This is a genomic window from Streptomyces sp. SID14436, assembly GCF_010548465.1.
GTDB lineage: Bacteria > Actinomycetota > Actinomycetes > Streptomycetales > Streptomycetaceae > Streptomyces.
Map to the genome: position 1 here is coordinate 1 of NZ_JAAGMD010000531.1, position 54863 is coordinate 54863.

56 protein-coding genes and 4 pseudogenes (1 of these 60 running past the window's edge) are annotated in these 54863 nt (G+C 71.5%); 37 read left to right on the top strand and 23 right to left on the bottom strand.

Annotated elements, in window-relative coordinates:
- Positions 1 to 844 precede the first annotated feature (844 nt).
- The 4 genes and pseudogenes from G3I53_RS33970 to G3I53_RS18050 form a co-directional block, all read right to left on the bottom strand.
- The gene (locus tag G3I53_RS33970; protein WP_239063979.1) at positions 845 to 1276 is read right to left on the bottom strand and encodes a hypothetical protein; all 432 of its coding nucleotides are present in this window, start codon (positions 1274 to 1276) and stop codon (positions 845 to 847) included.
- A 287-nt stretch (positions 1277 to 1563) separates the two neighbouring features.
- A pseudogene (locus tag G3I53_RS33975) lies at positions 1564 to 1688 on the bottom strand (hypothetical protein); the annotation flags it as partial.
- A complete protein-coding gene (locus tag G3I53_RS18045) occupies positions 1685 to 2128 on the bottom strand; it encodes a hypothetical protein (protein ID WP_164334454.1) in 444 nt (147 codons plus the stop codon). The gene G3I53_RS18045 and the pseudogene G3I53_RS33975, both read right to left, overlap by 4 nt.
- A gap of 414 nt (positions 2129 to 2542) precedes the next feature.
- Positions 2543 to 3528, bottom strand: a pseudogene (locus G3I53_RS18050) (NAD-dependent epimerase/dehydratase family protein).
- A gap of 571 nt (positions 3529 to 4099) precedes the next feature.
- Here G3I53_RS18050 and G3I53_RS18055 point away from each other — a divergent pair.
- Positions 4100 to 4390: a hypothetical protein gene (locus G3I53_RS18055; protein ID WP_164334453.1), complete on the top strand. Its 291-nt coding sequence runs from the start codon at positions 4100 to 4102 to the stop codon at positions 4388 to 4390.
- Between the two features lie 41 nt (positions 4391 to 4431).
- A pseudogene (locus G3I53_RS18060) lies at positions 4432 to 5267 on the top strand (IS5 family transposase).
- A gap of 116 nt (positions 5268 to 5383) precedes the next feature.
- Here the strand turns inward: G3I53_RS18060 and G3I53_RS18065 are convergent.
- From G3I53_RS18065 to G3I53_RS18075, 3 genes are all read right to left on the bottom strand, one after another.
- Positions 5384 to 5914: a hypothetical protein gene (locus G3I53_RS18065; RefSeq protein WP_164334452.1), complete on the bottom strand. Its 531-nt coding sequence runs from the start codon at positions 5912 to 5914 to the stop codon at positions 5384 to 5386.
- Positions 5915 to 6036: 122 nt separating this feature from the next.
- Positions 6037 to 6891, bottom strand: a complete 855-nt coding sequence (locus G3I53_RS18070; RefSeq protein ID WP_343240644.1) for a GNAT family N-acetyltransferase — start codon at positions 6889 to 6891, stop codon at positions 6037 to 6039.
- Positions 6892 to 6978: 87 nt separating this feature from the next.
- The gene (locus tag G3I53_RS18075) at positions 6979 to 7575 is read right to left on the bottom strand and encodes a TetR/AcrR family transcriptional regulator (protein ID WP_164334451.1); all 597 of its coding nucleotides are present in this window, start codon (positions 7573 to 7575) and stop codon (positions 6979 to 6981) included.
- A 128-nt stretch (positions 7576 to 7703) separates the two neighbouring features.
- Here G3I53_RS18075 and G3I53_RS18080 point away from each other — a divergent pair, with 128 nt between their 5' ends.
- The 3 genes from G3I53_RS18080 (at position 7704) to G3I53_RS18090 (ending at position 10770) form a co-directional block, all read left to right on the top strand.
- Positions 7704 to 9155, top strand: a complete 1452-nt coding sequence (locus G3I53_RS18080) for an amidase (protein ID WP_164334472.1) — start codon at positions 7704 to 7706, stop codon at positions 9153 to 9155.
- A 189-nt stretch (positions 9156 to 9344) separates the two neighbouring features.
- On the top strand, positions 9345 to 9740 hold the full coding sequence (locus tag G3I53_RS18085; RefSeq protein ID WP_164334450.1) for a MerR family transcriptional regulator: 396 nt from the start codon (positions 9345 to 9347) through the stop codon (positions 9738 to 9740).
- Between the two features lie 106 nt (positions 9741 to 9846).
- Positions 9847 to 10770, top strand: coding sequence for an NADP-dependent oxidoreductase (locus G3I53_RS18090; RefSeq protein WP_203591899.1), 924 nt, complete (start codon positions 9847 to 9849; stop codon positions 10768 to 10770).
- A gap of 316 nt (positions 10771 to 11086) precedes the next feature.
- On the opposite strand, the gene G3I53_RS18095 is transcribed toward G3I53_RS18090, so the two are convergent.
- The 3 genes from G3I53_RS18095 to G3I53_RS18105 form a co-directional block, all read right to left on the bottom strand.
- On the bottom strand, positions 11087 to 11452 hold the full coding sequence (locus tag G3I53_RS18095; protein WP_164334448.1) for a hypothetical protein: 366 nt from the start codon (positions 11450 to 11452) through the stop codon (positions 11087 to 11089).
- Between the two features lie 330 nt (positions 11453 to 11782).
- Positions 11783 to 12943, bottom strand: coding sequence for an NAD(P)-dependent alcohol dehydrogenase (locus tag G3I53_RS18100; protein WP_164334447.1), 1161 nt, complete (start codon positions 12941 to 12943; stop codon positions 11783 to 11785).
- Between the two features lie 11 nt (positions 12944 to 12954).
- Positions 12955 to 13092, bottom strand: a complete 138-nt coding sequence (locus G3I53_RS18105; RefSeq protein WP_164334446.1) for a hypothetical protein — start codon at positions 13090 to 13092, stop codon at positions 12955 to 12957.
- Positions 13093 to 13415: 323 nt separating this feature from the next.
- Between G3I53_RS18105 and G3I53_RS18110 the strand changes: the two genes are divergently transcribed.
- Positions 13416 to 14129: a hypothetical protein gene (locus tag G3I53_RS18110; RefSeq protein WP_164334445.1), complete on the top strand. Its 714-nt coding sequence runs from the start codon at positions 13416 to 13418 to the stop codon at positions 14127 to 14129.
- Between the two features lie 308 nt (positions 14130 to 14437).
- A complete protein-coding gene (locus G3I53_RS18115) occupies positions 14438 to 15196 on the top strand; it encodes a hypothetical protein (protein WP_164334444.1) in 759 nt (252 codons plus the stop codon).
- Positions 15197 to 15565: 369 nt separating this feature from the next.
- On the opposite strand, the gene G3I53_RS18120 is transcribed toward G3I53_RS18115, so the two are convergent.
- Both G3I53_RS18120 and G3I53_RS18125 read right to left on the bottom strand, forming a co-directional pair.
- Complete coding sequence (locus G3I53_RS18120) at positions 15566 to 16972, bottom strand: FAD-dependent oxidoreductase (protein WP_164334443.1); 1407 nt, start codon at positions 16970 to 16972, stop codon at positions 15566 to 15568.
- Between the two features lie 222 nt (positions 16973 to 17194).
- Positions 17195 to 18148 (bottom strand): pirin family protein, encoded by a 954-nt coding sequence (locus tag G3I53_RS18125; RefSeq protein WP_164334442.1) that lies wholly within the window; start codon positions 18146 to 18148, stop codon positions 17195 to 17197.
- A 407-nt stretch (positions 18149 to 18555) separates the two neighbouring features.
- Between G3I53_RS18125 and G3I53_RS33980 the strand changes: the two genes are divergently transcribed.
- Together G3I53_RS33980 and G3I53_RS18135 are read left to right on the top strand one after the other, a co-directional pair.
- The gene (locus tag G3I53_RS33980) at positions 18556 to 18837 is read left to right on the top strand and encodes an SMP-30/gluconolactonase/LRE family protein (protein ID WP_239063971.1); all 282 of its coding nucleotides are present in this window, start codon (positions 18556 to 18558) and stop codon (positions 18835 to 18837) included.
- Positions 18834 to 20246, top strand: a complete 1413-nt coding sequence (locus tag G3I53_RS18135) for a glucose-6-phosphate dehydrogenase (protein ID WP_164334440.1) — start codon at positions 18834 to 18836, stop codon at positions 20244 to 20246. Before G3I53_RS33980 ends, G3I53_RS18135 begins: the two co-directional genes overlap by 4 nt.
- Before the next feature lie 186 nt (positions 20247 to 20432).
- Here the strand turns inward: G3I53_RS18135 and G3I53_RS18140 are convergent, their stop codons facing one another.
- Positions 20433 to 20957, bottom strand: coding sequence for a gluconokinase (locus tag G3I53_RS18140; protein WP_164334439.1), 525 nt, complete (start codon positions 20955 to 20957; stop codon positions 20433 to 20435).
- 341 nt (positions 20958 to 21298) lie between these two features.
- Between G3I53_RS18140 and G3I53_RS33370 the strand changes: the two genes are divergently transcribed.
- Positions 21299 to 21436, top strand: a complete 138-nt coding sequence (locus G3I53_RS33370) for a hypothetical protein (protein ID WP_203591898.1) — start codon at positions 21299 to 21301, stop codon at positions 21434 to 21436.
- A 215-nt stretch (positions 21437 to 21651) separates the two neighbouring features.
- On the opposite strand, the gene G3I53_RS18150 is transcribed toward G3I53_RS33370, so the two are convergent.
- The gene (locus tag G3I53_RS18150) at positions 21652 to 22029 is read right to left on the bottom strand and encodes a helix-turn-helix domain-containing protein (protein ID WP_203591897.1); all 378 of its coding nucleotides are present in this window, start codon (positions 22027 to 22029) and stop codon (positions 21652 to 21654) included.
- 313 nt (positions 22030 to 22342) lie between these two features.
- On the opposite strand from G3I53_RS18150, the gene G3I53_RS34405 reads away from it, so the two are divergent.
- The 4 genes from G3I53_RS34405 to G3I53_RS18165 all read left to right on the top strand — a co-directional run bounded on the left by G3I53_RS34405 (position 22343) and on the right by G3I53_RS18165 (position 25480).
- Complete coding sequence (locus G3I53_RS34405) at positions 22343 to 22735, top strand: DUF389 domain-containing protein (protein WP_275404082.1); 393 nt, start codon at positions 22343 to 22345, stop codon at positions 22733 to 22735.
- Positions 22735 to 23340 (top strand): DUF389 domain-containing protein, encoded by a 606-nt coding sequence (locus tag G3I53_RS18155; RefSeq protein WP_275404080.1) that lies wholly within the window; start codon positions 22735 to 22737, stop codon positions 23338 to 23340. The genes G3I53_RS34405 and G3I53_RS18155 overlap by 1 nt, the downstream gene beginning before the upstream one ends.
- 197 nt (positions 23341 to 23537) lie before the next feature.
- Positions 23538 to 24584 carry an SPFH domain-containing protein gene (locus G3I53_RS18160; RefSeq protein ID WP_164334437.1) on the top strand — a complete coding sequence of 349 codons (1047 nt, stop codon included), beginning with the start codon at positions 23538 to 23540 and terminating at the stop codon, positions 24582 to 24584.
- A complete protein-coding gene (locus G3I53_RS18165; protein ID WP_164334436.1) occupies positions 24581 to 25480 on the top strand; it encodes an NAD(+)/NADH kinase in 900 nt (299 codons plus the stop codon). Before G3I53_RS18160 ends, G3I53_RS18165 begins: the two co-directional genes overlap by 4 nt.
- A gap of 150 nt (positions 25481 to 25630) precedes the next feature.
- On the opposite strand, the gene G3I53_RS18170 is transcribed toward G3I53_RS18165, so the two are convergent.
- A complete protein-coding gene (locus G3I53_RS18170) occupies positions 25631 to 26320 on the bottom strand; it encodes a restriction endonuclease (RefSeq protein WP_164334435.1) in 690 nt (229 codons plus the stop codon).
- Between the two features lie 276 nt (positions 26321 to 26596).
- On the opposite strand from G3I53_RS18170, the gene G3I53_RS18175 reads away from it, so the two are divergent.
- Positions 26597 to 27397, top strand: a complete 801-nt coding sequence (locus G3I53_RS18175) for an alpha/beta hydrolase (protein WP_164334434.1) — start codon at positions 26597 to 26599, stop codon at positions 27395 to 27397.
- A gap of 108 nt (positions 27398 to 27505) precedes the next feature.
- Here the strand turns inward: G3I53_RS18175 and G3I53_RS18180 are convergent, their stop codons facing one another.
- From G3I53_RS18180 to G3I53_RS18195, 4 genes are all read right to left on the bottom strand, one after another.
- Entirely contained in the window at positions 27506 to 28528 is a 1023-nt protein-coding gene (locus G3I53_RS18180) for an alpha/beta hydrolase (RefSeq protein ID WP_164334433.1), read from the bottom strand.
- A 274-nt stretch (positions 28529 to 28802) separates the two neighbouring features.
- Positions 28803 to 28979, bottom strand: coding sequence for a hypothetical protein (locus tag G3I53_RS33985; protein WP_239063972.1), 177 nt, complete (start codon positions 28977 to 28979; stop codon positions 28803 to 28805).
- Positions 28980 to 29419: 440 nt separating this feature from the next.
- Positions 29420 to 29977, bottom strand: coding sequence for an XRE family transcriptional regulator (locus G3I53_RS18190; protein ID WP_164334432.1), 558 nt, complete (start codon positions 29975 to 29977; stop codon positions 29420 to 29422).
- 14 nt (positions 29978 to 29991) lie between these two features.
- The gene (locus tag G3I53_RS18195) at positions 29992 to 32214 is read right to left on the bottom strand and encodes a helix-turn-helix transcriptional regulator (RefSeq protein WP_164334431.1); all 2223 of its coding nucleotides are present in this window, start codon (positions 32212 to 32214) and stop codon (positions 29992 to 29994) included.
- 287 nt (positions 32215 to 32501) lie between these two features.
- On the opposite strand from G3I53_RS18195, the gene G3I53_RS18200 reads away from it, so the two are divergent.
- Together G3I53_RS18200 and G3I53_RS18205 are read left to right on the top strand one after the other, a co-directional pair.
- A complete protein-coding gene (locus G3I53_RS18200; protein ID WP_203591896.1) occupies positions 32502 to 33014 on the top strand; it encodes a hypothetical protein in 513 nt (170 codons plus the stop codon).
- 9 nt (positions 33015 to 33023) lie between these two features.
- Positions 33024 to 33614 (top strand): hypothetical protein, encoded by a 591-nt coding sequence (locus G3I53_RS18205; protein ID WP_164334430.1) that lies wholly within the window; start codon positions 33024 to 33026, stop codon positions 33612 to 33614.
- A 119-nt stretch (positions 33615 to 33733) separates the two neighbouring features.
- Here the strand turns inward: G3I53_RS18205 and G3I53_RS18210 are convergent, their stop codons facing one another.
- Entirely contained in the window at positions 33734 to 34102 is a 369-nt protein-coding gene (locus G3I53_RS18210; protein ID WP_203591895.1) for a DUF6223 family protein, read from the bottom strand.
- A 292-nt stretch (positions 34103 to 34394) separates the two neighbouring features.
- Between G3I53_RS18210 and G3I53_RS18215 the strand changes: the two genes are divergently transcribed.
- The 5 genes from G3I53_RS18215 (at position 34395) to G3I53_RS18235 (ending at position 38267) form a co-directional block, all read left to right on the top strand.
- Positions 34395 to 35528: a histidine kinase gene (locus tag G3I53_RS18215; RefSeq protein ID WP_164334429.1), complete on the top strand. Its 1134-nt coding sequence runs from the start codon at positions 34395 to 34397 to the stop codon at positions 35526 to 35528.
- Positions 35525 to 36202 carry a response regulator transcription factor gene (locus G3I53_RS18220; protein ID WP_164334428.1) on the top strand — a complete coding sequence of 226 codons (678 nt, stop codon included), beginning with the start codon at positions 35525 to 35527 and terminating at the stop codon, positions 36200 to 36202. The genes G3I53_RS18215 and G3I53_RS18220 overlap by 4 nt, the downstream gene beginning before the upstream one ends.
- 194 nt (positions 36203 to 36396) lie before the next feature.
- A complete protein-coding gene (locus G3I53_RS18225; protein WP_164334427.1) occupies positions 36397 to 37017 on the top strand; it encodes an HAD family phosphatase in 621 nt (206 codons plus the stop codon).
- A gap of 122 nt (positions 37018 to 37139) precedes the next feature.
- Complete coding sequence (locus G3I53_RS18230) at positions 37140 to 37550, top strand: Rid family hydrolase (protein WP_164334426.1); 411 nt, start codon at positions 37140 to 37142, stop codon at positions 37548 to 37550.
- Between the two features lie 135 nt (positions 37551 to 37685).
- A complete protein-coding gene (locus G3I53_RS18235) occupies positions 37686 to 38267 on the top strand; it encodes a hypothetical protein (protein ID WP_164334425.1) in 582 nt (193 codons plus the stop codon).
- 73 nt (positions 38268 to 38340) lie between these two features.
- Here the strand turns inward: G3I53_RS18235 and G3I53_RS34410 are convergent, their stop codons facing one another.
- Complete coding sequence (locus G3I53_RS34410; protein ID WP_164334424.1) at positions 38341 to 39687, bottom strand: hypothetical protein; 1347 nt, start codon at positions 39685 to 39687, stop codon at positions 38341 to 38343.
- Positions 39688 to 40059: 372 nt separating this feature from the next.
- Between G3I53_RS34410 and G3I53_RS18245 the strand changes: the two genes are divergently transcribed.
- From G3I53_RS18245 to G3I53_RS18270, 6 genes are all read left to right on the top strand, one after another.
- Complete coding sequence (locus G3I53_RS18245; protein WP_164334423.1) at positions 40060 to 41244, top strand: substrate-binding domain-containing protein; 1185 nt, start codon at positions 40060 to 40062, stop codon at positions 41242 to 41244.
- Between the two features lie 4 nt (positions 41245 to 41248).
- Entirely contained in the window at positions 41249 to 41989 is a 741-nt protein-coding gene (locus G3I53_RS18250; protein ID WP_164334422.1) for an ABC transporter ATP-binding protein, read from the top strand.
- A 53-nt stretch (positions 41990 to 42042) separates the two neighbouring features.
- Positions 42043 to 42753, top strand: coding sequence for an ABC transporter ATP-binding protein (locus G3I53_RS18255; protein WP_239063978.1), 711 nt, complete (start codon positions 42043 to 42045; stop codon positions 42751 to 42753).
- Entirely contained in the window at positions 42753 to 43691 is a 939-nt protein-coding gene (locus G3I53_RS18260) for a branched-chain amino acid ABC transporter permease (RefSeq protein WP_164334420.1), read from the top strand. The genes G3I53_RS18255 and G3I53_RS18260 overlap by 1 nt, the downstream gene beginning before the upstream one ends.
- Positions 43688 to 44752 carry a branched-chain amino acid ABC transporter permease gene (locus G3I53_RS18265; RefSeq protein WP_164334419.1) on the top strand — a complete coding sequence of 355 codons (1065 nt, stop codon included), beginning with the start codon at positions 43688 to 43690 and terminating at the stop codon, positions 44750 to 44752. The genes G3I53_RS18260 and G3I53_RS18265 overlap by 4 nt, the downstream gene beginning before the upstream one ends.
- A gap of 100 nt (positions 44753 to 44852) precedes the next feature.
- A complete protein-coding gene (locus G3I53_RS18270; protein ID WP_164334418.1) occupies positions 44853 to 45770 on the top strand; it encodes an alpha/beta hydrolase in 918 nt (305 codons plus the stop codon).
- A 166-nt stretch (positions 45771 to 45936) separates the two neighbouring features.
- On the opposite strand, the gene G3I53_RS18275 is transcribed toward G3I53_RS18270, so the two are convergent.
- A complete protein-coding gene (locus G3I53_RS18275) occupies positions 45937 to 46608 on the bottom strand; it encodes an NAD(P)H-dependent oxidoreductase (protein WP_164334417.1) in 672 nt (223 codons plus the stop codon).
- Between the two features lie 131 nt (positions 46609 to 46739).
- Between G3I53_RS18275 and G3I53_RS18280 the strand changes: the two genes are divergently transcribed.
- The 9 genes and pseudogenes from G3I53_RS18280 (at position 46740) to G3I53_RS18320 (ending at position 54595) form a co-directional block, all read left to right on the top strand.
- Positions 46740 to 47651 carry a LysR family transcriptional regulator gene (locus tag G3I53_RS18280; RefSeq protein WP_164334416.1) on the top strand — a complete coding sequence of 304 codons (912 nt, stop codon included), beginning with the start codon at positions 46740 to 46742 and terminating at the stop codon, positions 47649 to 47651.
- A gap of 151 nt (positions 47652 to 47802) precedes the next feature.
- A complete protein-coding gene (locus G3I53_RS18285) occupies positions 47803 to 48213 on the top strand; it encodes a VOC family protein (RefSeq protein ID WP_164334415.1) in 411 nt (136 codons plus the stop codon).
- A 228-nt stretch (positions 48214 to 48441) separates the two neighbouring features.
- Positions 48442 to 50106 carry an MFS transporter gene (locus G3I53_RS18290; RefSeq protein WP_164334414.1) on the top strand — a complete coding sequence of 555 codons (1665 nt, stop codon included), beginning with the start codon at positions 48442 to 48444 and terminating at the stop codon, positions 50104 to 50106.
- A gap of 27 nt (positions 50107 to 50133) precedes the next feature.
- On the top strand, positions 50134 to 50667 hold the full coding sequence (locus G3I53_RS18295; protein WP_164334413.1) for a hypothetical protein: 534 nt from the start codon (positions 50134 to 50136) through the stop codon (positions 50665 to 50667).
- A 156-nt stretch (positions 50668 to 50823) separates the two neighbouring features.
- Positions 50824 to 51018 (top strand): annotated as a pseudogene (locus tag G3I53_RS18300) (hypothetical protein); the annotation flags it as partial.
- Positions 51019 to 51222: 204 nt separating this feature from the next.
- Complete coding sequence (locus G3I53_RS18305; protein ID WP_164334412.1) at positions 51223 to 51891, top strand: DUF308 domain-containing protein; 669 nt, start codon at positions 51223 to 51225, stop codon at positions 51889 to 51891.
- Between the two features lie 199 nt (positions 51892 to 52090).
- Entirely contained in the window at positions 52091 to 52558 is a 468-nt protein-coding gene (locus G3I53_RS18310; protein WP_164334411.1) for an SHOCT domain-containing protein, read from the top strand.
- Positions 52559 to 52607: 49 nt separating this feature from the next.
- Positions 52608 to 53096 (top strand): hypothetical protein, encoded by a 489-nt coding sequence (locus G3I53_RS18315; protein ID WP_164334410.1) that lies wholly within the window; start codon positions 52608 to 52610, stop codon positions 53094 to 53096.
- Positions 53093 to 54595 carry a diacylglycerol kinase family protein gene (locus G3I53_RS18320; protein WP_239063973.1) on the top strand — a complete coding sequence of 501 codons (1503 nt, stop codon included), beginning with the start codon at positions 53093 to 53095 and terminating at the stop codon, positions 54593 to 54595. The genes G3I53_RS18315 and G3I53_RS18320 overlap by 4 nt, the downstream gene beginning before the upstream one ends.
- 22 nt (positions 54596 to 54617) lie before the next feature.
- Here G3I53_RS18320 and G3I53_RS18325 read toward each other — a convergent pair whose 3' ends face one another.
- Positions 54618 to 54863, bottom strand: partial view of an NAD(P)-binding domain-containing protein gene (locus G3I53_RS18325; protein ID WP_203592394.1) — the 3' end only. Its footprint extends 417 nt past the window's final position; only the last 246 of its 663 coding nucleotides appear in the window; its start codon lies off the right edge, out of view — the gene reads right to left on this strand; its stop codon occupies positions 54618 to 54620.

The window sequence follows — 54863 nt, forward strand, 5'->3', positions numbered from 1 at the left end:
CGGCCCGTACGGGGCGGCCCGGCTGAACCCCGAACGCAGCGCTGCCAGGACGGCGTCCCGAGCCGGCTGGTGCGGTGTGACCGCTACCCCCACGATCACCTTCGACGCCACATCGATGAACCACGTCACCCACGGACACACCGCGGCCCCGTCCAGGGCGACACGGACCGGGATACGTTTGTGATCACCCTCCCAGCAGGCGTTGCGGTGCGTGGGGCGGCCGTTGGCCGTAGACGTCGTAACGACGACGTGCTGCTTCACCGCCCTTCAGCCCGGCCCGCTCCCCCGCCGACAAGTCCCGGCGTACCGCGCGGTGCAGGGTCCGAAGAGAAGGCACCGAGCCCGGGTCACCAGCCGCGGCCGCTTCCGCAAGCAGCTCGCGGTGGACCGCTGACACGTTCCCACCCCAAACCGCCAGACGAACACGCACATCTGGCGACACACCCGCCCGTGACGGGGTCCGTGCGGATAACCGCCCATCGCGCCGGGCCACCGCCACCCAGTTCCACACCGTCCGCAGTGACACACCAAGAGACCCAGCGACTGCCCGCGCGTGCTCGGTGGCCAACTCGCCCCGGGAGTCAAGGGCCATCAAGCGCGCCACCGCGCCACCGCGCCACCGCGCCCTCACGCCCGCCAGCCGGCCAGCCGGCCACCGCCGCAGCATGTCCTCGCCACCAGGAACCCGATCGGACACTCCTCACCCCCGGCTGCACCTCGTGCGGGTGGGTGGCTGTCCGCCATGGCCTCATCCATCCCAACACGCCGATCAGGCACACACGCACGGATGAAGCAGGCTCCCCATCCCCATGGGGCGCCGGGGCGCGGTCATGTGCGTTTCCGGTTACGTGCGAGGCGCCGGCTCGATGAGCAGTGCGTCCATGGGCTTGGTCCGATGGGGGCGCAGCACTTCCAGCCAGGTCACTCCGCTGCCCAGGAGACGCCCCACAGATCCGAAACCGTTCCATCCCAGATCGACGAAGCAGCGCTCAGCCAGCTGGTCCCGGCCGAACAGCCGCTGACCGTGCAATGTGACTTCTCCGAGGTCAACGCCCCGCTGCTCCAACGCGACCAGAGCGCAGGCCGCCGCCCGGCGCAACGGACTCGTCTCCACCCAGCGCCGCCGTACATGCCGGACGGCTTCAGGGTCCTCGATGTCTCCGCCCAACAGCCTCAGCGGCGTGATGCCGATCTTGCCCTTCACGTGCCGGCCGAACAGCTCGCTCCGCGCCGGGCGCGGCACCAGGCTCTCCAGCTCCTCGAACTCTGCCAGCATGTGGTCCCTGGGGCGCCGGCCCGGCTTCCGGGTCCGGGGTCAAGGAGGCGAGGCGCTCACGGGCCAGGGAGAACGGCTCACCCCTCCGCCAGAGCAAGAACAGCTCGAAGCCCTCGTCCAGCAGGCTGCTGCGGCCACGGAACTGGAAGGAGATACCCCGGGTCCGGCCCCGCAGGGCCTGCCTCATCCCCACGTACGAGTCACGCCCGTTGACCGATGCATCCAGCGACCCGCCCAGCCAACGCCGGTCCGTGCCGTGCTCAATGACGACGTCGACATCGTTCGGCTCCAGCGCCCCACGCGCGTACGACCCGAAGACATACACCTCCTCAACCAGGCCCAGCGGCCAACCACCGTTCCCGAGCCGCGTGATCATGTCCGTCAGCAGCCGCGTCGCCCGCTCACGCCTCATCCGGCCACGCCCTCGGCATACGCGGCACGGAACTCCTGTGCCACCACGAAAACGGAACCCGGGACCGCACGCGGCTTACCGTCCTGCCACGTCCGCCCGATCACCTCCGCCGCGGCCCTCCCCCGCTGCAGCTCATACTCCTCAACCGCGGCGGCGAAATCAGCAGGAACCTCCCGCCGGTCCACCACACCCGCCACAGCAACCTGCGGGAAGGAACCCCCAAACGTCTGCAGCCTGGTCCATCCCAGAAACCGGCCGGCCTTACGCATCGCCGAGCGGATCAGAGCGACCCCGCCAAGCTCCTCCGCCTCATCAACACCGAGCCGGAGCTCGTACGACCCTCCGTACCCGCCAGCGCCCGGCGGACACGACCGACGCAGCAACGGCACCAGGACAGCAACAAGACGCTCCTGACGCCGATCACCCACAAACGACGGCATCCACCGACAATAGCCAGACACGACACGGCCCCACCCGGCGTTTCGCCACACCCACCCACAGGAGCCACGCCCACCACCCACCGAACGACACCAGCCTCCACCGACAAAACCACACCACGGCAGACACCCGCGTGTGGCCCGCCTGCTCGCCAGCTGCCAGCAGTTCTTCCGTTCGACGTTCGACGTTCGACAACAGCCCGAGCGGGGATGAGCGGGCTGGTCGAGCATCGCCCGCCAGCGGACAGGGTCTGTGCTCTGGCCCGCGGCCATAGCACGACCTTCAGGAGTCCGCACAACCTCCGATGATCACGCGGTGGCCGTACCGGTTCTCGGCCGGGTTCACCACGAGATCGCGAAGTCAGAACGTAAGGCGCCCGTACAGATGCTCGGGTGTGCGAGACCGGTCCAGCGCCGTCAGCCGAGAGCGTCGAGCAACTCGCGCTCGCGCTGCGAGCTGAGGCCTGCGCGCCTTTCCCGGTTCAGCCCCTGCTCACGTTCCCAGCGCAGCGTGTCGGCCAGCATCTCCGCCGAGGGCCGGTAACCCAGCCCCTCGGCGCGCGCCGAGGACCCGTCCCGGGCCGACCACCCTTCCCAGCCCGGCTCGACCAGCCACATCGCCAGCGATTCGGGCCCCATGTACTGGGCCACGCCGTTGATGAGCAGCCACGCCGATTCGGCGGTGACCACCGGACCGGTGTGCCCGCCGATGGCGCGGGACAGCTCGATCCATTCTTCGAACGGAACGACCGGGCCGACGGCGTTGTATGTGCCGGTGGTTCCCCTCTCCGCGGCGTCGAGCAGCCAGGAGGTGAGGTCCCGCACGTCGACCACCTGGGTGGGCATGGCCGGTGTGTGGGGACCAGCATCGGCCCTTGCCGATCGCGTGCGGCGCGGGCGACCCAGTAGCCGGAGCGCCCGCTGTGATCGCCCGGGCCACCGATGAGACCGGCTCGTGCGATGAGGAGGCGGTCGCCCACGGCGGCCGCCGACGCCTGCTCGCAGGCGACCTTCGCCTCGCCGTACAACTCGCGGTCTACCTCGTTCCGGTCGGTCGGGGCGAGCAGGGCCGCGGACTCGTCCGCCCCCAGCGTGGCGTGGGAGGCGTAGGCGTTGCCGGACGAGACGTACACCCAGTGCCCGGCCTTGCTGCCCAGCGCATCAAGCGCTCCACGAACGAAGCCCGGCTGCCAGGACACCTCGACGACCGCGTCCCATACGCGGTCGATCAGTGGCTCGTACGCCGACGGATCGCGCCGGTCGGCGGCGACCAGCGTCGCTCCGTCCGCGACTTCTCCGCTCTCGCCACGCGCGAGGCAAGTCACCCGATGGCCACGTTCGATCGCCTGCCGCGACAGCTCCCGAGCCACCCATGCCGTTCCGCCCAGAACCAGGACCTCCATACCGACACACGAGCACCGGGATCACCGCGCGGCCAGGCGGATTCACTGACAGCAGATCGTCAGCCGTCAGAGCGATTGCAACTCTCGTGCAATGGCTGCCACTTGGTGAGCTCATATCCTTGGAAGGCACAGACGTGCCCCGCCACAAGGAGCGGCAGCAGACCCGCGCTGGGGCGCCAGCTCCCCGTCGAAGCTGAGCTTGGGTTGTGCCGCCCCTCCAGGGCCGCGTCGACGTCGATGTTCCAGCGCTCTGGGGTGCCGCCGTCCTCCCGGATTGTCCGCGGCCGCAAGTCCAGCACGATGCCGGTCGAACCGCGCATCCTCACGGGCGACCGTGCCCTGGTTGCCCAGACTGAAGCCGCCGTTCGGCGAGTTGAAGTCGAAGTCAGGGCGAGTTCCAGTCTCTTCGCCGATCGACGCCACCGGGCCACCGCACGCCACAGCCACTACCAACGTCGAGTCGCCGAGGCATCCGAACACCTGATCACGAAGTCACACTGGAGTACTGGGCGGTTTCGTCTGGATGAACAGGTAGGTGCTGGCGGTCGTTGCTGGGTGGCAGTCTGGGGCAATGAGACCTTGGCACACCTCCACCGAGAACGACCTGCGGCATCTGCTCAATGAGTGGGATCCGGTGGGCGTCGCTGACGATGTGCAGGACGAGTACGACTGCATGCTCGCCCCTCTCCTCCAGCGACTCGGTTCCGGCGCCGGTCGGACCGAGATCGGTGAGTTCCTGCGGCACGAACTGCAAGATCACTTCGGTCTCGACCCTCTGGGCTTGCGGCCAGAAGCAATGGCCAGCCGAGTGATGGTCTGGTGGACGTCGACCGACCCGGCTGATGGTGTGGCCAGCGCATAGCCGCTCCTTTCCGATCGTCCGGTCGTTGGTCTGGTGGGCCGTTGACTGATGCGCAGTGGGCGCATCGAGCCGTTGCTCCCGGACCGGACACCTAGGCGAGGTGGCCGTCGGCGGGACCATCGTGAGGCGATCGACGCGATCGCCTACAGGGCCCAGACCGGTACCCAGTGGGTTCACCTGCCGGAGAAGTACGGCAACTGGCGGGGCGTCTACAACCGGCTACGGATGTAGACCGTCGACGGCACTTGGGAGCGAGTGTTCATCGCCCTGGTGGCCCAGGCCGGCGCAGACGAGGACCTGAGCTGGGCCGTCTCCGTGGACTACACGATCGTGCGCGCTCACCAGCACGGCCGGGGCCCAAAAAAGGGGCCCCGGCCGACGAGCCGCATGACCACGCCATCGGACGGTCCCGCGGCGGACTGAGCACGAAGATCCACCTTGCCGCCGACGGCCGTTGCCGGTCCCTGGCCTGCCACCTCACCGCCGGTCAGGCCGGTGACGCACCTGCGTTCACCGAGGTGATGGCCCCGCCTGCGTGTTCCCCGACAGCGCGGTCGTCCGCGTACCAGGCCGGACATGGTCCTGGCCGACAAGCCCTACTCCTCCCGCGAGATCCGCGACCACCTGCGCAGACGCGGCATCCGGGCGGTGATCCCGGAACGAGCCGACCGGCAGGCCAACCGGAAGCGGCGCGGACAGGCCGGTGGCAGGCCGCCGGCCTTCGACCAGGGAGTCGTACAAGCAGCGCGACTCCGTCGAGCGGTGCATCAACCGCCTGAAGCAGTGGCGTGGCATCGCCAACCGCTACGAGAAGACCGCGACCATCTACCTGGCCGGACTCCACATCGCGGGCATCTTTCTCTGGTCTGCCCGATGATCCAAACGAAACCGCCTGCTCGCGGGCCGGGTCGGTAACCTGCGACGATGATGGCCGGCGACGGCGTACGACGGTCCCGACCGGCGTCCTGCGGACTAGGTGCGGACTGCACCGGCTTACAGACCTTCGTCGTCGACGACTTCGGGTTCGCGAATGTAGGCGAGGTCCAGGCCATAGCGTTCGGTGACCGGGGGATTGTTCCACGCCTGGGTGAGATGGTCCTCGAAGGTGTCGTCGGCGGGGTGATTGAGCGTCGTCGTCACGTAGTAGTCGGCCATCGCCTGCCTGTTCTCCCACCAGGCGTGGCCCTCGTAGACACCGGGGCGAGGCAGGGTCATCTCCCCTGCGGGGCCGTATTCCAGTTGGTTGACGACGAGGACGCCGGTTTCCGACTCGATAGTGACAGGCACATGTCCTTCCACCCCGGCGGGCGGGGCGGGCGCGACGTCCCAGACACGGATGGCCACCTCGACGTCGATGTCGGGTTGCAGGCTGAGCAGGTACAGGTGGTAGCCGTTGCCGGCCACCACCTGCGTGCGGGCAGCGGCCATGGTGTCGTCATCGCTGAGGTAGGCGTCGGCGTCGTAAACCTCGACGACGCGGCGGGCCGGTGTGGCCTTGCAACGGTATTCAGCCAGGAGCGCCATCGTGCCGCTGCCCTTCTGCTAGTTGCTGATCTTCATGTAGAAGGCGTCGCCGTTCAGCATGCGGTACAGCGTCGCGGCGCTGGAACCCCGAGCAACGAGCCAGCCCTGAGGACTTGTTTCCATTACAGACGCCCTCGCGGATCACGCCGAGCTCGTACACCGGATCCGGAACGAAGGTCAGACAGAACGGGGTGACGCGCCGGTCGGGAGTGCGACGGAGGCGGCCGCCGCTGCACCAACGTCACCTGGCGGGCCCTTGGCCTCCCGCGTGATGGGCTCGTCGTCGGCGAGCTGGAAGCCGGTTGCGCGGGCGACAGCCGCGCTTGGGCGGTTCCCCGGTTCAATGCGTAGCAGCACTCTCCTTGCTCCCAGCTCTCGACGGGATAGTCGCCCACCAGCCTGACGGCTCGTGAGGCGAGGCCCTGTCGGCGATGTCGGCTGCCGACGCCGTAAGCAACTTCGACGTCACGCGTGTTGAGCTCGCAGCGAAAGAGGAGGACCTCACCACGCGGCTGCTCACCGTCGGTGGTGATCGCCAACTGCGCCGTCTTGCGGCCTTCCTCGCAACCTTCGTGGGCCTTGGCCAGGTATGCACCTGCCGCCGTGGAGTCGAACGGAGAGGGCACCGGAGTCCATCGGTCGATCTCGGGGTCGTCATAGAGCTCAACCAACGCCGAGAGATCGGTCTCGGTCCACTCTCCCAGCAGTAACCCGTCTCCCGATAACCGAATGCTTGACGGCGTAACGATCTCATGTTGGCTGGGCAAGTGCCCGATCTTGCCCTGCCAGGGCATCGAACTCCAGAGCAGCGAGCCCGTCGGCCAGGCTTCGCCGTCGACGGGACGCGGCAATTGACGCCGGACAACCCACGGACGACACCGACTGTGACCGTCACAACTCGTGAACAACACGGGGTCGGTGAGCACACAACCGCTGCAGGATTGCTTCAGATCCGTGGCCAAGCGGGTGCGTGCCATGCAGGAGCGGTACGGGCGCGACGGCGGCTTTGCAAGGGGGGCACCTGCGGGGTTCTTCGATCGGTGTCGGCGTGGTCCGGCGAGAAGCTACCGCGAGGACCGTTGGAGGATGGCCTCGACGATGGCCATCAGCCGGTCCCCGGTCCGGTCGATGCTTCCGTTCTGCGTGCTGACCTGTGCACCTTCGAGCAGAAACGTGATCTCGGCCGCGGCCTGCTCGGGGTCGTCCAGACCTGCCGCGGCGCACATGCCGACCAGGCGGCGTGTCTGGTGCGCCTTGTGCTGTTCGATCACCTGCCGGGCCGGGTGGGAGCGGTCGGGCAGCTCGGCCAGGGAATTGATGAACGGGCAGCCCCGGTGGGAGATGTCCGGCAGGCCCTCGGCGATGAAACGGGCGAGACCGAGAATCTGCTCCCTGGGCTGGTACGGATGGTCTGCCTCGACCCGGTCGAAGGCCGCTTGATAGTCGGCCGCCACGATCCGCATCCATTCCGCGACCAGGGCATCCTTCGTCTCGAAGTGCCGGTAGACCGCCATCTTCGTCGTGTTCGCCCGGTCGGCGATCGTCTGGACGCTCACCCGTCGGATTCCCACGTTCTGGAACAGTTCCTCGGCCGCATCGAGGATGCGCTCGCGGGGCGGCAGCTTCGCCACCCGGCTCGGCCTTCTGGTGATCGCGGTCATGCTCGCTCTCCGTGACGCTGCCCTGGGCCCTTGATCCTCGGCTTCCTGTTACGGTACCAGCCAGTCCTTGGTGATACCGCTCGGTATCACCAAGGACTCATCAGTATCGTCTTTGGGGAGTGATGGCCGTGCGAGTGACCGAGTACACGACCTTCGACGCAGTGGGGCTGGCCGAGGCGGTGGCCAGGGGTGATGTGACCGTGGCAGAACTGGAAGCGGCCGCGCGTGAGGCCTGCGAGGTGGTCAACGGGCGGATCAACGCCGTCGTGGAAACCTGGCCTTCGGACGACGAGCCCGTGCCCGGCAGTACGCCGCTCGCCGGGGTGCCCTTCCTGATCAAGGACATAGGCGTCTCGATGGCCGGACGGCGGACGGAGTTGGGCAGCCGTCTCGCGGCCGGTCACCTGGCCGGCGCCGACTCCTTCCTGATGCGACGCTTCCGCCGCGCCGGGCTCGTCACGTTCGGTCGTACGGCGACGCCGGAGATGGCCTACAGCAACACCACGGAATCGGTGCTGTACGGAGCGACCCGCAACCCGTGGGACACGACGCTCAGCGCCGGCGGATCCAGCGGCGGGGCCGGCGCGGCGGTCGCCGCCGGAGTGGTCCCGCTCGCCCATGCGACCGACGCCGCCGGCTCCATCCGAGTCCCGGCCGCCCACAACGGCCTCTTCGGGATCAAGCCGACCCGCGGCCGGATCTCCTGGGGGCCCGACTTCGACGACATGTTCAACGGCCTGGCCGAACACGGCAGCCTCAGCCGCAGCGTCCGCGACAGCGCGGTCCTCCTCGACCGCATGCGCGGGACCGAGCCAGGCGACCCCTACACCGCGCCGGAACCGCACCGGCCCTACGCCGACGAAGTCACCCGCCACCCAGGTTCACTGCGCGTCGGCGTCCTCACCCACGCCTGGGGCGGCCGGCGCACCGCCCCTGACGTGGCCGACGCCCTCTCCCACACCGCTCACCTGCTCGAATCCCTCGGGCACTGGGTGGAGGAAACCACGGTTGACCTCGGTGTCGACTGGGAGGAATTCCTGCTGGCAAGCGCCCGGCAGTGGACGGCGAACCTCACCGCCCAGATCGATGGGCTGGCCGCAGCCTTCGACCGGCCGATCGACGCCTCAACGCTCGAGCCACCCGTCCTCGCCTCGTACCACTACGGGCAGCACGTCAGCGGCTCCGAGTTCGTCACGGCTCTGGCCCTCCGCAACCGGGTGGCGCGCAGCCTGGCGCGCTACTTCGACGGCCACGACATCCTGCTCACACCGACCGTGCCGGACTCCCCCGTGCCGCTGGGCTGGCACGCCACGGACGCCGAAACGCTGGACGGTCTCGGCTGGCTGCGCCGTCTCTTCGACATCGCGCCGTTCACGGCGCCGTTCAACGTGGCGGGCACGCCCGCCATGTCGGTGCCGCTGGCCGCCGACCCGGCCACCGGGCTTCCCATCGGCATGCAGTTCGCCGCCGGATACGGTCGCGAGGACCTCCTCTTCCGACTCGCGGGACAACTGGAGCAGGCGAGCCCGTGGCACGGCCGCACCCCTGCCGTCTGGGCAGGTTCGAGAACAACGGGCTGACCCCGGCCACGGGCCGTGGACAAGTTCGGGCGGGCAGCGGGTACTGCGCCCCTCCACGGCGGCGTGCTGAGCAGGCAGGACAGCCGCGGCGCCGGCCCTGCGATGACCGTACTTGCGCCCTCCGGCTGTGGAGTGAGCATGACTCGACGGCGGTCTGACGCCGGAGCACGCGGGCGCAGGCTCTGGAGGATGCGGATAGGCGAGTCGTCCAGGCGCACGGGTGCGAGTCCGCGCTCACTGCGGTACTACGAAAAGCAGGGCCTGCTGACCAGCTCACGCTCCGACTCGGGGCAGCGTCATTATTCCGATGCTGCGGTCCAGCGCGTGTCACTCATCCGGCAGTTGTTCGACGCGGGTATGTCCAGCAGGGTGATCGCGACGGTGCTGCCGTGTGTGGACGTCCCGGGTGACCTGGGCGTCGCCGAGGAGACGTTCACGGCGATGATGCGCGAGCGTGACCGGATCGACGTCGACATCGCTCACCTGATCGAGACCAGGGATGCACTCGACGTGCTGATCCAGGCCAACAGCCGACACCGGGCGGAGCTGTCCACGACCCCGGAACCGGTCGAACTATCGGCCTGATGCTGTGAGCTGCGTCTCAGCCGGTTGCCCCTCACGTCGATGTCAGCGGTGAGCATGGCGACAACGCCCGGAATCACCGGGTCGGTCATACGGGAGGCGGCGGAAGATGGGGCAGGCGTGGGGTTTCGGCAGGCATGGCGGGCCCGAGGTGCAGGAGTTCTTCGATCGTCCCGACCCGGTCCCCGGTCGCGGCGAGGTGCTGATCCAGGTCGACGTCGCCGGCGTCAATCCCCTCGACCACCTTCTGCGCTCGGGTCTGGTCGACGGGCTCGACGGCGGGCGTGCGTTTCCCCGCGTGCTGGGCATGGAGGCAGCCGGAACCGTTCTCCGCCTGGGCGAGGACGTCAACGGGCTCGAGGTGGGTGACGCGGTGTTCGGCTTCGCGCTCACCGGTGGCGGCACTTACGCCGAGACGACGGTGTTGTCCGCGTCGAACACCGCGCGCATCCCGGAGGGGCTGTCCGCGACCGTGGCGGCAACGCTGCCCGTGGCCGGGACGACCGCGGTGGACGTGCTCGACCAGTTGGGCCTCGCGGCCGGTGCCACGGTCCTGGTCAACGGAGTCGGGGGCGGGGTCGGCCTCGCCGTCGCCCGGCTGGCCATCGGGCGCGAGCTGCGTGTGATCGGCGCCGGGAGTACCGCCAAGCGCGAGCACGCCGAGGCCATTGGGGCGCGGTTCATCGACTACACCGCCGAGGACGTCGCCGCCGCGGCACGCCGGCTGGTTCCGGACGGTTTCGACGGGATCGTCGACCTGGCTGGAGGCACCGCGCTGCGGACGGTCGCTCCGCTGGCCCGGGATCCCCGCAGCGTCATCGCTGTGGGTGACATGTCCGTGCCCGATCTCGGTGGACGCTTCGTCGAGCGTCGCGTCGACCGCGAGAACCTGGAGCGGTCGGCTCGGTTGGCTCTTGACGGACTCCTCGCACCCGTGATCACCGCGGTCCATCCGCTCTCCGACGCCCCGGCCGCCCTCGCCACCGTCGAGAGGGGTCACGCCTCGGGCAAGGTCGTCATCAAGGTGGCATGAGAAGGGCCCGGCCGTCCGACGCGTTCGACCGTCCACTCGGACTGACGCGAACCCGTGGTTCGCGCATCATCGAGTACCAGGTCGAGCACGGTCAGGTGTGTGCCGGACCGGGCACCTGGTGTGGGAGCTGACTTGGCAGCAGGCCGCGTCGTCGTCCGCGACGACGACCAGCCGCGGCCGGAGGAACTCCGTGCCTGCACGCTCATGCGGCCACCGCAGAGAACGGAGAGAGCCGGAGAGAGCCGCCGGGTATCCCCCATCGTGCAGTGATCACTTGTCCCGGCGTCATGTACGGAGAGCGGCCTCGCCATCCTGGTCAGGCGAGATCTGTCAGGTCCTCCGCGAACACCTGCGACAGAGGCTGCGGTCCCACATACTGCTGGCAGTTGCACTGACCAGCCTCGTAACGCAGCGGCTTCCTGTTCTCATCCCAGGCCACTGGCACCTCGACGCGCTCGTGGCACTGGCCCTGCTTGTCGTGTTTGGCGAGATGGTGCGTGCATCCGCACACCGGCTCCGGAGGCTTGTTCGCTGCTTCGACGGCCAAACGTTCCTGCCTCGCCGCCTCCAGCAACTGCAACTTGCGCTCATGCCGATTGCGCAGGGCGGTGCGCACGTTGTCAGCTGCCCACGCGAAGCCACCCGTCCAGAAGAGGATGAGAACCCACCAGAACCAGTCCATCCGCTACCCCTCCCCCTGTGGTGCTGCGGCCCAGCATAGATGGTGCATCAGAAAGGCGTTCGCATTGTCATGTGGACCTCAGACACAGTGTTTCAGCCATCCTTCGGCGCCCAGGACTCCTGCGTGGCGGTGCACTTGACGGGCACTCTGTCCGCCGCAGAGCGTGGTGTTCACTCTGGTGCGCGGCGTGCTCCGACCTGGCGCGCGAGGACGCCCGGCCGAGTGAGTGTGTCGTTGTCCCTGCGACTGCGGTGCCGGACTACAAGCTGCCGGCCGGCCCGGTGGCCGGCCTGGCGTCGGCACACTGCCTCGTCTCCGCTGACCTGCCGCTCAGCCCATGCGGAGAATCGGCTTGACCGCCCTGCCTGCCGCGGCGTCCGCCGCGGCCTCGTTGATCTGGTCGAAGTCGTAAAAGGTGACCAGACGATCGAAGGGGAAGCGGCCCTGCATGTACAGGTCCAGGAGCTGCGGGACGAACACATCGGGAACGCTGTTGCCCTCCACCACGCCCATCAGCGTCTTGCAGCTCTGCATGAAGGCGTTCGCCGGCACACCGACCACGGCATCCTCCGCGGAGGCGCCGAGTACGGCTGCCGTTCCCCGCTGACGCAGGGCCTGGATCATCTGGCCGATCAGCGGGGGCAGACCTGTGGTGTCGAGGGCGTAGTCGACGCCCTCACCGGTGATGCGGCCGATCTCCTCCACGGCGTCCTGCTCGCGGCCGTTGACGGTGTGGGTGGCGCCGAGCTCGGCGGCGAGTTCGAGGCGCGCGGGCAGGACGTCGACGGCGATGATCGTGACTGCCCCGGCCACCCGTGCGGCCAACACCGCGCTGAGGCCGACCGCGCCGGCTCCCATCACCGCGAAGGTGGAGCCCACCCCGACGTTCAGCGCACGCAGAACCGTCCCGGCGCCGGTCTGGATGCCACAGCCGAGCGGGCCCAGGAGTTCCAGCGGGGCGTCGGGGCGCACCTTGACGGTGTTGCGTTCGTTGGTGACGGCGTGGGTGGCGAAGGACGACTGGCCGAAGAACCGGTCGTGGAGGATGCCGCCGCTGTCGCCGTCGGCGAGCCGCAGGGCGTGGGAGCCGTCCAGGCGCCGGCCTGCGAAGTTGACGGCGTTGAAGTTGGCGCAGCTCGCCGGTGATCCGTCGAAACACGGGCGGCAGCGGCCGCACGGCAGGAAGCTGACCGCAACGTGGTCCCCGGGCGCGACCTTCTCCACCGCCGCCCCCACGGCCTCCACGACGCCCGCGCCCTCGTGCCCCAGAACGACGGGCAGCGGAACCGGATACACCTGGTCCCTCACCACCAGGTCGGTGTGACACAGGCCGGCGGCAACGATCCGCACGACGACCTCGTCGTCGCGCGGAGGGCCGAGGAGGGCCGGGCCCAGCTCGAAGGAGCCCTTCTCCCGCACGACGGCGGCCGTGACCTCTCGTTCGGTTGGTTCGGTGGCCGGGATCTCGCGTTCGGCCGGCGCATCCGCCATGGCTGGTCTCCTCACCGGTACTCGTGCAGCGCCCAGGTCACCATCTCGGCCTTGGGCAGGGTCACTTCCTCGTACCCGTACAGCCGGTCGTACTTCGGTTTCAGTGGGTTGGTGGCCTCACGAGAGACGCTGGCGAAGAAGTCGGACAAAAGCGGGGGGCCACAGCTGGCCCCTCATGACGCAGGGACGGTCCAGAGCCGGATGCCGGCCGGCTCAGGGCCCACTCCCTCCAGTGGAACGCCGGGAGGTGGCCGCCGCAAGTGCCCGGGGAAACGGATCGTTCCGCACTCCGCACGACCCCGAGACTCGATGATCGTCTTCGGCTGAGCGTCACCGCAGCTCGGAGAGCCCCGCCCAGCCGCCTCGGGGTGCAGCCGCTCCGTGGCCTTTTCATCAGCTCGGGCATGGCCGGCCGACCGCTGCTGGAGGTGCAACACAGGCGAGATCCCGGCGACAGCCGCCCGGAGCTCCCATGTCGATCAAGTACGTGGGGCGCCACGATGTCACCCAGGAGCAGATGGACGCCGCGCTTCGGTGCGGGGCCCAGCGGGCCTCCGGCCACGCGTTCGCCATGCGTCACGACGGCCGTCCGCTGCGCCAGGGGCTGCGGGAGATAAGCGGCGATGTCCTCGACCTCGCGGGCGCCCGCCCCCTGGAGGATCCCGCGCTGGAGACACCGGTCTCGCGGGAGGTTCTGCTCACCGCGGCGGAATGCGCTCTCGGGGAGCTGGACTTGGGTTGCTTCCCCGAGGGTGACTGGGAGGTTCCTCTGCCCTTCGTCGACGAGACGCTCAGCAGCGATGAGATCGTCTATGCGGAGGGCCGGGAGCCGCTGTCCCCGGCGACCACCGCCCGGGCCTGGGTCAGGGCTCTCGCTCTGTGCGTGATCAGCGGTCTCATATGGGAGCGTGACCGGGTCATCGGCCCGATGCTGCACGAGGACCACGCTCCCGCTCTCCGTGACGGAGTGCCTTACTCGGCGCGGGATGCCGTCTCCGCCCCGGCCGATCTGGCCGGGATGGATGCGCTGTGCGCGTACCTGACCATCGAGCAGGGGCGTCTTCCCGGTGCCCTTCTCGGCCCTGTCCCCTTCGCCAGGCCCGGCCTGGAAGCGCGGAAGCGCGTCGTCGAACGGCTTGACGCGGCCGGTGCGCTGGACGCGGACCAGCGACTGCTGCGTGCTTGAGGATGACCAAGCGGCCTTCGAGCAGGCGCGGGTTGAACGGCTTGAGGAGCACCGTACGGAGTCAGGTCGGCCTATCTGCCCGACTCCCTGTTGCGTGCCCCGCAGCGCTGACGAAGCCGTCGCCCGCGGGGAAGCGATGGCTGCTATTGGCGCTGCCTCGTGGTTGGGTCGGGCGATAGGGTCCCACACGTGCGTTGATCTTCCGGGCGGCAGCCACGAGCGGCGGCAGACGGTGCGGGGGCGCCTCATGACGAGGCTTCCCCCCGGCAGGCATACCCGTCCTCGTCACCACACCGGAGATCCACGCCATGACTGCTCAACAGCCGCTCGCCTATGACGCGTTCGTCGAACTCGCTGTCGCCGACTCGGCCGTCGTCGGACTCGTCCTCAAGGGCTCGCACGCCCATGACGGCATGACCACCGCGCACTCCGATCACGACCTGTACGTGATCGTCGCCGACGGAGCCAGGACCGGTCTGACCCGGTTCGCGGGTGGCCGCAGTGCCGGGCTCGACCTCGTGGTCGTCACTCTGAGCGAGTTCTGCGGAGCCGGCATGCCCGATTGGGAACGGTATGCCCTCGCCCGTGCTCGGATGGTGCTCGACCGGCTCGACGGAGGCATCGCCCGCGTCCTTGCCGACCGGGCCCGGCTTGATGCCGACGAGGCGTTCCGTGACTGCGGCTCATGGCTCGACGCCTACGCCAACTCCTCCTACCGCTCGGTCAAGAACCACCGGGACGGGCTGGCGCTGGCGGCGCGCCTCGATGCTGGAGACAGCATGTGGTTCCTGCTCGAGTTCCTCTTCGCTCTCCACCGTCGTCCCCGCCCCTACAACAAGTACCTGGAGTGGGAGCTTGCCCGGTACCCGCTGCCGGGCTGGGACACCGGCGTGCTGCTGCAGGCCGTGGGCCGCATCTCGGCAGCCGGTGACGTATCCCTGCAGCGGCGGATGTTCGCCCGCGTCGAGCAGACGGCCCGGGACGCCGGTCACGGTGAGGTGCTGGATGCCTGGGGCGGCGGCCTTGACCTCATGCGGCCGCAAGCGGCGGACAGCGGCACCACCTGAGCCCCAGCCCCAGGCCCAACCCCAACCCCTTGGTTCCACTGCGCGAGGGCCGGGATCTGCGAGCGGGCAGCTTGCCTCGACTCCTTCGGCTCCTTCAGCTACCGCGGATCCGTGAGTCGTTCGGCACTGATCCTGCGTCGGGGGCGCGCTTCTCGACCGGTTGACCGGTCGTATGGCGATGCTGGCGAGGCAGGCGGTCTCGACGAGCGGGGCTCGCGATCGCTGTCGGTGCGGTCCGGCTCCGACGCGGCGGGCCTATCCGGGGGGCGATGGGGGGCTCGCTTCGGCGGGCCTGCGGCTGCCGGTCCGCCTCCGGGCCGGCTGCCTCGGGTTCGGTTCGGGCCCCGCGGGCGGGCCGTTCTCGTTCGGTTACCGGTGCGCCGTGTCGTCGTCCAGGGTGTCGAAGAGCAGGTTGAGGCCCTCCGCCATGGTGGGGTGGGTGAAGATCGCATCGCGGACCTGTTGGTAGGGCAGTTGGCCGAGCATGGCCATCTGTACCGCGGAGAGCACCTCCCCGGCGTCGCGGCCCAGCAGGGCGGCGCCGAGGATCCGGTCCGTCGAGGCGTCGACGACGGCCTTCCATGTGCCCGCCTGCTCATGCAGGGTCTTCGCGCGCGGAATGGCGGCGACCTGCAGCCGGGCCACCTTCACGTCGTATCCCTGTGCACGGGCCTCGGTCTCCGTGAGTCCGACGCGGGCGAGCTCGGGCGTGGTGAAGACGGTGTAGGGCACGGTCCGGCCGCTGGTGACGGCGTCGCCGCCGGTGAGGTTGGCCCGCAGGATGCGGAAGTCGTGCCAGGAGGCGTGGGTGAACTGCGGGCTGCCGGCGACGTCCCCAGCCGCCCACACACCGTCGGCCGTGGTGCGCAGGTGATCGTCGGCGGCGACGTACCCGCGGTCGGTCAGGCGCACCCCGGCCGCTCGGAGGCCGAGCCCGGCGGTGACCGGTGTCCGGCCGGTGGCCGCCAGGAGTTCCTGCCCGCGAACCTCACGGCCGTCGTCGAGAGTGACGACGATGTCCCCCTGGCCTTTCTCACGGCGAACGGCGCTCGCGCGTGCCCCGAGCCGCACCTCGACGCCCTGGTCGGCAAGCAGCCGGGCCACCTCGTCGGCGACGTCCCGGTCCTCGCGCGGCAGCAACTGGTCGCGGCCCTGGAGCAGCGTCACACGGCTGCCGAAGGCGGCGAACATCGAGGCGAACTCGCAACCGACGTAACCTCCGCCCAGGATCAGCAGCGTCTCGGGCAGCCGCTCCAGCCTCAGGATCGTCTCCGAGTTCCACACCTGCGCGTCGGTGATGCCGGGCAGGTCCGGCAGTGCCGGGGTGGTGCCGGTGTTGATGACGACGTCCCGGCCGCGCACCATCCGGGTGGCGCCGTCGGCGGTGGTGATCTCGGCGGTCCGTTCCCCGGTGAACCGGGCGGTCCCCAGGACGAAGTCCATGCCCGAGTCGGCGAACAGCCTCCGATGGGCCTCCACCATCCCGCCCACCACGTCCTCCTTGTGTGCGCGGAGGCCCTCCAGCTCGACGACGGGTTCGGAGCCGGTCTCGATGCCCATCCGGGCGGCGTGGCGTGCGGTGAGGAGAGTGCGGGCCGCGCCGACGAGGGCCTTCGTGGGGATGCACGCGACGTTGATGCACGTGCCGCCGATCTTGTCCCGTTCCACCATGACGACCTTCCAGCCCGCCTTGGCGCGGTCCATCGCCAGCGACTTGCCTGCCTTGCCGCCGCCGATCACGAGCAGGTCGACGTCCTGGAGGTCTGTCTCACCCATGGGGTCTCCCTGCGGTGGTCACACGGGCTAGTTCGGGCCGCGGCGGGCCGACTTGCGGTGCGTGGGCGGCGAGACTGCGGCGACGGAGCGACTGCTTCGGCGTGGTCCTCGCCCTGGTTCCGGAGGTCCGCAGCACCGGCCCTTCGTCACCGTCAGGGTCCGTCCGGTCAGTCTGCGGGACCTGCCGGTCGGTGCGCATTCGGTCCCCGGGGCGCGTCGTCCTCATCGGTTGCCCGAGGGCCGCTGCCAGAAGGGGGTCGGGGCCGGGATGACGGGGAGGGTGCTGTCCACCCGCCCGAAGCGGTCGTCCTGGCGGGCCCACGAGGCGTGGGCGGCGTCGATGTCGTCCCGGTCACGGCCGACGAAGTTCCACCACATCAGGATCGGTTCGGGGAAGGGCTCCCCGCCGATGAGCATGACCCGGGTGGGTTCGCGGACCTCGAGGGGGAGTTCGTCGCGGCCCTCGCCGAGGTAGCCGAGGCGTCCGGGGTGCAAGGCCTGGCCGCGCACGGCCACGGCTCCGGTCAGGACGACGAGTGCGTACTCCCAGTCCGGGCGCAGCGGGACCGTGACCGGGCCGCGCAGGTCGAGTTCGGCTCCGACGAGAAGGGTGTCGTGGCGGGACGGGCTGGTCAGGTCGCAGAATTCGCCCAGCAGGACGGTGGCGGCGCCCGCACCGCCGTCGAGGTCGGCCCGCGGCAGCTCCGCGTGGTGCTCGAACGCCGCAGGGCCGTGCCGGGTGGCGTCCGGCAGTGCGGTCCACAGCTGGATGCCCTCCAGGGTGCCGCGGTAGTGGCCGGTGGCCTCCTCCGCGTGACAGACGGCGCTCCCGGACGTCATGAGGTTGAGCCCGCCCGGCACGATGACCTGCTCGGAGCCCAGACTGTCCCGGTGCAGGACCTGGCCGTCGGTCAGCCAGGTGACCGTCTGCAGACCGATGTGGGGGTGCGGTCCGATGTCCAGGCCACTGTTCTCGGTGACATCGGCCGGCCCCATGTGGTCGGCGAAGCACCAGGCCCCGACCGTGCGCCGACCCCGGCGGGGCAGGGCCCGGCGCACCCTGACCGCGCCCACGGTCGCCTCACGGCTGTCGCTCACCTCCAGGCAGGGCGGTTCGGGATGGCCGGTGTCGGCCTGATCCGCAGGCGCATCGACGGTGCTGACCGGTCCGCTCATCGCGCAGCCCCTCTCCCTGTCCTTCGCCGGTGAGTCAAGGATGTGCCCCGCGGGCCCGTCCGGCACCCGGGAACACCCCGACAGAAGCGTCGCGGCGCAGTGGGAGTCCTACGGCAAGCGACATGCGGCTCGGAGTGCCGTCCGGGGCTCGTCCGGGGGCTCGTCCGACCCGCGGTGCGCCGGCGGCCCTGAGTGCTTCACCTTCTTCGGCGTTCTCGTCAGCCTCGGGGAGCGGAAGAGATGCGGGCGAGCGGAGCTCGGGCGACCATCGGACGGGTGGTGGGTGCTGCACCGTCCACCGTCCACCGGCCGCTGCGGGCTGCGGGTCGCGGGCATACCCCGTCTGCGCACCGCCTGCCCGCCGCCCTCGGACGCCCTTTCCCGCCACGATCACGGACGGAGCCGCCATGCCTCGCAGCCGCAGCAGCCGCCGCAGCCGCAGGGTGTGGGGCGCGCTGTACGGCGGTTCCTCGGTGCGCCGGTACGCGCCGGACGGCGCCCTGGACGAGGTGGTGGAGCTGCCGGTCACCAAGGTCACCGCGTGCGCCTTCGGAGGGCCCGGCCTCGACCGGCTGTTCATCAGCACGTCGCGCGAGCAGCTCGAGTCCGGCGCCGAGCCGGAGACGGGAGCCCTCTTCGGCAGCGTGCCCGGGATGCGGGGCGTGCCGGTGAGGGAGTTCGCCGGATGAGCGCCGCCGACGCCCCGGCGGCCGGCCCGGACGGCGAGAGGGTCCAGACGCTGCTGGTCCTGGGCGCGCGGGGCGACCTGACCGAGCGGCTGCTCCTGCCCGGCTTGGGCGACCTCGTCGCCGCATCCGGGCTGACCGGTCTCTTCCTCGTCGGCAGCGACCGGGGCTCGGGCAGCGACGAGGAGTGGCGGACGCTCGTCGCCCGGGCGTTCGCCGCCGGCAGGGCGAACGGGCCGGCCGTCGACGCCGTCGTCCGCAACTCCCGATACCTGGCAGCGGACGCCACGGCCGAGGAGGATCTGCGCCGCCTGCTGGCCTCCTGCCGTGGCCGTCTCACGCTGTACTTCGCGCTGCCTCCGGCGATCACCGTCGAAGCGTGCCGGGCGCTGGCCCGGATCGGGGTGCCCGAGGGGACTCGGCTGGTGCTGGAGAAGCCGTTCGGCACTGACGCGGCCAGTGCCGCCGCGCTCAACGAGCTGCTGCACGGCTTCGTGCCCGAGGACCATGTGCACCGTGTCGACCACTTTCTCGGTATGTCGACGGTGCTGAACATTCTGGGCGTCCGGTTCGCCAACCGGGTCATCGAGCCGCTGCTCACCTCGGAGCATGTCGAGGCGGTCGACATCGTGTTCGACGAGACGCTCGGTCTGGAGGGGCGGGCGGGGTTCTACGACACGACGGGCGCACTGCGCGACATGATCCAGAGCCATCTGCTGCAGGTGCTGTCGCTGGTGGCGATGCCCGCGCCGAGCACGCTCCAGCCGCTCGACGTGCGGGACGCCAAGGCGCAGGTCCTGCGCGCCACCCACGTCTGGGACGACCGTCCCGAGCAGTTCAGCCGGCGTGCCCGTTACACCGCCGGAACGGTCGACGGCCGCTCGCTGCCCGCGTACGCCGACGAGCCGGGCATCGACCCTGCCCGGCAGACCGAGACCCTCGCCGAGGTCGTGTTCGCGGTCGACACCTGGCAGTGGGCCGGTGTGCCGTTCCGTGTCCGCTCGGGCAAGGCGATCGGCTCGCCCCTGCAGGACGTCACCTACTGGTTCAAGGATCCCCAGCACGTGCCGGACGGGCTCGTCGGCGATGTCGCCAACAACCGGCTGCGTCTCGGCATCGGCCACCACAGCCTGCGGCTCGACCTCAACGTCAACGGTCCGGGCGATCCGTCCACCATCTCTCCCGTCACCCTCGACACCACGTTCGGCCCGGGTGATCTGCTCGAGTACGGGGAGGTCCTCCGCGGCGTGCTGGAGGACGAGAAGCCCCTGTCGGTGCGCGACGACATGTCGGTCGAGTCGTGGCGCATCGTCGAGCCGGTGCTGGACGCCTGGCGCGACGGGCGTGTCCCCCTCGACCACTACCCGGCCGGCAGTGCCGGACCCGAGGCATGGGCCGGGCGAACGGCTTGAGTGAACACTGAGTACCACTCGGATTCTCGTCCGGCGGCGGAGGGAGTTGGTCCAACTCAGGCGTGAGGTGATCGGCGGCAGGTCTTCGGGAGCCGGCGTCCAGGAACTGCTCCGGGCACGGCTCCGGGAGCGACTCCGGGAACGGCTCCGGGAAGCGCTCCGGGAGCGACTCCGGAGAAGGGCCCCCTACCGGGCGACGGAAGGCCCCTCCAGCTCGCGCAACGCCTCCACGACCCGGTCGGTGGTCTCCTCCGGCGCACCGGACACGTCCACCGTCACTCCGGCTTCGTCCGGCTCCAACGGCTGTAGGGCGGCGAGTTGGGAGGCGAGGAGCTTCGTGGGCATGAAATGCCCCTGGCGGCGCGTCAGCCGCGACTCGATGAGCGCGCGGTCGGCCGTCAGGTGCACGAACACGATGCCGGGGGCCGTGGCCCGCACACGGTCACGGTAGGCCCTGCGGAGCGCCGACCCGCTGATCACTCCGCCGACCCCCGTGCGATCACGCGCCCACGCGCCGATAGCGTCCAGCCAGGGTTCGCGGTCCTCATCGGTGAGCGGGCTACCGGAGGCCATCTTCTCGATATTGGCCCGCGAGTGGAAGTCGTCGCCCTCGGCGTACGGGACACCGAACCGATCCGCGAGCAGGCCACCGATCGTGGTCTTGCCGGTCCCGGCCACCCCCATCACGACCACGACCCGGGTGCCGGTCATGTGTCCCTCCTGCCCAGGCAGGGGATGGGTGCGGGAGCCGGCGAGGACGACGGAACGGACATTCCTCGATCGTCGCAGGAAAACGGAACGCAGGCAGCCTCAGCCCGCTGACGCGGCACGCACCCAGCACCGTCAATTGCGCGCACACCTGCTGCTCTCGCCCTCGCCGGCGCACTCTTGCCGACGAGCGCGCCGCTGCCGTGCGCGCCGCGACGCTCGATGCGCTGTCGGGTCCGTGGAACGTGCCGGTGCGCTTCATAGGCCGGTACCGCAGTGCTGCTTGGGGAGTGTGTGCCGGCCTGTGCTTCCTCACGAACACGGTGCTGCGTCAGAGCGGGACCGTGGACTCCTTCAGTCTGTGGGGCTTCCTGTGGGCTCTGCCGGTGCTGGTCGTCGACCGGCGGTTCGCGGCCGTCCGCAGGCAGGCCGAGGCACGGTACGTCGCGGGCCTCGAGGCCAGGCTCGCCGCCGAGCAGTGATCCGGGCGGGGTACGGATCCCGGTCTGCGGTGACTGTCGATACGCCCGCCCGTTGGCGGGGGGCGCAGGTGCCGTTCGGGCGGGTCCGCTCGGTCCGGTCGGGGTGTACACGCCGCCCGGCTTCGCCGGGGGGTACGTGCCTGCCGCTCGGTGCCGCGCATGCTCGTCCCGCCCGCGCTGAAAAGGTCGGCGGTCCCGAGCGGTGGTGGGGTTCCTCAGGCCTGTCTGCTGCTCATGTCGGCACGTCCGCGGCGGGTTGCGAGCGATCTGCGCGCAGTCCATTCGGCCAGGGGTTGCAGGGCCTCGATCAGGTCTTTCCCCGCGGGCGAGAGACTGTAGGTGATCTGGACGGGCGTGCTCGGCACCACTGTCCGTTCCATCAGTCCCTGGCTTTCGAGTTCCTTGAGGCGTTGGGAGAGCAGGCGGTCGGAGATGCCGTCGATCAGTGCCCGGTACTCGCCGAAGCGTCGGGCGCCCTGGACGGCGGCCACCAGGATGGAGCCCGTCCAGCGGCGGCCCACCACCTCAAGGGTGTCCTGCAAACGGGGGCAGCTGTCGTCGTCGATCGAACCGCGTTCGAGGTGCCGTGGCACGTCATCACCCCTCATACACTTACCTATGGTGAGTAGCTTATGCCATGTTCCGGGTGCAGCCGGTGCACGGCTGCACCGGCTGCTGCCGCACATTCGCCATGACAGCAGGGCGTGGGACGGTCGCCTCAGACCGCAGCACGGGGCGACCCGCGGGACGGGTGCTGGAGCGCCCGGGCTCAGGGCGGAGGGTCGATCGGCGGGAGCTGCAGATGCCCACCCTCGCGACGAACGGGCCGTCGCGGAGGAAAGGGGCGGCAGCGGTGGGCCCGTGTCTCGCGCGCCGGGAACGTGCTGATCGCGGTTGTTCGGAGAGATGATCAGCAAGGTCCGCGCCCGTGTCCTGCCGGCCGCTCAGCGCCGTTCGCTGGACGAACTGACGCACGATTTGATTTTGTCCGCCGGGGACACCACGTCGAAGCGTTCGGCCTTCTGGACGATGCTGACGCTGGCGGCGGTCATCGCGGCCGGAGGAGTGCTCACCGACTCGACGGCGACCGTGATCGGCGCCATGATCATCGCACCGCTCTCGACGCCGATCATGGGCATCGCCCTCGGGTCGGTGCAACGGCGCCGCACCGGATCTGCCGTGGTCGTCCTCCTCGCGTGCCTGTGGGTGATCGCGATCGGAATGGTCATGTCGGTCGCCTTGCCCGCCCACTACGACCTGCCGACAGCCAGGTCTCGTCGCGGACGTCGCCGGGCCTGATGGACCTGATCGCCGCCCTGGCGACCGGCCTGGCCGGCGCGGTCGCGTTGGCCCGTCGGGACGTCGCCGCCGTACTCCCCGGAGTCGCGATCGCCATCTCTCTCGTCCCGCCCCTGGTGGTGACAGGGGTGTGCCTGGGAAAACTGTCGGGATGGCTGGCGCTGGGCTCGCTGGCGCTGTTCGTGTCGAACCTCTTCGCCCTGGTCTTCGCCGGCATCGTGGTCTTCGCCTCACTGGGCTACGCCGCGGAGGCGGACAAGGTGGCCGGGCGCCCCGCCGGCCGGACATCTGCGGCCATGGCTCTGCTGTTCGTCATCGTGCTCGTGCCGCTGACGGCCAACACCGCGGCCACGTTGCTGATCAACGCGTGGACCGGCCGGGCCAAGGACGCTGCGGAGCGCTGGCTCGCCGACGAGCCGGGCGCCTCCGTCACGAGCGTCGACGCGTACTCCCGGACGTTGCACATCCACGTCCGTACGCCGGGAGAGCTTCCGCCGGTGCAGTCCCTGTTGGACCAGCTCCACGGACAGATCCCGGACGGCATCCCCGTCGTGGTGGATGCCTCCGAAGGGCGGCGCATCGACGCCGGAAACGTCGGCGACTGAGCGTGTCCGCCCAGCGGGGACCCACCGGGCCCTGACGCTGTGCCCGTCGGTCACCGATCCGGCGGGGGCGTGCCGTGACGGGGACGGAGCGCTGCCCGGCCGGGAAGGCTGCAGGTACAGGACAGTGGGGGTTTTCGTCTCCTTGACGATAGGAGGGTGCGGCGGATATCGTCATGACGACGAAAAAGGGGGGTCACATGGCCGACATCACCTCACGCCTCGGCTGGCGTCACCTGCGCTCCGCGCCCACCGCCCATGTGCGGTACCACCGGAACGGCCGGCTCGTGCACGACGGCCCGGGGCTGAGTTTCTGGTTCCGGGCGCTCACCGCCTCACTCTCCGAAGTGCCCGTGGACGACCGGGAACTGGCCGTCGCCTTTCACGCACGCACCTCGGACTTCCAGGACGTCGGCGTCCAGGCGACCGTCACCTACCGGATCCACGACCCGGCGACGGCCGCCACCCGCCTCGACTTCTCCATCGACCCGGACTCCGGTGCCTGGCGCGGCGCACCCCTGGAGCAGATCGCCACCCTGCTCACCGAGTCCGCCCAGCAGCACGCCCTCGACGTGCTCGCCCGCACCCCGCTGGCGTCGGCCCTCGCCGACGGCGTCGCCACGGTCCGCGAACGGGTGAGCGGCGGTCTCGCCGCCGACCCCCGCCTGCCCGCCACCGGCATCCAGGTGGTCGCCGTGCGCGTGGTGGCCGTCCGGCCCGAGCCGGAGGTCGAGCGCGCACTGCGCACGCCGGCCAGGGAACAGATCCAGCAGGAGGCGGACCGCGCCACCTACGAGCGGCGCGCGGTGGCGGTCGAGCGTGAACGGGCCATCGCGGAGAACGAGTTGGCGAGCAAGATCGAACTCGCTCGCCGTGAGGAACAACTGGTCGAGCAGAACGGCACGAACGCACGCCGCCGTGCCGAGGAGAACGCGGCGGCCGATGCCGTACGGGCGGAGGCCGAGGCCTCCCGCATGGTGCGCCTGGCCCGCGCGGAGGCCGAGGCGGCGGAACGCACCGGCGCGGCGCGGGCCGAGACGCAGGCTGCCTGGCTGAGGGTCCACGCGGAGGTGGGCCCGGCCGTGCTGCACGCGCTGGCGGTCACCCGGCTCGCCGAGAACCTGCCCCGCGTCGACAGCCTCACCCTGTCGCCGGACGTCCTCACCGGCCTGCTGGCCAAGCTCGGCGCGGCGGCGCCGACGGCGGCCGGGGACGGAGACGAACCCGTGGCGGAGGCACGGCCGTGAGCCTCGCCCCGCGTGCCGTGCTCGTCCACCGGACGACGGAGTACGAGGAACTGCTCGCCCGGCACGGCACCCGCGGGCAGGCGGAGTTCTTCCTCGCCTCACGGGGCAGGAGCATCACCGACGTGGCCGAACGCCATCACCGCGCGGCGCGTGCCATCGCCGACGTGGCGGCCGCGATACCGCTGACCTGGCGGCAGGCCCGCGTCGAACGGGCCGACCTCGACCGGTTCCTCTTCGGCCCGGAGGACATCGTGGTGGTCGTGGGACAGGACGGCCTCGTCGCCAACACGGCGAAGTACCTGTCGGGACAGCCGGTGGTGGGGATCGACACCGATCCCGGCCGCAATCCGGGCGTACTCGTACGCCACCGGCCTGCAGACGCCGGCAGGCTGCTGCGGGCCGCCGCCCAGCGGGGCGCGGCGGCGGACGAACTGACGATGGTGGAGGCGGTGGCGGACGACACTCAGCGGCTGGTCGCCCTCAACGAGATCTTTCTCGGCCCGGCGGGCCATCAGACCGTCCGCTACCGGATCGGCCCCGACCACGACGGCGCGGCCCCGGAGGCACAGGCGTCGTCGGGCATCATCGTCGGAACCGGGACCGGGGCGACAGGGTGGCTGCGTTCGCTGTGGCTCGAGCGCGGCAGCACCCTGGCGCTGCCCGCTCCGGCCGAGCGGCGTCTGCTGTGGTTCGTTCGCGAAGCCTGGCCGTCGCCCGCGACCGGGACCTCCCGCTCGGCGGGCGCCCTGTCCGGCGCCGAGGGGCTGCGGGTCACCGTCGAGAGCGACCGTCTGGTCGTCTTCGGCGACGGCATGGAGTCGGACGCGCTGTCACTGACCTGGGGCCAGAGCCTGCGGGCGGGGATCAGTGACACGGCCCTGCGCCTGCTGCTCTGACACCGGGCTCGGCCTGCCTTGCCTCTGTAAGGGCGGTGTGCGGCGCCCCGGTTGTTCGAGGTGCGGGTCGCGGCCGACTCCGGGGGTGTTGGTGGCCCCTGGTGCCGGGGCGCAGTGACGGCGAAAGCGCGCTTCATGACGCCGCCGGGGTCAGATTGCGGGGCGCCGCCTGGCGCCACCGCCGTGTCCGTTCAGCGGGATCAGGGTCTCCAGATGAGCGCCTTTGACCCAGGCGCCCAGCAGGTCGCGGTGCAGGGCCACGATGTCCTGGCGCACGGCCAGCCCCAGCGCGGCCTTCGTGAACGTGCGGCAGGTGGTGACGAACAGGGCGACGTCGGCGCCGTGTTCGGGGCGGGCGGTGCCGACGAACTTCTGCATGTCCTGCGAGGACACACTCCGGTGCGGCGCGTACTTCTTGCACTGCACGACCAGTTTGCGGCCGTCGGCCAGGTAGCCGACCACATCTGCCCCCAGGTCGCCACTCTTGCCGCTGACTTCGACTTTCGTGCAGCCGTCCCGTCGGCACAGATCGGCGACGTACGCCTCGAAGTCCTGCCACGACAAGGCGTCGACCTCGGCCATCGACAACTCCCGCGCCCGGGCCTCCTCCTGCGCCCGCCACGCGCGGTCCTCGCCGACGGCGTTACGGTGCGCCTGCAGCAGCTTCCATCCGGCCCCGCCCAACACGGCTGCGGCGAGCACCGAGACCAGGACGGGCCACACCACCGACCAGTTCCGGACCGCCCACACCACGGCTGCCGCCGCCATCAGGGCCGCCACGCCCTGTAGCCGTCTGCGCGTGCGCTTCTTCAGGCGCCGGTGCCATCGACGTGCTGCCATCGCTCCCCCAGTCCCCCGTCTGTTCCCGGTCCCGTCATGTGCGCGCGGCCGGCCTGTGCGGTCCAGCCGGAGCATCCTGTGTAGCCGGGCGTCGGCGATCTTGGAGGCGGATTGCCGACGAACGGCATAAATCCGTCGGACCTGGCTGAATAGCGCGGGACCCGGTGGTCAACGGGCACGATGTCGCCCGCTTCGGGACCGGCCCAGCGCCTGCTCGTCGAGAGGGCCGACGCGGTTGCGGCATGATCAGGGCCAGCCGACTTTCCGGGGGCTGACATGTCATGGTCTGAACACACAGTGGTGCGCGACGGTGTCCGGCTCGTATGCCGGGACTGGGGCGGGCCCGGTGAGCCCCTTGTGCTGCTGCACGGTCTGGCTGGTCACGCGGGCGAATGGGACGCGCTGGCACGGAGGTTGAGCTCCCGGTATCGGGTCGTCGCGGTCGACCAGCGCGGGCACGGCGTCAGCGAGCGCCATCCGGTGGACGTCTCCCGGGCCGCCTACGTCGCCGACGTCTTGGCCGTCGTGGATCAGCTGGGGCTGCGGCGGCCCGTCCTGGTCGGCCAGTCGCTGGGCGGGCACACGGCCATGCTCACCGCCGCCGCGCATCCCGGGCTGGTTCGCGCCCTCGTGCTCGTCGAGGCCGGCCCCGGCGGTCCGAACCCGAGCGTCGGCGAGGACATCGGCGGATGGCTCGACTCATGGCCGACTCCGTTTCCCTCACGCGAAGCGGCAGCCGCGTTCTTCGGCGGCGGACCGGTCGGCGCGGGCTGGGCGGCCGGGCTGGAGGAACGCGCGGATGGGTGGTGGCCGCGCTTCGACAGAGACGTCATGGTCGGCTCCCTGGCCGAGAACGCGCGGCGTTCTTTCTGGCACGAGTGGGGGCAGGTCGCTTGTCCCACCCTGGTCGTCATGGCCCAGTCCGGCTTCCTCTCCGCACAGGAAGCCGACGAGATGCTCCGCCGACGGCCCGCCACCATGGCCCTGAGCATGCTCGGCACCGGCCACGACCTGCACCTGGAGCAGCCCGAGATCCTGCACAGCGTGGTCTCGGACTTCCTCAACGGCCTGAACTGAGAAGGAAGTCGGCCGCTCAGTGGGGCGGGGCGCACGCCCGCAGCCATCGGCTCCTGCATGACCTCCGCGTCCGGCGACAGGCATCCGCCAGGGGGCCAGGCAGACGGTTCAGGATGATGTGGTGACGACGTCGCGGATCGCGTCGATGACCAGGCGGGGTTGGTAGAGGTAGATGTCGTGGCCGCTGTCGGTGTTCGTGATGTACTTCTGGGCGCCGAGTGCCTCGCTGAGGCGCTGCTGGGAGGCCAGCCAGTCCTCGAAGGTGACCTGTTCGCCCTTTCTCGCCTCGGGGGGCAGGAGGTCGACACGCCAGGGCTTGTCGGCGGACAGCACGATGGCCGGGACGGCGGGCGGGTCGGCGGCGGCGTTGATCTTCTTGAAGGCGTCGAGGAGACGCACTCCTTCTCTCGACTCCGGTGACGTCTGGGCGTTGGAGGCGTCCCAGTTCTTCACCGCTTGAGGGCTTGCGACCTCGGCCATGCGCTCGGTGACGGCGTCCACCATCACCAGGCCCGCGACGTGCTGCGGATGCGTGCGCGTGTAGAGGGTGGCGATCAGACCGCCGTAGGAGTGCGCCACGAGGACGTAGGGGCCCGGCTCGCCGAGGGCGGTCAGCAGGGCGCCGAGGTCGTGCACGTCGGCGTCGACGGTGTGCGGCTGCGGCCTGGGCGTGGACACGTCGCCGCCTGTGGCGCGGACGTCGGGGCGGTCGTAGGTGCACACCCGGGCGAAGCGGGAGACCTGCGAGAACACCGAGTCGCTGCTGCGGTGTATGCCGCTCTGCCGCCAGGGCAGGTCGTCGCCGGGCGCGTCGTGTACGGGGTCATCCGGGTCCAGGATCGACATCCAGTCCTCGGCGCCGTTGCCCTTGCCCGCGATGAGGACCACCGTCGGAGAGCCGCTGCGGGCGTGGGTGCCCTTGCAGGCTGCGTAGATCTTGCGCCCGCCGCCTATGTCCACGAGTCCGCTGACCTCATGGTCACCGGCTTCAGTACGCGCGGCCGGCGGTGGATCGGGGTCGGTGTCCGCTGCGGCGGCGACCGCGCCGGTGCCGGCCCAGGGCAGCACGCACAGCAGCAGTCCTGCGACGGCGCTGCGTGCACCGTGACGGTGGGAGGGGAACCAGGACATACAGCCTCCCGGAACCGGTGAAGGCCCCGCGGAGCCGGAGGGCCCAAGGGTCAGTTGCGGGCCGGACGGACGCCGTTCTCATCGTCCCACCAGCGCCCACCGGTCGCACGGCGGGGACGAGCGAGGGTGCGGGTCGGGTCCCGTCGGGCGTCCATGCCGCTGGGCACAGCGATCATGTACGGGGCCCGCAGAAAGCGGGCCGGAAGGCTTACGGCACCGTGTAGATCGCTGTCGGAGACGGCGGGGGGCGTGATCCGCACCGTCGCACGATCGGCTACAGGGTGATCCAGTAGCGGCGCTTGATGCCCGCGGTGGTGGTGCGGACGTCTTCCAGGACGCCGCCGTTGCGTTCGATGCTGCGGCGCGACCCGGTGTTGTCGTCGTCGCACGTGACGAGGACGCGGTCCAGGCCGAGTGCTCGGGCCTCGGGAGTACGGCCCCGAGCGCCCACGTTGCCAGGCCGCGCCTCCGGCAGGAGGGCCGGATGCTGTAGCCGATGTCGAGCAGGAGGGCGTTTAGGTAGTGCCGTAGGTCGATCGCTCCCAGGTAGTCGGAGCCCTCGACGATCCACCAGTGGGTGGCGTGGACGCGCTCCTCGCCCACGGCGACCGACCTGTCCGATTGCTGGTGCAGGCGTGCGACCCACTCCGAAAAGACGCCGGGGCTGTCGAGGGCGGCGGCATCGGGGGCGAGACGCAGGCCCGTGCCGTCCTGGTGGGCGCCCGGAGGCCATTCGTCACGCGCGGCGAGCCACGAGGAGTGCAGTCGGGCTGTCGGCGCGATCAGTTCAGGCATGCGACCGAAGTTAACATCATCCACGTCGCAGCCCATGGGCGGCAGCCGGCCGGTTTCGACGCCGGTGCAGTCTCCACGGTTCGGATTCTCCGTGTTCTACAGCTCGAACTCCACGTGCTCGATGTCGGTGAACCGGACCTCCTCCAGGCTGCCCGCGCGGCGGCCTCCGTCCTGGAAGTAGACCTCCTTGAGTGCTTCGGCCGCGATCTCCCGCAGCCGGGCGTCGTCCGCGCCGGCCTCCTGGGCGTCGAAGAGGCGGGCGGCGTAGACGGGGGGCAGGGCGACGGTCAGGTGCCGGATGCGGTCCTGGTCCGTCGAGCCGATCGGGGCGGTGTAGCCGAGGCGGGCGCGGGTGTCGATGACGATGCCTCCCGTGCTCGCCGCCTGTTCCTTGGCGCGCGCCCGGATCCGTGGCTGCCACCGCTTGGTCACCTCACGCTCCAGGCGTGCGGCCAGGTCCGGACGGGGCTTTCTGATCTGGTTCCTGACGTAGCGTTCGACCGTGCGCTGGGAGACGCGCAGCAGTTGGGCGACCGCGCGGGTGCCTTTCATCTGCCGGACCAGGTACCGCATTTGGGCGGGTGCGCTCTTGGGTGCCGGGCGGGTGAAGGACTTGTGCACCGCGGCGTCCAAGCCGTCCCCGAACAGGCTCATCTCGGCCGCCTCTCCTACTCTCCGTCGTCGACGCCGGTGACGGTGCCGTCCTTGATGTAGCGGGCGAGGTTGAGTTCCGGAGCGTCGAAGCGCTCACGGACCTCTTCGCCCCACAGGACGCTCTGGGTTCCCTCGTGCTTGACGAGGCCGGGATTGACGCCCAGCTTGAAACCGCCGGGGAGCGGCTTGCCGTCCCGGTAGGGCAGGACGTCCAGCGGGCTGGTGCCGTCGGCCGCGTAGACGACGCAGTCGGACAGGACGGCCACCGGGTACTGGCCGGTGAACGCCGCATGCCGGACCATCTTGCGGTGCAGGTTGATCCGGGTGCGGGAGATGACCGCCGCCCGGATGTCCGGCCGCCACGTCGGACGGGACAGCGCCCGCCACGGCTCGCCAGGCCGCCAGCCCTCACCGCGCGGGCGCTCACGCAGCTTGCCCAGGCCGCCCTTGACCGTCGCCTTGACCGCCGACACGACGATCGCCAGTTCCGGGTCACGCTCCGCCCAGCCGTCCATCGCCGCGAGGAAGTCGGCCGGGGCCATGTCCGCGTGGACGCCGAGGTCGGCCATCGTGGCGAGGTACGCGTCGCGCAGCCGCTGGTACCAGCCGTCCAGGTAACGGCCGTTGTCGTGGCGGACGTACGCCTCCAGCGGGCGGACCTCGTAGCCGAGCTCCTGGGCGTAGGCGACGGTGGGTGTGGCGTACCAGGCGGGGCCGGTCGGCCGCTCGCCCTTCGGCGTGAACGGGGAGGGCAGCAGGTCGCCGTCCAGCTCCACCCACTCCTTGCCGGCCTTGACGCGGGACAGGTCGACGTGGGACAGGTCGACCAGCCACGAGCCGGGCAGCTTCGGGTCGAACACCGGGGACTTGACGTGCGTGGGCGCACCCAGACCGACGTTCAGGCCGTTGGCGCCCGCGGCGAAGGCCAGGTTGACGTCGATGCCGACCAGGTGGCGCAGGGTGCACTCCGCGTCCGTCATGGGCCGCGCCCAGTCGTACGCCTCCTCGAACAGCTTCTCGCCGGGGCCTCGGACGTGGAAACGCGGCAGATCCTTCAGCAGCGGATGCCCGTCCGGGGCCTCGCACGGTGCGCAGTCCACCGGGTCGCTGCCCAGGCTGCCCGGGTTGCGCTCGGAATGCCGGCGGCCGTCCGCGTCCGGCTGGGAGGCGCGGGTCGGGGGGTGCAGCACGGTCATCAGCTCCAGGCCGGTCACGGCGGTCGAACCGCACGGTGTCATCACCCTCGACGCGTACACGCCCAGAACCCGGGCCAGCTCCGCCGGAGGCAGATCGGCGGCGGCGCCCCAGTGCCGGGGGTCCAGCGCGTTCCACGACGGGATGCACAACTGCACGCAGGACCGCTCCCCGCCCTGCGCGGGACGGTAGATCCGGGCCCACGGCCCGAAGCCGCGCTTGGTGAGCTTCCAGCCGGCACGCGTCAGCTGCTTGACGACTTTGTGGCCCTCCGCGATCCGCCCTGCCAGCCGCTCGCCGTCCGACAGTGCGGCGGGCAGGCCGTAGCGCTCCAGCGCGGCGCCGGTGAGGACGAGCAGCGGATCGGCGTCCCTGCCCGGCCCCGACAGCCTCGGCTGCCCCAGCTTCGCCTCGCGCAGGGTCCACTCGACCAGGGCCGGGATGCTCTTGGCAGGCACCTCCAGCATCAGACCGCCGGTGCAGTACGCCAGCACGTGGCCCTCGGCGTCCACATCCACGACGGCGAGTGGCCCGTTGGCGAAGCGCGACTCGGGTGCGTCCGGTGCGCCGGCTGAGGCTGCCTTCCTCGCGGCTGGGCGGGCGGACACCGGAGAGGGGGCGGAGGTGCGGGCCGGCTTCGGGATGGGGCCCGGGGCGGGGGCGGGGGCCGGGGCGGGGGTCCCGGGGACGTGCGTAGGTGGTGGGGTGGCCGGTGTCGCCGGTGTCGCCGGTTCGTTCGGATGGGGCGGGGTCGTGGCCGCAGGTGCCGCTGCGTCCTCTGTCGGCACGGCCACGGCAGCGGGCGGTGGATAGAGTTCCGCGAGCTGTTGGAGGAGCCGGGCGTAGGCATCGCGTTCCGGCGGTCGCGGCTCGGTCTTGCCCGCCTCCCACCCGCTGACGGTGGCACGGCGTACCTTCAGTGCCGTGGCGACCTCTTCGACCGTCAGACCGTGGGCCTTGCGCAGACGCCTGCGCTCGTCCGGCGGCGGCAGCGGAGCGCGGGACGCGACCAGCGCGTCGATCGCATCGAACAACTCGGACACGGACACCTCCTGGCCGCCACTGTAGACCAGGGATCGTACGTATCACGCACTTTGGGCGCACCCTCCGCGTACATGGTCTGCGTCATCCGGGGACGCTGACCTCGTCCACAACCCACCTCGTACGGACCTCCGTCGTACCGCGCGGGAAGCTGCTCCTGTTGCTGCTTCTCAGTGTTGCGGTCGAGCGGCGGCGGTCCGTGAAGCGTCGGCGGGGCGGCACAATAGGTCCGCGGGTCATGGTGACGGGTACGGGGCAGAGGGGGCGGAGCACCATCGTTCGACGGCGCATGCGGCGTACGGTCCGGGCAGGTCTGGTCGCGACGGTGCTGACGGGGGTGGCGGCGTGTGTTCCTGCGCCGCCCGAACCGCTGCCGCCCCGGTTCTCCGGTGCTGCGCTGTCCGCGGACACGGCGGTGTCGGAGGTGCGGTCGGTCCTGGCGGCCGAGGGCATCGAGATGGACAGGGAGCCGTCGGACGGCTCCGGACGGTGCCTGGAGCGGCTGCACGGCCGGCATCCGCTGCCACGGGCGGAGGTCGCTGTGCGGGCGGCTTTCGCACGGGCCCGCTCCGAGTACGGCTGGCGAACCGGTCCCGACATGGGTGCCCAGACGCTCACCCTCGCCAAGGGCAACTGGACCGTTGTGGCCCCCTTGCCCGGGGAGGCGGCCCAGGGGCTGGAGGAGCCCGTGGTCATGTCGATGATGTGCGTGGACAGCGGCGGCCCGGCCGATGGCAAGGGGGCGAGCGCGGGGCCTGTGCCGTCGAGCACGGCCTACGGCAGTGCCGAGGGTGGCGGATAGCGTGCGGTCATGGTGATGACGGGGAAGCAGAAGGTGCTGTACCGGCAGGGCACCGGGTTCTGGCGCATGACGGCGAAGTGGGTGGTGGTCTTCGGGGCGTTGGCGGTCCTGGACGGCGGGCTGCTGCGGTCCTGGGGGGACGCCCTGGTCTGGCCGCTGATCGGGCTCATGTTGTGGCTGCCCTTCGGGGTCGGTGTCGTCTGGTATCCGAAGAAGGACCAGCGCGTGAAGCTGACGGTGCGTGACCTGCGGGTGCGACGCAAGCGGCTGCCGATGGAGAAGGTGAACCTGCTCCACGTGGCACGGCTGTGGCTGGAGGGCCGGTCGACCGCCGACGAGCAGCCGGTGCGGGAATGGGCGCGCCGCGACCGGGTGGTCTGGGTACCACTGCGGGACGGCCGGGCGTTCGGCGTGGAGTGCCGTGATCCGGCCGCGTTCGCCGAGGTCTTCGGAGCCTTCGCGGTCGAGGCATGCGGTGGGCCCGACATCGTCCGGGCGCGGGCCGCCGCGGAGACCTACCCGGAGCCGCGCCCGGTGCGGCCCCGGCCCGCCGAGGGTGGCGGCTCCTCCTGGGCGGATGTCCTGGACGTCTTCGGCTGACGGGGGCCGGGATGCCGGGGGGCCGCGTCGGCCGCGGCCGTAAGCCTCGGACCCTTAGGTCTCGAACGCCTACGCCTCGGACGCTGACGTCCCGGACGCGGACGTCTCCAAGCCGGCTTTCAGACGGTCGTCCGATCGGCGGGCCGGGCGGCGCTGCGGGTCACGGCCCTGCGGCCGAGGAGTACGGCGCCCAGCCCCAGCGGGACGGCCACGACGGCACCGACGAGGCCGTTGCCGGTGCCCGGACCACCACTGGCGGTGGCCAGGTGCAGTACCGCGAGAACCGTGCCGGCCGTTCCCGCCGCGATGGCCGCCAGCCCGCCGGTGCGCGCTCGGTCGGTGCTCATGCGGCGGCCGGCGCGGGACAGGACCAGCCAGGCGATGGCCAGCCCGAGGGCGCCCGCGGCCAGGGCCAGGTTGGCCCCGGTGCGTCCGTCACCGATGATGCCGCCCTCGGCGGCCGCCATGAGTGTTGCTGGAACGCTCATGTCGCTCCCCTTCCTCTTCTCTTCTGCTTCTCTTCTGCTTCTCTTCCGCGGCAGCCTGTCCTGCTCCTGCTCCTGCTCCCGTGCTCTTCCGTGCTTGGGTGCTGCCTTCCAGAGCATGCGCTCCGGCGGTCCTGCCGGTCGTCCGGCAGACGCGGACACTTCCCTCTGCCGCCGTGGCGGCACCCGGGTACCGCGGCGGCGGCAGGCGGCTCGCCGGTACCGCGGACGTGGTAGCCGTCCGCTCGTCCACAGGCCGGACGCGCCCACCACCCCATCCGGCTACGGTGCACCTATGGACAAAGGACGGTTCGCTGTCCCGGCCGCAGTCACCGACGGGGCCATCGCCCTGGCCGTGGCAGCGTTGCTGCTGGTCACCGGGCTGTCGGGGGCGCATCCGTCCGGAGCGCGCGAGCTGCTCGGAGCCCTCCTGCTGGGGGCCGGCGGGCTGGCGCTGGCCGCGCGCCGCCGGGCGCCGCGCGTGGTCCTGGCCGTCACCGGGCTGTGCGCGGTGGGATATCTGGGGGCCGGGTTCGACGTGCTCACCGTGGCCTACCTGGTCGCGGTCTACGGTGCCGTACGCGCCGGGCACCGCACCTTCACGCTGGCCGCCTCCGTAGGGATGCTGGCTCTGCTGCCTCTCACTGCCCTGGTCCTGCACGACGCGGGCCCGCGCGAAGCCCTGGCGCAGGCCCGCGACACGCTCGAGCTCGCCTGGCTGATCGCCGCCTTCGCCGCCGGTGAGGCGGTGCGGCTGGCCGAACGGCGGGCCGACGAAGCCGAACGCACCCGCGAGGAGACCGCGCGCCGCCGGGCCGACGAGGAGCGGCTGCGCATCGCGCGGGAACTGCACGATGCGCTCACCCACCAGATCTCGGTGATCAAGGTGCAGTCCGAGGTGGCCGTGCATGTGGCGCGGCGCCGGGGCGAGCAGGTGTCCCCTGCCCTGCTCGCGATCCAGGAAGCCGGGCGGGAGGCGAGCCGGGAGCTGCGCGCCACCCTGGAGGCGCTGCGCGACGACGACACCAGCCCGCCGCACGGACTCGACCACATCCCGCAGTTGGTGGAGCGCTTCCAGGGAACCGGTCTGGAGACGACGCTGACCATCGGGGGCCATCCGCATCCCGTGCCGGCCGCGGTGAGCCGCACCGCCTACCGGATCGTTCAGGAGTCGCTCACCAACGTGGCCCGGCACGCCGCCGCCACCACGGCCAGGGTGCTCATCGACTACCGGCCGGACGCTCTCGCCCTGCGCGTCGACGACGACGGGACAGCCGTGTCGCCCTGTGCACCGATGCTCGGGCCGGGGCTCGGGCTGCTCGGCATGCGGGAACGTGTCACGGCCCTGGGCGGGCGGCTGCACACCGGGCCGCGCAGTTCGGGCGGCTTCACCGTACAGGCCGAACTTCCTACGAACGGAGCCTCGTGATCCGGGTTGTCCTGGTCGATGACCAGCCGCTCATCCGCAGCGGTTTCCGTGCGCTGCTCGACCTCGAGGACGACATCGAGGTGGTGGCCGAGGCCGCCGACGGCCAGGAATGCCTGGCGCTCGTCGGGGAGCTGTTGCCCGATGTCGCTCTCGTCGACATCCAGATGCCCGTCATGGACGGCATCGAAGCGACCCGGCGCATCGCCGCGGACCCGGCCCTGGCCGCCGTCCACGTCGTCATGCTGACCAACTACGGCATGGACGAGTACGTCTTCGACGCGCTGCGCGCCGGAGCGGCCGGTTTCCTGGTCAAGGACATCCTTCCGGAGGACTTCCTGCACGCCGTCCGCGTCGCCGCCCGCGGGGACGCGCTGCTCGCACCCGCCCTCACCCGCAGACTCATCGACCGGTACGTCACCCAGCCACCGCGCACCCTCGCAGGCGACGGCAGCGGCAGCGGGCTCGCCGAGCTGACCGGCCGCGAACGCGAGGCGGTCGTCCTGGCCGCCCACGGCCTGTCCAACGACGAGATCGCCCACCGGCTGGTCATCAGCCCGGCGACCGCCAAGACCCACATCAACCGGGCCATGACCAAGCTCCATGCCCGCGACCGCGCCCAACTCGTCGTCCTCGCCTACGAGTCCGGCCTGGTCACTCCGGGCACCAGCCCCTGACCCGCCCCCGGGCACCTCCCGGGCCGCGCCCCCGCCCCACGGGCCGCAACAGAACTGCCACAGGAACCCGAGATCGCTTGACCCTGCCCCGGCGGGAAGGCCGACAGTGTTCCCGTGTTCCCGTCCGGAGGACCGGTGAACGGGGGCGGGGTTTCTGCCGGCCGGGGACATCGACGGAGAGGGAGGGGAATGTCGTGGCGACACCGTGCGTCATCCTCGACATCGGCGGCGTGCTGGAGCTCACGCCGGAGACGGGGTGGGTACAACGGTGGGAGGAGCGGCTGCGGTTGCCGCCCGGCACCGTTCACGAGCGGATGCGTGACGTGTGGCAGGCCGGGAGCGTCGGCCGGGTCAGTGAACGTCAGGTGCACGAGGAGGCGGGATTGCGTCTGGGCCTCTCCGTCGCCGAGGTGGACGCCTTCATGGCCGACCTGTGGGAGGAGTACCTGGGGGCGCCCAACGAGGAACTCATCGCTCATGTGCGGGGGCTGCGGGCGCTGCGGGGGCGCTGCAGGCTGGGCATTCTGAGCAACAGCTTCGTCGGCGCCCGGGAGCGGGAGTCGGGGCGGTACGCCTTCGACGAACTGGTGGAGCGGATCGTCTACTCGCACGAGATCGGTGTCGAGAAACCGGATCCGGAGGCCTTCGGGGCCGTATGCGCGAGCCTGGGGGTGCGACCGGAGAGCTGTCTGTTCGTCGACGACGCGGAGCCGAATGTCTTTGCCGCCCGGGCGGTGGGTATGCAGGCCCATCTGTTCGAGGACAACGCCCGGACGATCGCGCGGATCACGGCTCATCTCCAGGACGTCTCCTGACTGTTCGCCGGCCGGGGGACGCCTCGTGACGCCTCACCGGTCGGAAAAAGGGGAGGCGGTGACAGCCTTGGGACAGGCAGGATGTCTGCGCCCTGCATTCGCTCGAGAGGACCCCGACGACCGTGGCTCGTGCCGTGACCCTGATCCGCTCCGCCTCCCTGTCCGACGTCGCCGAGTACGCGTATGCGGCCACGGCGCCCGCCGAGTCCCGGCTCATCTTCCTCGCGGGGGCGTGTCCGCTCAACGACGACGGCTCCACGGCTGCCGTCGGTGACTACGCGGGCCAGGCAGCCAAGGCCGTGGAGAACATGCGGACCGCTCTCGCCTCGGCCGACGCGTCTCTGGAGGACGTGATCAGTACCAGGGTTCTCGTGGCGTCGTCCCGGCAGGAGGATCTGGTGACCGCCTGGGAAGTGGTCCGGGACGCGTTCGGCGACCACGACGTCCCCAGCACCCTGATGGGCGTCACGGTGCTCGGCTACGCGGACCAGCTGGTGGAGATCGAGGCCGTCGCCGCCGTGCTCGATGCGTAACCGCCCCCTCCTCCGCGCCCGCCCGTGCCCCCGGCCCCACAGACACGGCCGCCGGCCGGGATGAGCATCAGCGCTCAGGCCGCCTGAGTAGCTGATCCGTACCCTCGCGGACGAGGCTCGGCTTTGATCGCCGGTATGAAGAAGCGAGCCACCGTCACCGCCGCCGCCGTCGTCGTCACGCTCGTGGCGCTGTGTGCGCTGGTGGCCAAGGGGTGCGAGGCGGTGGCGGGCGGTCCCGTGGGCACGTCGGAGGACCTGCGGGCCCATGTGCGGGCCACCACCGAGGCCGGCAACGCCGTGTACCGCACCCTCTCGCCGGCGCCCGCCGGCGACCCCTCCCCGGTCAAGGAGGGGAGTTCTTCCTGCGTCGACGACTTCGGCTTCGACGACGGCGACGTCACGCGCAGCCAGCCGATCTACACCTGGAAGCTCAACTTCGCGGACGGCGACGACTACCGCGCTGCCATGAAGGCGCTGGAGGCGTCCTGGCGGGCGGACGGGCGCACGGTGGAGAAGGTCGAGCGGGGCATCATGACCACGTTCGACGACGGCATCCAGGTCACCTTCCACCGCGGCTGGTACAGCAACGAGCCGGAACTGCGCGCGGAGGGCAGGTGCATGCGCTATCGCAACGCCTACGGCGACGGCTCCTACCAGTACCTGTACGACGAGAACGGTGACGGCACGGTCGACGAGTACGAGCAGCCCGAGCGGTGAGAGCCCGCCCGCCGAGGCAGGGCCCCGCCCCCTGCAGACGCCGGGCCAGGCCGGGCCGGGCCGGTCGGCGCAGTCAGCTCGCGCCGTCCGCGTCGTACCGGGCGAGTGCGGGGCGCAGGGGCGGGTCGCCTGTGTCCGAGGAGTTGTTGAAGCGGACGACTCCCGCCGCGAGGACGGTTCGGGTGCCCGGGATCAGGCACGTCCGGGCGATGTCGAAGGGCTGCTTGAAGTCGTACCGGCGTTTCGGTTTGGGCACCTCGGACGGTTCGGGCAGCCGGTCCGGGGCGCGCAGCTTGTGCACGGCGCCGTCCCGGGTCCGGCGGGTCCACGCGTCCAGGAGCAGGCCGCCGGTTCCGTCGGGGACGGTCGTGGCGGTCGCGAAGGCACGGCCCTGGTCGGGGACGCTCGCCTTCGTCCACGCGGTGCCGTCACCGGTCAGCACGATGTCCTCGCTGTCGGGTTCCACGTCCGCCTCGCCGTGGTTGAAGTCGTGGCGGCCGAGGGCCCACAGGCGGTCGTTCACGGGGTCGTGGACGACGGTGTCGAGGGTGGCGGACGGCTCGGGCGGTAGGGGGTCGGGGAACCGGTACGTGGGCGTGTCGATCTGCTGCCAGGCACCGTCCGCCCATCGCGCGGTGGCGGGCTGGGGGTAGCACGCGCCGCCCTGGCCGCACTCGATGCCCGCCGCACCGGCGACCCAGGCGCGGGGGGTGCCGTCCGCGGCGGGCGCGGCGGCCAGGGCGGCGGCGGAGAAGGCCAGAGGGGGGACGTCCCAGCGCTGTCCGTCCCAGTGGACGACCTTGCCGGAGAGGTTCGCCCACAGGTGCGTTCCGGAGGCCACGCACCAGGCCCCGTCCGTGGCGCCGCCCGACCACTGTTCGCCCTGGACGGCCGGGGGGTCGGGGAGGCGCTGCCACTCCCCGCCCGCGCGGTGGAAGACGGCGAACCGACCGTTGCCGTCCACCGTCCGCTGCGCGAGCCAGAGCTCACCGGGCTCGCCCGCCGCCAGGGCGAAGGTGGACTGCCGGTCGCCCCTCTTCAGCTCGTCGGGCACCTCGGGCTCGCTCCACCGTCTGCCGTCCCAGTGCTCGAGGAACGGGGCGACGGACGGTTCGCCCCGCGTGCCCAGCAGCCATACGTCGTCCCGTGAGGTGACGGCCAGGGCGCGGTAGGAGGCGTCCTGGCCGCCGGGCGGGACGTGGGTGTAGCGCCAGGCCCTGCCGGGTGACGCGGCCGACGCGGCGTCGGCCGCCGGCGGGGCGTCGCCCAGTGCGGCCGTGTCCGTGGCGGGTGGGGTGGGTGGCGGTCTCTTCCCCTTCCCGTCCGGCTCGTCGCCTGTGGCGCAGCCGGTCAGCGCGGAGGCGCCGGTGGCCACGGCCAGGCCGATGAGGGTGCGCCGGGTGGGGAGGGAAGCATTCATGCGCACCGACTGTAGTACCGGTGGTCGGGGCAACTGCGCGGCCGGGTACGGGACATGGTCGGGAGCGGGTCCACGTTCCGGGCGGCTCGCGCGGGGCGGGCCGGCCCGGCGGCGTCACGGTCGGCGCGTCCCGGGGGGGTTCGGTGGGCCGGCCGTAGCCGACGCGGTGGGTCGCCGCAGTACCCGTCGCACCCCCAGGAGTGCAGGTCCTGACCACATGACTCGACCCCCATACATGTAGGTGGACCACATTGTGGCGGTCGGGTGGCGCACACCACACTGCCGGGTGTCGCTCAGGGCACGGTGATCCGCGCAGGCGGCCCCGGTGCCCTTCTCCGCGTATCGCCACCGCCTCAAGGAGCTGTACCGAGCATGCGTAGATCCGTTGTCCTCTCCGCCGCCGTGGCCGGCGTCGCCGCCCTGTTCACCGCCGCCTGTTCCGCCCCGGGCAGCAGCACCGCCTCCGGTGACAAGGAGGTCGAGGTCGCCCTGATCACCTCCACCAGCGGACCGCTGGCCTCCTACGGCGAGCAGTACCTGCAGGGCTTCGAAGCCGGGCTCGACCACGCCACCGACGGCACCGGCCGCGTCGACGGCATCAAGATCAGCCTGGTGAAGGACGACGACGGCGGCGACCCCGCCAAGGGTGTCTCCCTCGCCAAGCAGCGCATCGGCCAGGGCGTTCCGATCATCGCCGGGACCGCTGCCTCCGGTGTGGCCACGCAGATGGCGCCGGTGGCGGCGCAGAACAAGACCCTGTACATCAGCGGTCCCGCGGCCACCGACGCGGTCACCGGCGTGAACCGCTACACCTTCCGCTCGGGCCGTCAGACGTACCAGGACGTGATGACCGCCAAGAACATCCTGGGCGACTCCAAGGGCAAGAAGGTCGTCGTCCTGGCGCAGGACAACGCCTTCGGCCAGGCCAACGCCGCCGCGGTGAAGTCCGTGCTGGGGACCGGCGGCACCACGGTCAGCTCGGTGCTCGCCCCGCCGAGCGCGACCGACCTGACGCCGGTGGCGAGCAAGGTGAAGGCGGCCGAGCCGGACATGGTGTTCGTGGCGTGGGCCGGCGACACCGCCCAGTCGATGTGGTCCACCCTGGACCAGCAGGGCGTGCTGGACCCCGCCACCGTCGTCACCGGCCTGGACATCCGGGCCAGTTACCCGGTGTTCGGCAAGGCGCGCGACAAGGTGACCCTGCTGGCGCACTACGTGCCGGAGGCCACCCGTACGCCCGAGGCGCAGGCCATGCGGGCCTACTTCGGCAAGAAGAAGTGGCAGGAGGACCTGTTCACGCCGGACGGCTTCAACGCCGCCCAGATGGTCGTCGAGGCGGTCAAGGCCGGCGGTGCCGACGGCGACACCGACGCCATGGTCGAGGCGCTGGAGGGCTTCAGCTTCTCCGGCATCAAGGGCGCCAACACCGTCCGTGCCGGCGACCACGCCCTGCTGCAGCCCACGTTCCAGGCGAAGTTCACCACGGCGGGTGCGCCGGAGGTCTCCCGCACGTTCGACGCCGAGCAGGTCGCACCGGCCGAGAAGAAGATCGGCTGAGCCCATGGCACCCGTACTGCAACTGGAGGACCTGAGCTGGTCCGTCGGCGGGGCCGACATCATCCGTGAGGTGTCACTGGCCGTGGAGGAGGGTGAGCTCCTGGCGGTCATCGGTCCGAACGGCGCCGGCAAGACGTCGCTGTTCAACCTCGTCAGCGGCCTGACCCGCCCCACCGCGGGCCGTATCCGCCTCGACGGCCGGGACATCTCCTCCCTGGCTCCGCACCGGCGTGCCGGCCGCGGTATCGGCCGGACCTTCCAGTCCTCCTCGGTGTTCGCGACCATGACGGTGGCCGAGCACGTGGAGCTGGCCGCGCGCTGCGCGGGCATCCGCCGGGTCACGGCCGCCGACGTGGCCGGTGTGCTGGCGCGGGTCCGGCTGGCCGGGCGGGGCCCCGACCTGGCGGCCGGGCTCTCGCACGGCGACAAGCGGAAGCTGGAGCTGGCCATGCTCCTGGCTCCGACCTTCGCCCCCGGGCCCGACCGGGTGCGGCTGATGCTGCTGGACGAGCCGATGGCCGGGGTGGCCTCCGAGGAGACCGGCGAACTCACCGACCTCATCCGCAGCCTCCACCGTGAGGAGGGCCGCACCGTGCTCCTCGTGGAGCACCACATGGACGTCGTCCTCGGGCTCGCCGACCGGGTCGCCGTCATGCACCACGGCGGCCTGCTGGCCGCCGCCCCGCCCGACGAGGTCATGGCCAACTCCACCGTGCAGCAGGCCTACCTGGGAGACGCCCTGTGACCGCACCAGAATCCTCCACCGCGCCGGCGGCGCCGGTCCTGTCCGTCACCGGCCTGAGCGTCGACATCACCGGTTCGCGCATCCTCACCGACGTCACCTTCGACGTGCCCGCCTCCGGTGTGACCGCCCTGCTGGGGCGCAACGGCGTCGGCAAGACCACCACCCTGCGGGCCGTGCTGGGGCTGCTCCCGGACGGCGGGCGCGTCACCGCGGGACGGGTGACCTTCGCCGGTGACGACATCACCCACGAGGCCACCCACCGCACCGTCCGGCGGGGCATCGGCTACGCCCCGGAGGACCGCGGCATCTTCGCCCATCTGACCGTCGCCGAGAACCTCACCCTCGCCGAACGCCCGGGCAGTGCCCACCACTACGACCTCGTCCACGACCTGTTCCCGGAGCTGGCCGCCCGCCGCGCCCAGCGCGCCGGGACGCTCTCCGGCGGTCAGCAGCAGATGGTGGCCCTGGCCCGGACGCTGCTCAACGACAACACCCTCGTCGTCGTCGACGAACCGACCAAAGGGCTCGCGCCCCGCGTCGTCACCGAAACTGCCGAGGTCCTCGAACGCGCCGCGGAACGCGTCCCGCTGCTGCTCGTGGAACAGAACCTGGCCGTGGTGCGCCGCCTCGCCCGCAACGCCGTCGTCCTGGACGCCGGCCGGGTGGTGCACACGGGCGACGCGCACGAACTGCTCAACGACACCGAACGCACGACAGCGCTGCTGGGCGTCGGCCGTCACACCAGTACCTCCGGAGCCGCCTGATGGACACCCTCGTCCTGCTCACCCTCACCGGACTGGGCCTGGGGGCCCTGTACTTCCTCATCGCCTCCGGACTCGCCCTGATCTTCGGGCTGATGGACGTCCTGAACTTCGCCCACGGCGCGTTCCTGACGGTCGCCGTCTACACCGCCTGGCTGACCGCGGACGCCGTCGGGGGCGTCCCCGGGCTGCTGCTGGCCGCCGTCGTCGGCACCGCGACCGGCCTGGGGCTCGCGGTGGTGGTGGAACTGGTCCTCATCAGGCGGCTGTACGGGCGGGTGAAGGAGCAGATCCTCGTCACCGTCGGCCTGTCACTGGCCCTTCCGGCGCTGGTGCAGACCGTGTGGGGGGCCGACGCCCGGCCCTTCCCCGTCCCCGACGCGCTGACCGGCACGGTCGGGATCCTCGGGGCCCGGGTGCCCGTCAACCGCTTCGTGCTGATCGCCGTCGCCGCCGCCGTCCTCATCGGTGTGCGCCTGTTCATGGCCCGCACCCGCTACGGTCTCATCGTCCGGGCCGGCGTCGAGGACCGCGCCATGGTCACCGCCCTGGGCATCGACGTCACCCGCGCCTTCACCCTCGTCTTCGCGCTCGGCGGGGCGCTGGCCGGTCTGGCCGGAGTCCTCGGCGGCCTCTACTTCGGCTCCCTCTCCCCGCACCAGGGGACCTCGCTGCTGGTGTTCGCGTTCGTCGTCGTCATCATCGGCGGCCTGCACTCCATCACCAACGTCGCCGTCTCCGCGCTGACCGTCGGGCTGGTGCAGCAGTACGCCAACTACTACGCCGGCGGTTACGGAGACCTCGCCGTCGTCGTCCTGCTGGCGGCCGTCGTCCTCACCCGCCCCGCCGCCACCGGCCCCACCGTCCTGCAGCGTCTGCGCCGCCTCCTGGCCGCCCAACGCACCACCCGTACCGCCCGCACCGCAGGAGGCACGGCATGACCGCCACCCGCACCCCCCGTACCGCACCCGCCGCCCCGCCCGTGGCGAAGCCGGCCGCGCCGTCCTCGCCCGGCGGACCGCTGCGCCGCCTGCGGCCCCTCACGCTGCCCGCCGCCGTCCTGCTGGTGCTGGCGCTGTTGCCCTACTCGTCGCTGTCCATCCCGTTCCTGCTCGACGGGCCCGTCAACTCCCCCGGTTCGCTGCAGCTGTTCGCGCTGTGCCTCGTCTTCGCCGGTCTCGCCGCCGGCTACGACCTGATGTTCGGGCGCACCGGTCTGCTCTCCTTCGGTCACGCCCTGTACATCGCCGGCGGCGCCTACGGCACGCAGCTCGCCATGACCGAGCTCGGCCTCGGCCTGGTGCCCGCCGCCCTGCTCACCCTCGTCCTCGGCACCTGCGCCGCCGTCGTCCTCGGCGCGATCTCCCTGCGTACCCTCGCGCTGGGCGGTGTCGGCTTCGCCATGGTGACGCTCGCCTTCGCGCAGGCCGGCGCCATCTGGGTGGAACGCAACCCCGGCGGCCTCACCGGCGGTGAGGAGGGCCTGCCGCTGTACGTCGACGCGGTTCCGGCCGCCCTGACCGGTGTCGCCAACACCGCCAACCTCTACTGGCTCGCGCTCGGTTACCTCGTCCTGGTCACCGCGATCGTGTGGACGGCCACCAGCCGCCCCACGGGCCGCATCTGGCAGGCCATCCGGGACAACGAGCAGCGCGTGGGCGTCCTCGGCCGCAACCCCTACACGCACAAGCTGGCCGCGTTCACCCTCGCCTCCGCGCTCGCCGTGCTCGGCGGCACCGTCCACCTGCTGGTCACGGCCGGGGCGACCCCCCACACCAGCACCCCCGAGTTCACCCTCACGCTCCTGGTGATGGCCGTCCTCGGCGGCAGCGGAACCCGCTGGGGGCCCCTGATCGGCGGCGTGCTCTTCACCTACCTCGACCAGCGTCTCGGCGGGCTGAACCTGGGCATCGAGCCCATGCTCATCCTGGGCACCCTGTTCGTCGTCACCGTGTACATCGCCCCCGGCGGTCTGGCCAACCTCCGCCGCAGGAAGTCCTGACGGCCCCGGCCGGCCACCACGACCGTGCCGACCGCGGACGGCAACTCACCGTCCCGGTCCCCGGCAGCCCCACCGAACACCTCCGGCGCGGAAAGCAGCCATGACACACACCCAGCCCACCTTCCGTCCCGTCCGCGAACGGCGGACCCTCACCGTGCCGGCCGACGGCGGCCACCTCGCCGTCAGCCACTGGCCCGGGTCCGGACCGCCCGTCGTCGCCCTGCACGGCATCACCGCCAACTCCCTGGCCTTCACGGCCCTCGCCGACGCCCTCCCCCACCTCGACTTCTACGCCCCCGACCTGCGCGGCCGCGCCGGCAGCGCCCGCCTGCCGGGCCCCTACGGCCTGGCCGCGCACGTGGCGGACACCCTCGGCCTCCTGGACCACCTCGGCCGCCGGCAGGCCGTCCTCATCGGACACTCCATGGGCGCCTTCGTCGCCGCCCTCGCCGCCGCACGCCATCCCGAGCGCTTCCCGCACGTCGTGCTCGTCGACGGCGGCCTGGCCTTCCCCGCGCCACCCGGCACCGACATCGACCAGCTCCTCCAGGCCGTCATCGGTCCCGCCATGGAACGCCTCCGGATGACCTTCGAGACCCGCGAGGCCTACCAGGCGTACTTCCGCGCCCACCCCGCCCTCGCCCCGCACTGGAACGCCCATCTGGCCGCCTACGTGGACCACGATCTCACCGGCCGGGCCCCGAACCTGCGCAGCAGCTGCGTGCTCGACGCCGTCCGCGCCGACGGCACGGACATCCTCACCGACCCCGAGACGCACGCCGCGCTCCACCGACGCCAGGTCCGCGCCACCTTCTTCCACGCCGAACGCGGGCTGCTCAACGAGCCCCGGGCCCTCTACACGCCCGGCCAGATCACCACCGCCCACCTGGATCCCGCCCGCGTCAGCACCCACCACATCCCCGGGACCAACCACTACAGCATCCTCCACTCCCCCACCCCGCACACCGTGGACACCATCCGGGGCGTCCTCGACAACACCGTTCTGTTCGAGGACTGACCTCGGGTCGGGCCGGACCGGACCGGGCCGGGCCGGGCGGCGGGCGGCCCCGCTCGGCGGGGTGGAGGAGTGCCGGATTCCGCTGTGTCACGCCGCCCCGCGGCGGTGGCACATGGGCCCGCGGGGTCCCGCACCTCCCCGGAGGTACGGGCCCCGCGCGGCGGCGTCAGGCCGAAGCCAGCTTCCGGGCGCCGTCGACGGCCTCCCGGCGGGACTCGGCGGCGAGATCCTCGAACTGCGCGAGCCGGGGGACGTGGGCGGACTTCGTCATCTCGGCGTGCAGGAACGTGAGGTCGGCGGCAAGGCCGATCATCCCCAGAGCAGCCTTCAGGTAGGGCTCCTGGTGGTCGGAGTCGTGGCGGGGGGTTCCGGGGCCGTAGGCGCCACCGCGGGCGGACGCCACGACGACTCTCTTCCCGGACAGCGGGCCCCGGCCGGTGGCCGGGTCCGTGATCAGCGGCGGGACGAGGACCCGGTCGAACCAGGCCTTGAACGTCGAGGGGACCGAGAAGTTGTACATCGGCACGCCGAGCACGATCGTGTCGGCGGCGAGGAGTTCCTCCACCAGCGGCCAGGTCACGTCCCAGCTGGCCTTCTCCTCCGGCGACGCCGGTATGCCGCGGGCCTCGTCCAGGTCCCGGACCCCCTGCCGCTCCAGCCGGTGCATGATCTCGATCTGCGGAGGGTCGATGTGCGGGACGGGTTCGGCGGCGAGGTCCCGGTAGGTGTAGGCGCCGTCCGGACGGGTCCCGCGCCAGGTGTCCGCGAACTCCGCGGAGATCTGTCGCGAGACCGACTCCCGGCGCGGACTGGAATCGATGTGCAGCAACGACGGCATGCTGAAAACCCTGTTTCTTCCGATAGGGGGAGTTCCACTGACGTTCCACGTCCATTGAATAAGCCGCACCGGACAATGTCGCGTATTCTCGCGTAACGGTTATTGACGGTCGCCGTTAGTGGAGCTGACGCATGCTGGATGTACGGAAACTGGTGCTGCTGCGTGAGGTCGGCGCCCGCGGCTCGATCGCGGCGGCTGCCGAGGCCCTCAACTACACGCGCTCCGCGGTGTCCCAGCAGCTGTCGGCCCTGGAGGCGGAGACCGGTGTGGCCCTCCTGGACCGGGGCAGCAACCGGGTCGTGCTCACCCCCGCCGGGCGGCTCCTGGTCGGTCACACGGACCACATCGTGACCCGCCTGGAAACAGCGGAGTCGGAATTGCTGGCGAGCATCGGCAGGGTCACCGGTGATCTGCGGGTCGGCGTGCCCGTGCACGAAGGCCCTGCCCTGCTGGTGCCGGCGGTGACACGGCTGCGCGCCGCCCATCCGGGCCTGCGGATCACCTTGCACGCCGTCGCGTCCGCCGAGGCCCGCCAGTCCGTACGGCTGGGGAACCTGGACGCCGTGCTGTCCGCCCGCTACCCCCAGGTGCCCGCGCCCGAGGTGCCGGGGCTGCACGAGGAGGAGGTGCTCGAGGACCGCATCCGCCTGGCCGTCGCGCCGGACCACCCGTCGGCCGGGGACACCGCCCGCCCGCTCTCCGACTTCGCCCGGCTTCCCTGGCTGCTGGACCCGTCCTCCGACCTGGGGCGGCTGGCTCTGCACGCCTGCACAGCGGCCGGTTTCACCCCCGACATCGTCTCCGACATCGGCGACATGCAGGCCGTCCTCGGCCTCGTCTCCCGGGGGTGGGGTGTGGCACTCGTTCCCGACCTGGTCCCCGACCGCACCGGTCACCCGGTCCGCCGGGTCGCCCTGTCCGGGCCACCGCTGACCCGGCGGACCACGCTGACGGTACGGAAGGGCGCCCTCAGCGGCCCGGCGGTGGCCGCGCTCCTTCCGGCGGTCCGGGCGGCAGCCGACGAGGTGACCGGGGACGCCTGAACCGGCGGGGGCGACCGGGGCTCTCGGCACGCGGACGTAGGACCAGCGCCCGATGGCACACGCCGACGCGAACCCTAGGCTCGCTCCCGCCCGCAGTCCCGGACGCCATCGCCGGTGCTCGACAGGCCCCGCCCCACAGGAGGAACACCCCATGCCGGCTGACGCCGCAGCACACATCCGCATCGCCCGGCCCTCACGCGACCTCCGGGCAGCGGAACGTTTCTGGGTCTCCGGCCTGGGCTTCGCCATCCTGTACCGGCACTCCGGGGCCGGCACACCGGGAGACGCCTCGCTGCTCATGGTCGGCCGGCCCGGCGCCGGCTGGCACCTCGAACTCGTCCACGATCCGGCGGCTCCCGTCGAGCCCAGGCCGACCCCCGAAGACCTCCTGGTCGTCTACCTCGGCGAACCGGTACCCGACTCCCTGGTCGACCGGCTGGAGCAGCACGGCGGCAAGCGGGTGCCCGCGCACAACCCGTACTGGGACACCTGGGGTGTGACGATCCAGGACCCCGACGGCTATCTGCTCGTGCTGTCCACACGGGACTGGTCCAACTCGTAGACACGGCAGGCCACCAGCCGGCCGGCAGCCACGCCCCGAGGACGGCGACACGGTCGGACGCGCCCGGCGGGGATGCCCGTCCGTCAGCGGCGCGGTCCTTCCCCCGTGGCGGGTGAGGCACGGAGCCCGTCGTTCGGGTGCCGTGGGAGGAAGCGGTGGTGTGCGGGCCGGGCCGGTGACCGGCCGCGGGGCGTACTGCTGCGACACGGCGAGTTCGAGGTGGACGGCGTGAAGCACTGGCGGGCACTGATCGTCCTCGGCACGGCCCAGTTCCTGATGGTCCTGGACACCTCCGTCATGAACGTGTCCATCAGTCAGCTGGTCGACGACTTCGACACCGAGGTCACCGCCATCCAGGCCGTCATCACCCTGTACGCGCTGGTCATGGCCAGTTTCATGCTCATCGGGGGCAGGTTCGGGGACATCCTGGGGCGGCGGCGCGTGTTCCTGCTCGGACTGGTCGTCTACGGCGTCGGATCGGCCCTGACCGCCGTGGCGCCCTCCTTGTGGGTGCTCACCCTGGGCTGGTCGGTGATCGAGGGGCTGGGGGCGGCGATGGTGCTGCCGGCCATGGCGGCACTGGTCGCGGAGGCGTACCGCGGCCGGGACCGGGCCGTCGCGTACGCGGTCATCGGCGGGCTCGCCGGGGCCGGGATAGCGGTGGGCCCGTTGCTGGGCGGCTGGGTGACGACGTACCTGACCTGGCGGTTGGTCTTCGCCGGGGAGGTCGTCGTCGTGGTGGCGGTGCTGCTGTGCCGCCGGGTGATCGCGACGCCCGCCGCGACGGGCGCACGGCCGCGGCTGGACGGCGTGGGGGCGGTCCTGTCCGCCGTCGGGCTGGGGCTGGGCGTGCTCGGGGTGCTGCAGAGCAGCACCTGGGGGTGGGTGCAGCCGCGCAATCCGCCGTTCACCGTCCTGGGCTTCGCTCCGACCCTGTTCGTCGTCGGTGCCGGCGCGGTCGTGCTGGCCGTCTTCCGGTCCTGGGAGCGGCGGCGGGAGGGCGGAGGTGTCGACCCGCTGGTGCACCTGTCGCTGCTGGGCCGGCCCGTGCTGCGGTCCGGTCTGATGGCGCTGCTCAGCCAGAATCTCATTCTGCTGGGTCTGTTCTTCACGATCCCGCTGTATCTGCAGGCGGTACAGGGCTTCGACGCGTTCGAGACCGGGCTGCGTCTGCTGCCGGTGTCCGTGACCATGTTCGTGACGTCCCTGTCGGCCTCCTCGCTGGGGCGCACCCTGGGGCCGCGGCGGGTGGTGCGGCTGGCTCTGCTGATCCTGGCGGCGGCCATCGTGTGGCTGCTGGCGACCATCGACCCGGTCATCGACGACGCCCAGTTCGCCGGGGCCATGGCGGTGCTGGGCGTGGGGATCGGTCTGCTCGCCTCCCAGCTCGGCAACGTCATCCAGTCCGCCGTCGGGGAGGAGGAGCGCAGTGAGGCCGGAGGGCTGCAGTTCACGGCCCAGAATCTGGGGTCCGCGCTGGGCACCGCCCTCATCGGTTCGATCCTCATCGGCGCGCTGGCCCATGCCGCCACCACGCAGGTGACGGACGACCCCAGGCTGTCCGAGGCCACCAGGGACGAGGTCGGTGTCGCGCTCCAGGCGGGCATCAGTTTCGTCCCCACCGATCAGGTGCGGTCGGCAGCGGAGCGGGCCGGCCTTCCCCCGTCCGAGGTCGACGCGCTGGCGGACTCCTACGCCGCCGCGCAGCTGGACGGTCTGAAGGCAGCCGTCCTGGCCACCGGCGGCATCGCCCTCGCCAGTTTCCTGGTCACCCACCACCTGCCCACCGCCCCCCGAAGCAGCCGCCGACGACAGCCGGCCGAGTCGGCGACGGCGGGAGCGGACGGGGCAGCCGGGTCGGCCGGCACGGACGCCGGCGGATCCGCACGTTGAGCAGGCAGGAGCCGGAGGGAGTCAACCGTGGTCAGGACCAGGGCGACGACCGGCTCGGGGGCGAGCCGCGGGGCGAGCCGTGCGGAGCAGCGGGCCCGGGCGGACTACACGGGCGGTGTCTACGGCTCCATGCTCGCGGCGTCCGTGGTGATCGGCGCGGGTTCCCTGGGCGACTTCCCCCGCGTCGAACTGGTGCTGCTGCTGTTGCTCACCGGGGTGGCGTTCTGGGTCGCGCACGTCCACGCCCATCTGTTCGGCGCGCGCCTGGCGCAACAGGCCCTGGACCGCCGGGTCGTGCTGCGCGTCTGCCGGGACGAGTGGCCGATCGTCAAGGCCACCGTCCCGCCGGCCGCCGCGGTGGCCGTCAGCCCGCTGCTGGGGCTGGACGTGCGGGGCGCCCTCTGGCTGGCGGTGTGCGTCGCCGTGGCCGGTCAGGTGGGCTGGTCGGTGGCGGCGGCGCGGCGGGCGGGTGCCTCACCTCGGCTCATGGCCGCCACGGCGTCGATCAACCTGCTGCTCGGCCTGCTCATCATCTCGTTCAAGATCTTCCTGAAGCACTGACGGCCGGCCTCCCCCGGCCGGGCGCCGGCCCCTCCCCCGCCGGTCACCTGTGCCGGGTGAGGCCCGGCCGAGCGGCCGGGCGGACCATCGCAGGTGGACGCCACAGGTGACGAGGCCGTCCACCGGTTTCGCGGCCGTCCGCGGAAGGGCAGTTGCGTGCGCTACGAGATACGGGTCGAGGGACACCTGTCGGAGCCGCTGGCCCGGGCCTTCCCGGAGCTGGGCCACGTGGTGATGGCCGGCCAGACCGTGCTGTTCGGCCCCGTGGAGGACGCGGCGCACCTGTACGGGCTGCTCGCGCGCTGTCAGTCACTGGGACTCCGGGTCGTGGAGATACGCCAACTGCCGGAGGGACACGGGCCGGGCGGTCCTTGGACGCCCTGCCCGTGTCCCTCACCCGTGGTGGGTGAGCCGGTCGCGCGACGGGGGGCGTGACGCTGGAGCCGTCGGGAGCGATCGGGAGCGGTCGGGTGCTTCCCCCGCCGGCGTCGTCGTCCGCTCGGGATCCGCGCGTGGGCGACGGCGCCGGGCGGGGGTTCGACGCGAGGAGGAATCATGACCGTGCCGCGTGGGGGCCGCCAGGCTCCGCCCTCCGGGCCGGGAGCGGGATCCGGCGGGACGGCCCCGGGTGCGGTGCCGGGCGACTCCGCCTACCTGCTCGCGCGGGTGGGCCGTTCCTGGACCTGGCTCATGGGGTCCGCCGTCACCACGCTCGTGCCCGGCCTGCTCGTGCTGGTCTGGCCGGAGGCGACCCTGCACGTCCTGGCGGTGCTCGTCGGCCTCTACCTGCTGGTCACCGGGTCGTTCCGGTTCGTGGCCGTCTTCGCACGGGAGGGCCACGAACGCCTGCCGGGGCTGCTCCTGGCCGTGCTGTACGTCCTGGCCGGCGTGCTGTGCCTGCGGAACCCGTTGCAGACGATCGCCGCGCTCTCGTTGATCGTCGGGGTCGTGTGGCTCGTGTCGGGCCTGCTCACCCTGTACACGGCGATCGCCGCCGAGGAACTGCCGCACCGGGGCGTCGTGGCGGTCGTCGCCGTGCTCGGCATCGTCGCGGGGATCGTGGTGCTCGCCCTGCCGGCCGAGTCGGCCCGGGCCCTGACCCGGCTGCTCGGCCTCCTCGGTCTGGCCGAGGCGGCGGTCGCCCTCGCCTGGCGGGCCGCCCTCCACAGGGCCGTGCCCTCGATGCCCTCCTCGTCCTCCTCCCCCAGCGCTCCGGCAGCCTGACGCAGGGGTGCCGGGGGCGGGGACCTTTGCGCTGCCGTCACCGCACCACCGCACGGCGGGTTGGGACCGCCGGCCGTCTTGCCGCCCCGGCCCCGCGGCCTCACCCGCCCCGGGTGAGGCCACCCGGCACCTGCCGTGCCCACGCTGAGGACAGCACGCGGAGGGCGCCCGGGCGGACGCCCCTGGACGGAGGAGAGAGATGAGCGCGCAGACGACGTACCTCGCGTACGACTACCCCCTGCTGAGCGTCTTCTGGAGCATGCTCCTGTTCTTCCTGTGGATCATGTGGTTCGTCCTGCTCTTCCGCGTCGTCGTCGACATCTTCCGCGACGACGACCTGAGCGGCTGGGGGAAGGCGGGCTGGCTGGTGTTCACCATCCTGCTGCCGTTCCTCGGCGTGTTCGTCTACGTGGTCGCCCGCGGGAAGAACATGGGCCGCCGGGAGATGAAGCAGGCGCGCACGCAGCAGGAGGAGTTCGACGCCTACATCAGGCAGGCCGCCGCCGGTGGCCGGACCAGCAGCGTGGACGAACTGGCGAAGCTGTCCGAGATCCGCTCCCGCGGTGACATCACCGACGACGAGTTCCGCCGGGCGAAGGACCTGGTCCTGGCCGGCCACGGTCCGGCGGAAGCGCCCGGCAGCAGCACGCGGGCCGCCGGCCACTGACCATCAGGCCCCACGGAACACATCCGCCGCACAGAAATCGAGGCGCACGATGTCCGCCACACACACCCGGCCGACTCCCTCGGCGAAGCAGGAGTGGGCGACCGGACTCACGGCCTTCGCCGCCGTGATGCTCTTCCTCGTCGGACTGCTCGACCTCTTCCGGGGCATCATGGCCATCGCCGAGGACGACATCTTCGTCACGACGCGCAACTACGTCTTCGAGTTCGACCTGACCGGCTGGGGCTGGGTCCACCTCGCTCTCGGTGTCGTCGGCGTGATCGTCAGCATCGGGCTGCTCCGCACGGCGACCTGGGCGCGGGTCTCCGGGGTCGTCATCGCCGGATTCGTCATCATCGCCAACTTCCTCTCCCTGCCGTACTACCCGGTGTGGTCGATCGTGCTGATCACCATCTCGGGCTTCATCATCTGGGCCCTGTGCGTGGTCCCGCGCGGCACCCTCGACAACCTGAGCGAGGGCCGTCCGGCCTCGGAGGAGGACCGCCCTCTCTATCAGGGGTCTGCGACCCATCGGGCATGAGGTCGCACCGGCGCGGGGATGACGCGGCGGCACGACGGCACGTCACCCGGCAGGACACCCGGGCCCGGCACGACCCGCGGGCGGAATCCGCCGCAGGACGGCGGAGAAGCAGCGGCGGCCGGACAGCGCAGGGCACGGACCTCGTGCGGCCCGGGAAGTCCGGCCCAGCCCTGGTCGTCCACGGGCACCGGGTCTGGCGGGCTCGCCTCGCCCTGCTGGCCCTGGCGGCGAGCGTCGCGGTGCCGCTCGCCGCCGCCGGGCTGCGGAGCGTGCTGTGGGTGCTCGTCGGCGTCGCCGGACTGGCGCTCGCGGCGGTGGGGGTGTGGTGGGTCCTGGCCCACACCGGTGTGCTGCGGGTTCTCGGAGCCGTGCTGTCCGTCGTCGCGCCGGTGGTCGTGCTCACCCTGTACGCGGTCTCCGGCATGCTCGGGCCCGCCCTGGTCGCCGTCGCCCTGTGGGCGCTCGCCGTCACGGCGGCCCGTACGGCACTTGACCCCGGCCCCCGCGACCCGGCCGGCCGGCCCGGGCGGTCCGGGCGGTCCGGGCGGGCGGTGGTCGAGGCGCCCCGCCACGCCTGGGTGCTGATGAACCCCCGGTCCGGCGGCGGCAAGGTGGACCGCTTCCACCTGGCCGACCGGGCCCGCGCGGCCGGCTGCCACGTGGTTCTGCTCGACGGCGGTCAGGACGTCACCGCGCTGGCCCGCCGGGCGGTCACCGAGGGCGCGGACCTGCTGGCGGTCGCGGGCGGCGACGGCACCCAGGCGCTGGTCGCCGAGGTGGCGGCGGGCCATGACCTGCCCTTCCTGGTCATCCCCGCGGGCACCCGTAACCACTTCGCGCTCGACCTCGGCCTCGACCGTGACGATCCGGCAGCGGCTCTGGACGGTCTCACCGACGGTGTCGAACTGCGCGTCGACCTCGGGTACGCGGCAGACCGGGTCTTCGTCAACAACGCCTCGTTCGGGACGTACGGGTTCGTCGTCACCGACCCGGCGTACCGGGGGGCGAAGTCCCGGACGACCTTGCGCACCCTGCCGGGTCTGCTCACGGGCGAGGGTGCGCCGACCCTGCGGGCGCGGGCCGACGGGGTGTCCGTGGACGGGCTCCGGGCCCTCCTCGTCAGCAACAACCCCTACGGGCGCGTTGTCGACGCGGCCCGTCCGGGGCGCCGCGAACGCCTGGACTCGGGGCTCCTCGGGGTGGTGTGCGTACGGGTCGGCAACACCGCCCAGGCCGCCCGGCTGGTGCGCGGCGCCCGCTCCGGGGGGCTCGTGCGGGTGAATGCCGGAGAGGTCGTCGTCGAAGGGGACACGGCCACCCTTCCGGTCGGCATCGACGGGGAGCACGTCGAACTGCCCTCGCCGGTGGTGTGCCGCAGTGCCCCTGGCGCGCTGCGGGTCCGGGTGCCGCGCCGCCGCCCGGGTGCCAGGACGCCGGCCGGGGCGACGGCCGACTGGCCACGGGTGGCACGGCTGGCGCGGGGCCGTACGGATCAGTGAACGGCGGCCTCGGTCGCTGCGCTCAGCCCCGGGTCGGGTACGGGATCCGGCGTGCCTCGGCCAGGTGGGCGGCGAGTTGGTCGCGTGTCTGGTGGGTGTGCGAGATCCAGGCGGGCTGGCCGGGGCCGCTGCGCCAGGATTCGCTGAGCGGGCTGTTGTCGACGGTGTCGAATCCGAACGCGTCGTAGAGGCGCGTGACGAGTTCCACGGCCTCGGGGTGGTCGCTGGAGACCGAGAGGGCGTGCCGGCCGGGTGTTCCCACGGGGCG

Bases quoted from the DNA above. Each gene is read 5' to 3' on its own strand.
- G3I53_RS33970 (WP_239063979.1), bottom strand. From the start codon at position 1,276: ATGCTGGCAGAGTTCGAGGAGCTGGAGAGCCTGGTGCCGCGCCCGGCG.
- G3I53_RS18045 (WP_164334454.1), bottom strand. From the start codon at position 2,128: ATGCCGTCGTTTGTGGGTGATCGGCGTCAGGAGCGTCTTGTTGCTGTC.
- G3I53_RS18055 (WP_164334453.1), top strand. From the start codon at position 4,100: ATGAGACCTTGGCACACCTCCACCGAGAACGACCTGCGGCATCTGCTC.
- G3I53_RS18065 (WP_164334452.1), bottom strand. From the start codon at position 5,914: ATGGCGCTCCTGGCTGAATACCGTTGCAAGGCCACACCGGCCCGCCGC.
- G3I53_RS18070 (WP_343240644.1), bottom strand. From the start codon at position 6,891: ATGGCACGCACCCGCTTGGCCACGGATCTGAAGCAATCCTGCAGCGGT.
- G3I53_RS18075 (WP_164334451.1), bottom strand. From the start codon at position 7,575: ATGACCGCGATCACCAGAAGGCCGAGCCGGGTGGCGAAGCTGCCGCCC.
- G3I53_RS18085 (WP_164334450.1), top strand. From the start codon at position 9,345: ATGCGGATAGGCGAGTCGTCCAGGCGCACGGGTGCGAGTCCGCGCTCA.
- G3I53_RS18090 (WP_203591899.1), top strand. From the start codon at position 9,847: ATGGGGCAGGCGTGGGGTTTCGGCAGGCATGGCGGGCCCGAGGTGCAG.
- G3I53_RS18095 (WP_164334448.1), bottom strand. From the start codon at position 11,452: ATGGACTGGTTCTGGTGGGTTCTCATCCTCTTCTGGACGGGTGGCTTC.
- G3I53_RS18100 (WP_164334447.1), bottom strand. From the start codon at position 12,943: ATGGCGGATGCGCCGGCCGAACGCGAGATCCCGGCCACCGAACCAACC.
- G3I53_RS18110 (WP_164334445.1), top strand. From the start codon at position 13,416: ATGTCGATCAAGTACGTGGGGCGCCACGATGTCACCCAGGAGCAGATG.
- G3I53_RS18115 (WP_164334444.1), top strand. From the start codon at position 14,438: ATGACTGCTCAACAGCCGCTCGCCTATGACGCGTTCGTCGAACTCGCT.
- G3I53_RS18120 (WP_164334443.1), bottom strand. From the start codon at position 16,972: ATGGGTGAGACAGACCTCCAGGACGTCGACCTGCTCGTGATCGGCGGC.
- G3I53_RS18125 (WP_164334442.1), bottom strand. From the start codon at position 18,148: ATGAGCGGACCGGTCAGCACCGTCGATGCGCCTGCGGATCAGGCCGAC.
- G3I53_RS33980 (WP_239063971.1), top strand. From the start codon at position 18,556: ATGCCTCGCAGCCGCAGCAGCCGCCGCAGCCGCAGGGTGTGGGGCGCG.
- G3I53_RS18135 (WP_164334440.1), top strand. From the start codon at position 18,834: ATGAGCGCCGCCGACGCCCCGGCGGCCGGCCCGGACGGCGAGAGGGTC.
- G3I53_RS18140 (WP_164334439.1), bottom strand. From the start codon at position 20,957: ATGACCGGCACCCGGGTCGTGGTCGTGATGGGGGTGGCCGGGACCGGC.
- G3I53_RS34405 (WP_275404082.1), top strand. From the start codon at position 22,343: ATGATCAGCAAGGTCCGCGCCCGTGTCCTGCCGGCCGCTCAGCGCCGT.
- G3I53_RS18155 (WP_275404080.1), top strand. From the start codon at position 22,735: ATGGACCTGATCGCCGCCCTGGCGACCGGCCTGGCCGGCGCGGTCGCG.
- G3I53_RS18160 (WP_164334437.1), top strand. From the start codon at position 23,538: ATGGCCGACATCACCTCACGCCTCGGCTGGCGTCACCTGCGCTCCGCG.
- G3I53_RS18170 (WP_164334435.1), bottom strand. From the start codon at position 26,320: ATGGCAGCACGTCGATGGCACCGGCGCCTGAAGAAGCGCACGCGCAGA.
- G3I53_RS18175 (WP_164334434.1), top strand. From the start codon at position 26,597: ATGTCATGGTCTGAACACACAGTGGTGCGCGACGGTGTCCGGCTCGTA.
- G3I53_RS18180 (WP_164334433.1), bottom strand. From the start codon at position 28,528: ATGTCCTGGTTCCCCTCCCACCGTCACGGTGCACGCAGCGCCGTCGCA.
- G3I53_RS18190 (WP_164334432.1), bottom strand. From the start codon at position 29,977: ATGAGCCTGTTCGGGGACGGCTTGGACGCCGCGGTGCACAAGTCCTTC.
- G3I53_RS18200 (WP_203591896.1), top strand. From the start codon at position 32,502: ATGCGGCGTACGGTCCGGGCAGGTCTGGTCGCGACGGTGCTGACGGGG.
- G3I53_RS18205 (WP_164334430.1), top strand. From the start codon at position 33,024: ATGGTGATGACGGGGAAGCAGAAGGTGCTGTACCGGCAGGGCACCGGG.
- G3I53_RS18210 (WP_203591895.1), bottom strand. From the start codon at position 34,102: ATGAGCGTTCCAGCAACACTCATGGCGGCCGCCGAGGGCGGCATCATC.
- G3I53_RS18215 (WP_164334429.1), top strand. From the start codon at position 34,395: ATGGACAAAGGACGGTTCGCTGTCCCGGCCGCAGTCACCGACGGGGCC.
- G3I53_RS18235 (WP_164334425.1), top strand. From the start codon at position 37,686: ATGAAGAAGCGAGCCACCGTCACCGCCGCCGCCGTCGTCGTCACGCTC.
- G3I53_RS34410 (WP_164334424.1), bottom strand. From the start codon at position 39,687: ATGAATGCTTCCCTCCCCACCCGGCGCACCCTCATCGGCCTGGCCGTG.
- G3I53_RS18245 (WP_164334423.1), top strand. From the start codon at position 40,060: ATGCGTAGATCCGTTGTCCTCTCCGCCGCCGTGGCCGGCGTCGCCGCC.
- G3I53_RS18250 (WP_164334422.1), top strand. From the start codon at position 41,249: ATGGCACCCGTACTGCAACTGGAGGACCTGAGCTGGTCCGTCGGCGGG.
- G3I53_RS18260 (WP_164334420.1), top strand. From the start codon at position 42,753: ATGGACACCCTCGTCCTGCTCACCCTCACCGGACTGGGCCTGGGGGCC.
- G3I53_RS18265 (WP_164334419.1), top strand. From the start codon at position 43,688: ATGACCGCCACCCGCACCCCCCGTACCGCACCCGCCGCCCCGCCCGTG.
- G3I53_RS18270 (WP_164334418.1), top strand. From the start codon at position 44,853: ATGACACACACCCAGCCCACCTTCCGTCCCGTCCGCGAACGGCGGACC.
- G3I53_RS18275 (WP_164334417.1), bottom strand. From the start codon at position 46,608: ATGCCGTCGTTGCTGCACATCGATTCCAGTCCGCGCCGGGAGTCGGTC.
- G3I53_RS18280 (WP_164334416.1), top strand. From the start codon at position 46,740: ATGCTGGATGTACGGAAACTGGTGCTGCTGCGTGAGGTCGGCGCCCGC.
- G3I53_RS18285 (WP_164334415.1), top strand. From the start codon at position 47,803: ATGCCGGCTGACGCCGCAGCACACATCCGCATCGCCCGGCCCTCACGC.
- G3I53_RS18305 (WP_164334412.1), top strand. From the start codon at position 51,223: ATGACCGTGCCGCGTGGGGGCCGCCAGGCTCCGCCCTCCGGGCCGGGA.
- G3I53_RS18310 (WP_164334411.1), top strand. From the start codon at position 52,091: ATGAGCGCGCAGACGACGTACCTCGCGTACGACTACCCCCTGCTGAGC.
- G3I53_RS18315 (WP_164334410.1), top strand. From the start codon at position 52,608: ATGTCCGCCACACACACCCGGCCGACTCCCTCGGCGAAGCAGGAGTGG.
- G3I53_RS18320 (WP_239063973.1), top strand. From the start codon at position 53,093: ATGAGGTCGCACCGGCGCGGGGATGACGCGGCGGCACGACGGCACGTC.